This is a genomic window from Burkholderia sp. RS01 (genome assembly GCF_039748055.1).
Classification (GTDB): domain Bacteria; phylum Actinomycetota; class Actinomycetes; order Actinomycetales; family Micrococcaceae; genus Arthrobacter.
This window is the reverse complement of record NZ_JBDLAK010000005.1, coordinates 1-57,671: the sequence shown is the minus strand read 5'-3', so window position 1 is coordinate 57,671 and position 57,671 is coordinate 1. Positions and strand designations below refer to the sequence as shown.

General features: G+C 66.7%; 48 protein-coding genes and 1 pseudogene (1 of these 49 running past the window's edge). 13 read left to right on the top strand and 36 right to left on the bottom strand.

The genetic code is table 11. The features are described from left to right. Both uvrB and coaE read right to left on the bottom strand, forming a co-directional pair. Positions 1-1,351, bottom strand: partial view of an excinuclease ABC subunit UvrB gene (uvrB, locus tag ABFP37_RS06400; RefSeq protein WP_078029347.1) — the 5' portion only. Its footprint begins 749 nt before the window's first position; the window shows 1,351 of its 2,100 coding nt (coding positions 1-1,351); the start codon lies at positions 1,349-1,351; the stop codon falls past the left edge of the window. Between the two features lie 40 nt (positions 1,352-1,391). Then, complete coding sequence (coaE, locus tag ABFP37_RS06395; protein ID WP_347033055.1) at positions 1,392-2,645, bottom strand: dephospho-CoA kinase; 1,254 nt, start codon at positions 2,643-2,645, stop codon at positions 1,392-1,394. Between the two features lie 22 nt (positions 2,646-2,667). Between coaE and ABFP37_RS06390 the strand changes: the two genes are divergently transcribed. After that, positions 2,668-3,375, top strand: a complete 708-nt coding sequence (locus tag ABFP37_RS06390) for a YigZ family protein (RefSeq protein WP_347033054.1) — start codon at positions 2,668-2,670, stop codon at positions 3,373-3,375. 97 nt (positions 3,376-3,472) lie between these two features. Beyond that, positions 3,473-4,039: a type 1 glutamine amidotransferase domain-containing protein gene (locus ABFP37_RS06385; protein ID WP_078029344.1), complete on the top strand. Its 567-nt coding sequence runs from the start codon at positions 3,473-3,475 to the stop codon at positions 4,037-4,039. Positions 4,040-4,171: 132 nt separating this feature from the next. Here ABFP37_RS06385 and rpsA read toward each other — a convergent pair whose 3' ends face one another. The 3 genes from rpsA to polA all read right to left on the bottom strand — a co-directional run bounded on the left by rpsA (position 4,172) and on the right by polA (position 9,434). Next, positions 4,172-5,647 (bottom strand): 30S ribosomal protein S1, encoded by a 1,476-nt coding sequence (gene rpsA, locus ABFP37_RS06380; protein WP_011691911.1) that lies wholly within the window; start codon positions 5,645-5,647, stop codon positions 4,172-4,174. A 158-nt stretch (positions 5,648-5,805) separates the two neighbouring features. After that, positions 5,806-6,525, bottom strand: a complete 720-nt coding sequence (locus ABFP37_RS06375) for a GNAT family N-acetyltransferase (RefSeq protein ID WP_347033053.1) — start codon at positions 6,523-6,525, stop codon at positions 5,806-5,808. A 107-nt stretch (positions 6,526-6,632) separates the two neighbouring features. After that, positions 6,633-9,434, bottom strand: coding sequence for a DNA polymerase I (gene polA, locus ABFP37_RS06370; RefSeq protein ID WP_347033052.1), 2,802 nt, complete (start codon positions 9,432-9,434; stop codon positions 6,633-6,635). A 19-nt stretch (positions 9,435-9,453) separates the two neighbouring features. Here polA and ABFP37_RS06365 point away from each other — a divergent pair, with 19 nt between their 5' ends. Beyond that, positions 9,454-9,936 carry a hotdog fold thioesterase gene (locus ABFP37_RS06365; protein ID WP_078029341.1) on the top strand — a complete coding sequence of 161 codons (483 nt, stop codon included), beginning with the start codon at positions 9,454-9,456 and terminating at the stop codon, positions 9,934-9,936. A 4-nt stretch (positions 9,937-9,940) separates the two neighbouring features. On the opposite strand, the gene ABFP37_RS06360 is transcribed toward ABFP37_RS06365, so the two are convergent. From ABFP37_RS06360 to ABFP37_RS06340, 5 genes are all read right to left on the bottom strand, one after another. After that, complete coding sequence (locus ABFP37_RS06360; RefSeq protein WP_078029340.1) at positions 9,941-10,492, bottom strand: dihydrofolate reductase family protein; 552 nt, start codon at positions 10,490-10,492, stop codon at positions 9,941-9,943. A 62-nt stretch (positions 10,493-10,554) separates the two neighbouring features. Further along, positions 10,555-10,776, bottom strand: a complete 222-nt coding sequence (locus ABFP37_RS06355) for a hypothetical protein (protein WP_078029339.1) — start codon at positions 10,774-10,776, stop codon at positions 10,555-10,557. Continuing rightward, positions 10,773-11,990: an inorganic phosphate transporter gene (locus ABFP37_RS06350; protein ID WP_078029338.1), complete on the bottom strand. Its 1,218-nt coding sequence runs from the start codon at positions 11,988-11,990 to the stop codon at positions 10,773-10,775. Before ABFP37_RS06350 ends, ABFP37_RS06355 begins: the two co-directional genes overlap by 4 nt. Positions 11,991-12,204: 214 nt before the next feature. Beyond that, entirely contained in the window at positions 12,205-12,711 is a 507-nt protein-coding gene (locus tag ABFP37_RS06345) for an HAD domain-containing protein (protein WP_078029337.1), read from the bottom strand. A 79-nt stretch (positions 12,712-12,790) separates the two neighbouring features. Continuing rightward, on the bottom strand, positions 12,791-13,660 hold the full coding sequence (locus ABFP37_RS06340; protein ID WP_347033051.1) for a universal stress protein: 870 nt from the start codon (positions 13,658-13,660) through the stop codon (positions 12,791-12,793). Between the two features lie 236 nt (positions 13,661-13,896). Here ABFP37_RS06340 and ABFP37_RS06335 point away from each other — a divergent pair, with 236 nt between their 5' ends. After that, the gene (locus ABFP37_RS06335) at positions 13,897-16,293 is read left to right on the top strand and encodes a phosphoketolase family protein (RefSeq protein ID WP_347033050.1); all 2,397 of its coding nucleotides are present in this window, start codon (positions 13,897-13,899) and stop codon (positions 16,291-16,293) included. A gap of 32 nt (positions 16,294-16,325) precedes the next feature. Here ABFP37_RS06335 and ABFP37_RS06330 read toward each other — a convergent pair whose 3' ends face one another. From ABFP37_RS06330 to ABFP37_RS06315, 4 genes are all read right to left on the bottom strand, one after another. Then, entirely contained in the window at positions 16,326-17,000 is a 675-nt protein-coding gene (locus ABFP37_RS06330) for a hypothetical protein (RefSeq protein ID WP_347033049.1), read from the bottom strand. A gap of 89 nt (positions 17,001-17,089) precedes the next feature. Beyond that, positions 17,090-17,527, bottom strand: a complete 438-nt coding sequence (locus tag ABFP37_RS06325; protein WP_347033048.1) for a VOC family protein — start codon at positions 17,525-17,527, stop codon at positions 17,090-17,092. A 124-nt stretch (positions 17,528-17,651) separates the two neighbouring features. After that, entirely contained in the window at positions 17,652-18,326 is a 675-nt protein-coding gene (locus tag ABFP37_RS06320) for a response regulator (protein WP_078029332.1), read from the bottom strand. Further along, positions 18,323-20,371: a DUF4118 domain-containing protein gene (locus ABFP37_RS06315; RefSeq protein ID WP_078029331.1), complete on the bottom strand. Its 2,049-nt coding sequence runs from the start codon at positions 20,369-20,371 to the stop codon at positions 18,323-18,325. Before ABFP37_RS06315 ends, ABFP37_RS06320 begins: the two co-directional genes overlap by 4 nt. Positions 20,372-20,558: 187 nt before the next feature. Between ABFP37_RS06315 and ABFP37_RS06310 the strand changes: the two genes are divergently transcribed. From ABFP37_RS06310 to ABFP37_RS06300, 3 genes are all read left to right on the top strand, one after another. Then, positions 20,559-22,535 carry an amino acid transporter gene (locus ABFP37_RS06310; RefSeq protein WP_347033047.1) on the top strand — a complete coding sequence of 659 codons (1,977 nt, stop codon included), beginning with the start codon at positions 20,559-20,561 and terminating at the stop codon, positions 22,533-22,535. A 35-nt stretch (positions 22,536-22,570) separates the two neighbouring features. Then, the gene (locus ABFP37_RS06305) at positions 22,571-23,191 is read left to right on the top strand and encodes an L-threonylcarbamoyladenylate synthase (RefSeq protein ID WP_078029329.1); all 621 of its coding nucleotides are present in this window, start codon (positions 22,571-22,573) and stop codon (positions 23,189-23,191) included. A gap of 129 nt (positions 23,192-23,320) precedes the next feature. Then, on the top strand, positions 23,321-26,278 hold the full coding sequence (locus tag ABFP37_RS06300) for a BTAD domain-containing putative transcriptional regulator (RefSeq protein ID WP_347033046.1): 2,958 nt from the start codon (positions 23,321-23,323) through the stop codon (positions 26,276-26,278). A gap of 6 nt (positions 26,279-26,284) precedes the next feature. On the opposite strand, the gene ABFP37_RS06295 is transcribed toward ABFP37_RS06300, so the two are convergent. The 8 genes from ABFP37_RS06295 to ABFP37_RS06260 form a co-directional block, all read right to left on the bottom strand. Further along, positions 26,285-26,800, bottom strand: a complete 516-nt coding sequence (locus tag ABFP37_RS06295) for a hypothetical protein (RefSeq protein ID WP_347033045.1) — start codon at positions 26,798-26,800, stop codon at positions 26,285-26,287. Positions 26,801-27,521: 721 nt separating this feature from the next. Continuing rightward, the gene (locus tag ABFP37_RS06290) at positions 27,522-28,091 is read right to left on the bottom strand and encodes a phage tail protein I (RefSeq protein WP_347033044.1); all 570 of its coding nucleotides are present in this window, start codon (positions 28,089-28,091) and stop codon (positions 27,522-27,524) included. Position 28,092: 1 nt separating this feature from the next. Next, positions 28,093-30,042, bottom strand: coding sequence for a putative baseplate assembly protein (locus ABFP37_RS06285; RefSeq protein ID WP_347033043.1), 1,950 nt, complete (start codon positions 30,040-30,042; stop codon positions 28,093-28,095). Next, positions 30,042-30,455 carry a GPW/gp25 family protein gene (locus ABFP37_RS06280; RefSeq protein ID WP_347033042.1) on the bottom strand — a complete coding sequence of 138 codons (414 nt, stop codon included), beginning with the start codon at positions 30,453-30,455 and terminating at the stop codon, positions 30,042-30,044. Before ABFP37_RS06280 ends, ABFP37_RS06285 begins: the two co-directional genes overlap by 1 nt. A gap of 38 nt (positions 30,456-30,493) precedes the next feature. Further along, positions 30,494-32,314, bottom strand: a complete 1,821-nt coding sequence (locus tag ABFP37_RS06275) for a VgrG-related protein (RefSeq protein ID WP_347033041.1) — start codon at positions 32,312-32,314, stop codon at positions 30,494-30,496. Then, positions 32,304-33,152: a hypothetical protein gene (locus ABFP37_RS06270; protein ID WP_347033040.1), complete on the bottom strand. Its 849-nt coding sequence runs from the start codon at positions 33,150-33,152 to the stop codon at positions 32,304-32,306. The genes ABFP37_RS06275 and ABFP37_RS06270 overlap by 11 nt, the downstream gene beginning before the upstream one ends. Positions 33,153-33,167: 15 nt before the next feature. Beyond that, complete coding sequence (locus tag ABFP37_RS06265) at positions 33,168-33,602, bottom strand: phage tail protein (protein WP_104139117.1); 435 nt, start codon at positions 33,600-33,602, stop codon at positions 33,168-33,170. Between the two features lie 7 nt (positions 33,603-33,609). Next, positions 33,610-34,449: a hypothetical protein gene (locus ABFP37_RS06260; protein ID WP_347033039.1), complete on the bottom strand. Its 840-nt coding sequence runs from the start codon at positions 34,447-34,449 to the stop codon at positions 33,610-33,612. Between the two features lie 1,555 nt (positions 34,450-36,004). On the opposite strand from ABFP37_RS06260, the gene ABFP37_RS06255 reads away from it, so the two are divergent. Further along, entirely contained in the window at positions 36,005-36,133 is a 129-nt protein-coding gene (locus tag ABFP37_RS06255) for a hypothetical protein (protein WP_347033038.1), read from the top strand. A gap of 422 nt (positions 36,134-36,555) precedes the next feature. On the opposite strand, the gene ABFP37_RS06250 is transcribed toward ABFP37_RS06255, so the two are convergent. From ABFP37_RS06250 to ABFP37_RS06210, 9 genes are all read right to left on the bottom strand, one after another. Beyond that, on the bottom strand, positions 36,556-36,714 hold the full coding sequence (locus ABFP37_RS06250; RefSeq protein ID WP_104139115.1) for a DUF6760 family protein: 159 nt from the start codon (positions 36,712-36,714) through the stop codon (positions 36,556-36,558). Next, entirely contained in the window at positions 36,711-37,187 is a 477-nt protein-coding gene (locus ABFP37_RS06245; protein ID WP_347033037.1) for a phage tail assembly protein, read from the bottom strand. The genes ABFP37_RS06250 and ABFP37_RS06245 overlap by 4 nt, the downstream gene beginning before the upstream one ends. Continuing rightward, a complete protein-coding gene (locus ABFP37_RS06240; protein WP_214967135.1) occupies positions 37,187-37,630 on the bottom strand; it encodes a phage tail protein in 444 nt (147 codons plus the stop codon). Before ABFP37_RS06240 ends, ABFP37_RS06245 begins: the two co-directional genes overlap by 1 nt. A 24-nt stretch (positions 37,631-37,654) precedes the next feature. Beyond that, positions 37,655-39,214 (bottom strand): phage tail sheath subtilisin-like domain-containing protein, encoded by a 1,560-nt coding sequence (locus tag ABFP37_RS06235; protein ID WP_347033036.1) that lies wholly within the window; start codon positions 39,212-39,214, stop codon positions 37,655-37,657. A 114-nt stretch (positions 39,215-39,328) separates the two neighbouring features. Next, complete coding sequence (locus ABFP37_RS06230) at positions 39,329-43,141, bottom strand: hypothetical protein (RefSeq protein ID WP_347033035.1); 3,813 nt, start codon at positions 43,139-43,141, stop codon at positions 39,329-39,331. A gap of 18 nt (positions 43,142-43,159) precedes the next feature. Next, the gene (locus tag ABFP37_RS06225; RefSeq protein ID WP_347033034.1) at positions 43,160-43,903 is read right to left on the bottom strand and encodes a DUF4157 domain-containing protein; all 744 of its coding nucleotides are present in this window, start codon (positions 43,901-43,903) and stop codon (positions 43,160-43,162) included. 1,220 nt (positions 43,904-45,123) lie between these two features. Continuing rightward, positions 45,124-47,208 carry an ATP-binding protein gene (locus tag ABFP37_RS06220; protein WP_347033033.1) on the bottom strand — a complete coding sequence of 695 codons (2,085 nt, stop codon included), beginning with the start codon at positions 47,206-47,208 and terminating at the stop codon, positions 45,124-45,126. Positions 47,209-47,215: 7 nt separating this feature from the next. Further along, positions 47,216-47,869 carry a DUF4255 domain-containing protein gene (locus ABFP37_RS06215; protein WP_347033032.1) on the bottom strand — a complete coding sequence of 218 codons (654 nt, stop codon included), beginning with the start codon at positions 47,867-47,869 and terminating at the stop codon, positions 47,216-47,218. Between the two features lie 139 nt (positions 47,870-48,008). Next, positions 48,009-48,632, bottom strand: a complete 624-nt coding sequence (locus ABFP37_RS06210) for a response regulator transcription factor (protein WP_347033031.1) — start codon at positions 48,630-48,632, stop codon at positions 48,009-48,011. 261 nt (positions 48,633-48,893) lie between these two features. Between ABFP37_RS06210 and ABFP37_RS06205 the strand changes: the two genes are divergently transcribed. Both ABFP37_RS06205 and ABFP37_RS06200 read left to right on the top strand, forming a co-directional pair. Beyond that, positions 48,894-49,709: a hypothetical protein gene (locus tag ABFP37_RS06205; RefSeq protein WP_347033030.1), complete on the top strand. Its 816-nt coding sequence runs from the start codon at positions 48,894-48,896 to the stop codon at positions 49,707-49,709. Beyond that, on the top strand, positions 49,709-50,026 hold the full coding sequence (locus tag ABFP37_RS06200; protein ID WP_347033029.1) for a PAAR domain-containing protein: 318 nt from the start codon (positions 49,709-49,711) through the stop codon (positions 50,024-50,026). Before ABFP37_RS06205 ends, ABFP37_RS06200 begins: the two co-directional genes overlap by 1 nt. 7 nt (positions 50,027-50,033) lie before the next feature. Here the strand turns inward: ABFP37_RS06200 and ABFP37_RS06195 are convergent, their stop codons facing one another. Beyond that, positions 50,034-50,381: a CARDB domain-containing protein gene (locus tag ABFP37_RS06195; RefSeq protein ID WP_347033115.1), complete on the bottom strand. Its 348-nt coding sequence runs from the start codon at positions 50,379-50,381 to the stop codon at positions 50,034-50,036. 115 nt (positions 50,382-50,496) lie between these two features. Here ABFP37_RS06195 and ABFP37_RS06190 point away from each other — a divergent pair, with 115 nt between their 5' ends. Then, the gene (locus ABFP37_RS06190; RefSeq protein WP_347033028.1) at positions 50,497-50,820 is read left to right on the top strand and encodes a hypothetical protein; all 324 of its coding nucleotides are present in this window, start codon (positions 50,497-50,499) and stop codon (positions 50,818-50,820) included. Between the two features lie 264 nt (positions 50,821-51,084). Here the strand turns inward: ABFP37_RS06190 and ligD are convergent, their stop codons facing one another. Then, positions 51,085-52,107, bottom strand: a complete 1,023-nt coding sequence (gene ligD / locus ABFP37_RS06185) for a non-homologous end-joining DNA ligase (RefSeq protein WP_347033027.1) — start codon at positions 52,105-52,107, stop codon at positions 51,085-51,087. A 121-nt stretch (positions 52,108-52,228) separates the two neighbouring features. Here ligD and ABFP37_RS06180 point away from each other — a divergent pair, with 121 nt between their 5' ends. Then, a complete protein-coding gene (locus tag ABFP37_RS06180; protein ID WP_347033026.1) occupies positions 52,229-54,187 on the top strand; it encodes an amylosucrase in 1,959 nt (652 codons plus the stop codon). Here the strand turns inward: ABFP37_RS06180 and ABFP37_RS06175 are convergent. From ABFP37_RS06175 to ABFP37_RS06165, 3 genes and pseudogenes are all read right to left on the bottom strand, one after another. Further along, a pseudogene (locus tag ABFP37_RS06175) lies at positions 54,184-54,456 on the bottom strand (hypothetical protein); the annotation flags it as partial. The gene ABFP37_RS06180 and the pseudogene ABFP37_RS06175 sit on opposite strands and share 4 nt — an antisense overlap. Before the next feature lie 15 nt (positions 54,457-54,471). Further along, complete coding sequence (locus tag ABFP37_RS06170) at positions 54,472-54,825, bottom strand: hypothetical protein (protein WP_347033025.1); 354 nt, start codon at positions 54,823-54,825, stop codon at positions 54,472-54,474. Continuing rightward, entirely contained in the window at positions 54,822-54,968 is a 147-nt protein-coding gene (locus ABFP37_RS06165) for a hypothetical protein (RefSeq protein ID WP_347033024.1), read from the bottom strand. Before ABFP37_RS06165 ends, ABFP37_RS06170 begins: the two co-directional genes overlap by 4 nt. Before the next feature lie 116 nt (positions 54,969-55,084). Here ABFP37_RS06165 and ABFP37_RS06160 point away from each other — a divergent pair, with 116 nt between their 5' ends. Continuing rightward, on the top strand, positions 55,085-55,774 hold the full coding sequence (locus ABFP37_RS06160; RefSeq protein ID WP_347033023.1) for an alpha/beta family hydrolase: 690 nt from the start codon (positions 55,085-55,087) through the stop codon (positions 55,772-55,774). Positions 55,775-57,671 lie beyond the last annotated feature (1,897 nt).

Sequence of the window (57,671 nt, the reverse complement as noted above, 5' to 3'; positions counted from 1 at the left end):
CCGTGCGGGTCCGGATCTCACCCAGGAGGTCATCGATCTGGCCCTTGGTGGGCTTGACGACGACCTCGGGATCGATGAGGCCGGTGGGACGGATAATCTGCTGCACGAAACCGTCCGCCTTGCCGAGCTCATACTTTCCCGGGGTGGCGGACAGGTAGACCGTCTGGCCCACGCGGTCCTGGAACTCGTCCCATTTCAGCGGGCGGTTGTCCATCGCCGAGGGCAGCCGGAAGCCGTGGTCCACCAGGTTCCGTTTGCGCGACATGTCGCCCTCGTACATGGCGCCGATCTGCGGCACGGTGACGTGGGATTCGTCGATGACCAGCAGGAAGTCGTCGGGGAAGTAGTCGATGAGGCAGTGCGGCGCCGTCCCGCGGGCGCGGCCGTCGATGTGCGAGGAATAGTTCTCGATGCCGTTGCAGAACCCCATCTGCTGCATCATTTCAAGGTCGTACGTGGTGCGCATCCGGAGCCGCTGGGCCTCGACCAGCTTGTTCTGGCCTTCCAGCACTGCGAGCCGTTCGGCCAGTTCGTCTTCGATTCTCTTGATCGCCCGGCTCATGCGCTCCGGACCGGCGACGTAGTGCGAGGCCGGGAAGACATACATCTCGGTTTCGTCCCGGATCACCTCGCCGGTGAGCGGGTGCAGTGTATAGATGTTCTCAATCTCGTCGCCGAAGAACTCGATGCGGATAGCGAGTTCCTCGTACATGGGAATGATTTCCACGGTGTCGCCGCGGACGCGGAACGTGCCGCGGTGGAAGTCCATGTCGTTGCGGGCGTACTGCATGGAGACGAATTTCCGGAGCAGATCGTCGCGGTTCATCTCTGCCCCCTTGCGGAGGGTGACCATGCCGGCGATGTATTCTTCCGGCGTGCCGAGGCCGTAGATGCAGGAGACGGTGGCGACGACGATCACGTCGCGGCGGGTCAGCAGCGCGTTGGTGGCCGAGTGCCGGAGCCGTTCCACTTCCTCGTTCACGGAGGAGTCCTTCTCGATGAAGGTGTCCGTCTGGGCCACGTAGGCTTCTGGCTGGTAGTAGTCGTAGTAGGAGACGAAGTACTCCACGGCGTTGTTGGGCAGCAGCTCGCGGAATTCGTTCGCCAACTGCGCGGCGAGGGTCTTGTTCTGGACCATCACCAGCGTGGGCCGCTGGACCTGCTCGATCAGCCAAGCGGTGGTGGCGCTCTTACCGGTACCCGTGGCGCCCAGGAGCACCACGTCCTTCTCGCCGCCCCTGATCCGCTCGGTGAGTTCGGCGATGGCCGCGGGCTGGTCGCCGGCGGGCTTGAATTCGCTGATGACCTCGAAGGGGGCAACGACGCGGTTGATCTCCTGCGCAAGACTCATGTAACTAATCTACCGCCGGCCACTGACAGGAATTCCAGATTCAGCTTTGGGCGGCACCGGATCCGGCGCCGGCGGCGCTTCCGGATCCGTAAGACGGCGGCTGCCAGCCGCTGCTCCCGGCCCACGCTTCCATTCCCGGGTAGGCGATCTCCGTGAACCAGGCTTCCTTGCCGGCGGCGTACCCGGCCGTGGTCACGTCCCCCGCATGCAGGGCAGCCAGCCTGCGCTTTTCGGCAAGATAGGCGGCCCGCGCACCCGGGTCCGCCGTCAGCCAGTCCCTGAAGCACAGGGCGAAGCTCCACCCCGGCGAGCCGGCAACGCGGACGTGGACGTTCACCGGCCGGCCGGGATCGGCGTTTCCGTGCAGGCGCTTGGACCAGGCGGCAGGATCCGGACGTCCGGGCTGGGGGCTGTCCAGCAGGATTCCCGGCCAGACCGGGAAGCCGGCCCGGGCAAGAAGCGGACCGATCCTGTCCGCGGCGTCCAGGTCCCGGACCGCAAGCTGCAGGTCAATGACATTCTTGGCATCCAGGCCCGGCACCGCCGTCGACCCGACATGGTCAACGGCCAGGACGTCGTCGGGGGCGGCCCGCTTGAGCCGGGCGGACAGCAGGTCTGCCTGGCGGCGCCACCCGGGATCGTGCTCCGCCAGGACCGGCCCGCCGGACCGCTCGGCAACGCGGGCCTCCTCGATGTTCAGCGCAAACGGCCGGAGCCGCTCCTCCCAAAGCCGGTCCACAGCGTTTCGCAGTTCCTCCGGTGTCCCCGAGTTGTCCAGCACGACGTCGGCCGCGGCGAGCCGGACGTCCCGCGGAGCCTGTGCCGCCATCCGGGAGCGGGCCTCGTCTTCGGTCATCCCCCGGCGTTCAATCATCCGCTGCACGCGCGTCCCGTCAGGCGCGTCCACCACCACCACGAGGTGGAAGCTGCTTTCCTGTCCGGTTTCGACGAGGAGGGGGATGTCCTGGACCACGACGGCGTCTTCCGGCGCGCCCGCGATCACCGCGGCGGCGTGCTCCCGGACCAGGGGGTGGACGATGCCGTTCAGTTCCTCCCGCGCTGCCGGATCCCGGAACACCACGGCGCCGAGCCGCGGCCGGTCGAGCCGGCCGCCGGCGTCCAGGATTTCCGGCCCGAAGGCACGGACGACGGCCGCAAGGCCCGTGGTGCCCGGTTCCACCACGTCCCGGGCGATCGCGTCGGCGTCGACCAGCACGGCCCCCAGTTCCCTGAGGCGAGCGGCCACCATGGACTTCCCTGAGGCGATGCCGCCCGTCAACCCGATCTTCAGCACTCCCCAAGACTAAACTGAACCGGTGGCAGACGCGTCAGATCCCCTGGAGAGCAGGACGGCGGCCTACACCTCCCTGGCCGCGGGGCCCGATTTCCGCCATGAGATAGACATCAAGCGGTCCAGGTTCATCACGGTGCTGCGCCGCGCGGACAACGAGGACGACGCGCGGGCCTTGGCGGCAGGGCTGCGGAGGGAATTCCACGACGCCCGGCACCACTGCTCCGCGTTCGTCCTGGGCCCGGACCGGGACGTGCAGCGTTCCAGCGACGACGGCGAACCGTCCGGAACGGCGGGGATCCCCATGCTGGAAGCCCTGCTCCGGCGCGAAACCGCGTCGCCCGGGGTGACGGACCTCAGTGACGTGAGTGCCGTCGTCGTGCGCTATTTTGGCGGCATCCTGCTGGGGGCCGGCGGGCTGGTCCGCGCCTACTCCGAGTCGGTCTCCACTGCCCTGGAGCTCGCTCCCCTGGTCCAGCGACGGCGGCTGCGCATGTGCGCCGTCCGGGTGCCGCACGCCGCGGCCGGGCGCCTAGAGAACGATCTCCGCGGCGCGGGCTACGTCATGGCCGAGACCGGCTACGAGGCCCGCTCAACCGTGCTGCGGGTCGCCCTGCCCGACTCGCCGGACGCCCTGGCCGAGGCCGCAGAACGCCTGGCCGCCATGTCGGCCGGAAGCGCGGTATTTCAGCCCGAGGGAACAGCGTGGATTGACGTTCCCCTGAACCGCTGACGGCCGGGTCCGGGACGCAATCATCAGCTTGCTTATCACTCCCCCGCTTTCTAGGGTTGTTGGTGCAAGGAATCACACCGGGAAAGAAGGAGGACGGATGTCAGAACACCACATCGCAGGCAAGAGGGTCGCCTTTGTGCTGACCGACGGCGTGGAGCAGGTCGAACTGACCAGCCCGTGGAATGCCGTGAAGGAAGCCGGCGGCGAACCTGTCCTCGTGGCCCCCAAGAGCGGGAAGCTCCAGGGATTCAAGGGCCTGGACAAGGGCGATACGTTCGACGTCGACCTGACCCTGTCAGAGGCCAACGCCGCCGACTTCCACGCCCTGGTGATCCCCGGCGGCGTCGTCAACGCCGACCACCTCAGGGTGGACAAGGACGCCCAGGCCTTTGCCCGGAGCTTCTTTGAGCAGCACAAGCCGGTGGCCGCCATCTGCCACGGCCCGTGGCTCCTCATCGATGCGGGCGTCGTGAAGGGGCGGAACCTCACGTCCTACCACACGCTCGCCACGGACCTCCGGAATGCCGGCGCGAACTGGACGGACGAACAGGTGGTGGTGGACCAGGGCTTCGTGACCAGCCGGAAGCCGGGCGACCTGGAAGCATTCAACGACAAACTGCTGGAGGAAATCGCCGAGGGCGAGCACGCGGGCCAGACCGCCTGACCTCATCGGGCGACCCCCGGAACTTCAACAAAAAAGGTGGCCGCCCCCGAAGGGACGGCCACCTTTTGTGTGCTATTTCAGCGTGCCGGCTGCAGGCCCGCGGGGGGACCTGCAGCCGGGCGCCTGCGGCAATTAGTTGCCGGTCAGCTTCTCACGCAGTGCTGCGAGGGCCTCGTCCGAAGCAAGCGTGCCTGCACCGGTCTCGGCTGCAGCCGGCTCCGAGGAGTAGCTCGTGGTGCCGGAATCGCTGTCACCGGACGTTGCAGCTGCAGCGTCGTCGGCAGCGTGCTGGGCAACCTGCTTCTTGTGGGCTTCCCAACGGGTCTGGGCGTCAGCGTACTGCTGCTCCCAGGCTGCGCGCTGGTTCTCGTAGCCTTCAAGCCACTCGTTGGACTCCGGGTCGAAGCCCTCCGGGTACTTGTAGTTGCCCTCTTCGTCGTACTCAGCGGCCATGCCGTAGAGAGCCGGATCGAATTCGGTGCTGTCGGCGTCAACGCCCTCGTTAGCCTGCTTGAGCGAGAGGGAGATGCGGCGGCGCTCGAGGTCGATGTCGATGACCTTGACGAACAGCTCGTCACCAACGGAGACAACCTGCTCGGCCAGCTCAACGTGGCGGACAGCCAGCTCGGAGATGTGAACGAGGCCTTCGATGCCGTCTTCGACGCGAACGAACGCACCGAACGGAACCAGCTTGGTGACCTTACCCGGAACAACCTGGCCGAGGGCGTGGGTGCGGGCGAAGGTCTGCCACGGATCTTCCTGCGTAGCCTTGAGCGACAGGGAAACACGCTCGCGGTCCAGGTCGACCTCGAGAACCTCGACGGTGACTTCCTGGCCAACTTCGACAACCTCGGACGGGTGGTCGATGTGCTTCCAGGACAGCTCGGAAACGTGAACGAGGCCGTCCACGCCGCCCAGGTCCACGAAGGCACCGAAGTTGACGATGGAGGAAACGACGCCGGGACGGACCTGGCCCTTTTCCAGCTTGTTGAGGAACGTGGAGCGCACCTCGGACTGGGTCTGCTCGAGCCATGCACGGCGGGAAAGAACAACGTTGTTGCGGTTCTTGTCCAGCTCGATGATCTTGGCTTCGATCTGCTGACCGATGTACGGAGCAAGGTCGCGCACACGGCGCATCTCGACGAGGGATGCGGGCAGGAAGCCGCGCAGACCGATGTCGAGGATAAGACCACCCTTGACAACCTCGATGACGGTACCGGTGACGACACCGTCTTCTTCCTTGACCTTCTCGATGTCGCCCCAGGCGCGCTCGTACTGAGCACGCTTCTTGGAGAGGATCAGGCGGCCTTCTTTGTCTTCCTTGGTGAGCACCAGGGCTTCGACCTGATCGCCAACGGAGACAACGTCTCCGGGATCAACGTCGTGCTTGATGGACAGCTCGCGGGAGGGGATGACACCTTCGGTCTTGTAACCGATGTCGAGCAGAACTTCGTCGCGGTCGACCTTGACGACGGTACCTTCGACGAGGTCTCCGTCGTTGAAGTACTTGATGGTGGCGTCGACTGCTGCGAGGAAGTCCTCAGCGGTACCGATGTCGTTAATGGCGACTACGGGGGTACCGGGCTTCTCGGTGGAGGTGATGGTCATGTAGTAGGGGCTCCGTTGTGGATAGTTAGTCGGTCAGGCAAACCATCGCGCCCGCGTTATGGAACGCAGGCGCAAAGTACGGCATATCACGAGGATCTGCCGGGTCATCCTGATTTTGTGGATTTTAGATACGTGCACCTAGTGCACGCCCGTTTATTCTAGTCGCACTCGCCAACGCCGGTCAAAGCGCCGCGGCTACTCCGGAGGCCTGTGACCTGCCGGAATGCCGTCAGAAATGCGTCAGGCAGTGCGGCGAGCGTTCGACGGCGAACATGAGCCGCGCTTTCAGCGCAGCCCCCGGTGCGTGCTCGGTGATCCGGCCGGCGGCTTTCTGGGTCACGGGACAGACGGCACCCAGATAGATGGAGCCGAGGTCCGCGACGTCCAGGGACAGTTCCGGCTCCGAGCCCGCCGGAGCCTCCGTGACGTCCGCTTTCCCGCCGCTGACGCCGAGGATCCGACGCGGTCAGCGCCGCCATCGCCAGCCCGTCCGCCTTCGCCGCGGTGAGGTCTTCAGTCATCATGCGGCGCAGCAGGCCCTGGCGGCGGTGCGTTCCGCGCACTGTCACCGCAGTCACCATGTGGGTCCGGAGCTGCCGGCCGTAGCCGACGTTCATGTTCTTGCGCAGCGTGCCGAACGTGGCCACGGGAATGTCGGCACCCAGGGAGCGCGCTGCAACCTCGCCCGTCTGGTAGACGCCCGTCAGCTCACGGTCGTCGGACCGGTACATGGCCATGATTTTCCCGACGAATTCGTCATTGCGGCGGGTGTCGTGGAAGCCGAAGCCCACGGCCTGGATCCAGTCCGTTCCCTGGGCGTAGCCGGGCTCGCCCTTGTCCGCTGCCCTGAACCGCCGGATCTCATAGTTGTCTGCCACGTGCCGCTCCCCCTTGAACCGAAAATGAACTGAAGCCAAGCCAATGGAGCCCGGCCGAATGACTTGCGCAAGGCGCCGGCGAGGGCGCCCTGCGCATCCTGAAATTACTAGTGGCCGGCGTCGTACCAGCTGGGGCCGACGCCGATCTGGACGTCCAGCGGTACGCTCAGGTCCGCGGCGGCCGCCATCTGCTCGGTGACAAGCTTCTCCACGGCCTCACGCTCCCCTGCCGCTACTTCCAAAACCAGTTCGTCGTGGACCTGCAAGAGCATCCGCGACTTCAGGCCCTGGGCCTTCAGTTCAGCGTGCACGCCCAGCATCGCGCGCTTGATGATGTCCGCGGCGGATCCCTGGATGGGAGAGTTCAGCGCGATGCGCTCCGCGTTCTCGCGCAACTGGCGGTCTGTGCTGGTGAGGTCCGGGAGGTACCGGCGCCGCCCCTCGATGGTGGCGGTGTAGCCGTCGACACGGGCCTGGTCCACCACGCCCCGGAGATAGTCGCGTACGGCGCCGAACCGGTCGAAGTAGTCCTTCATGAGCGTGCGCGCCTCGTCGACGGTGATCTCCAGCTGCTTGGACAGGCCGAAGGAGGTCAGGCCGTAGGCGAGGCCATAGGACATCGCCTTGACCTTGGACCGCATCGCGCTGGTCACCTGGTCGGTAGGCACATGGAAGATGTTGGAGCCCACGAACCGGTGCAGGTCCTCGCCGTCCTTGTAGGCCTGGATCAGGCCGGCGTCCCCCGAGAGATGGGCCATAATGCGCATTTCGATCTGCGAGTAGTCCGCGGACAGCAGGCACTCGTAGCCCTCGCTGACCACGAAGATGCCGCGGACGCGCCGGCCCTCCTCGCTTCGGATCGGGATGTTCTGCAGGTTGGGATTGTTGGAGGAGATCCGGCCCGTGGCTGCCACGTTCTGCGCGTAGGTGGTGTGGATCCGGCCGTCCTCCGTGACGGACTTCTTCAGCGACTCCAGCATCTGGCGCAGTTTCGACGACTCGCGGTGCGCCATCAGCTGGACCAGGAATTCGTGCCCGGTCTTTTCCAGCAGGTTCTTGAGCGACGCGGCGTCCGTGGTGTAGCCGGACTTGATCTTCTTGGTCTTCGGCAGCTGGAGTTCGTCGAAGAGGACGCTCTGGAGCTGCTTGGGAGAGCCCAGATTGACCTCGTGGCCGATCGCGGCGAAGGCCAGCTCCTGGGCGTTGTCGATTACCTTGGACAGGTCCGCCAGCTGATCCTCCATGAGCGGCATGGAGATGGCGATTCCCGCGAGCTCCATGTCGGCGAGAACCCGGCTGACCGGCAGCTCAAGGGTGGTCAGCAGCTCCTCGGCCTTCCGCTCCTTCAGTTCCGATTCGAAGTAGCGGCTCAGGGAATGAACGACGGCGGCGACCTGGACCAGCGCGCCCGCCGCCGCGGAGTCGTCGTCGTCGAACGTCAGTTCCAGCTGGCCGGCCTTCGCCGTTTCGGAGGAGAGTGCGATGTTCAGGTGGTGCTGTGCCAGTTCCGCGAGCTCGTAGGTGCGGCGGTCCGGCTGGATGAGGTAACCGGAGATCGAGGTGTCATCCACCACGCCCTCGAGTTCCAGGCCACGGGCGGTGAGGGCTTTCAGTGCGGCCTTGTACCCGTGCATCACCTTCGGTGAATTTTCGTCCCGGAGCCAGTCCGCCAGCACGTTCTCGGCGTCGGCGTCCTGGCCGGCGAGGTCGATATAAGCGGCGGCGCCGTCCCGGACGATCGCCAGCGCGGCGGCGTCCTCGCCGAGCCGTCCCGGCACCAGGTCCACGGCCACGGCAGAGCGCTGCCCGGTGCCTGCCGCCAGGAAGGCACTCAGCTCAGCCGCCGCGGCGGGGGTCACGAAGTCCGGCGTGTCGATGTTCTCGCGCTCGGCGGGTTCCACTTCGTCACTGCCATAGAGGGCAAAGAGCCGGGTGCGGATGGTCTTGAATTCAAGGTCGTCGAACAGCTGCTCCAAGGCGGCCTCGTCGGGCCGCGGCTCCGCGAGTTCGTCCAGCGTTACCGGGAGGTCCAGGTCCGTGTGGAGCCTGTTCAGCCGCCGGTTGCGCTTGACGTCCTCAACGTTTTCGCGCAGGGCGTCCCCCACCTTGCCGCCGATCGCGTCGAGGTGCTCCAGGACCCCCTCCAGCCCGCCGTACAGGTTGATCCATTTGGCGGCCGTCTTGGGGCCGACGCCGGGAACGCCGGGGAGGTTGTCCGCGGACTCCCCCACCAGCGCGGCGAGGTCCGAGTACTGCGGCGGCGTCACAAAGTACTTCTCCTGGATGGCGGCCGCGTCCAGCCGGGGAATGTCGCTGACGCCTTTCCGGGGGTAGAGCACAAACACGTTGTCGGTGATGAGCTGGAAGGCGTCACGGTCCCCGGTCACGAGCAGCACCTCATAGCCGGCCTTGTCTCCCATGGCGGCGAGTGTGGCCAGGATGTCGTCAGCTTCATAACCGGGCATTTTGATGGTCTTGATGCCCCACGCCTGCATGACCTTGTCGATGAGGTCGATCTGGCCGGTCATCTCCCGGGGCGTTTCGTTGCGGCCGCCCTTGTAGTCGCTGTACTCGGCCTTGCGGTGGGTGGTTTCATCCGAGACATCGAAAGCCACCGCGATGTGGGTTGGCTTCTGTTCCTTGATCAGGTTGATGAGCATGGACGTGAAGCCGTGGATCGCATTGGTGTGCTGCCCGTTGGCAGTGGAGAACTTGTCCGCCGGCAGCGCGAAGAAGGCCCGGAACGCCATGGAGTGCCCGTCCAGCACCAGGAGGCGGGGCTGGTCCGTCAGGGGAATGACCGGGGCCTCGGTTGCCGAGACCGACCGGCTGGGCGGTGTGGGGACCGCGACTTCCTGCAGTGTTTCGCTTGCGGACGGGAAAGGGGCCGGTTTGGTAGTTTCACTCACAGGTGCCAGCCTAGTTGCCATGATGGACAATTTCACGCCCGCCCGGTCCGCCGACGAGGCGCGGTTCAAGGATGAACTGGTCGCCGCCGGGGTCCCGGACCATCTCCATGACTGGCTCGGCGAGTTCGGCATCGGCGCCCTCGTGGTGAAGATGGGGATCCGTTTCCTGGAGATGAGCCCTGAGCGGACGGTGGCCACCATGCCGGTGGAGGGGAACACCCAGGTGGCAGGAATCCTTCACGGCGGTGCCCACGTGGTGCTGGCGGAGACGCTGGGATCGTTTGCGGCCGGCATGCATGCCGGGCCCGGGCGCCAGGCACTCGGCATCGAGGTCGGCGCGACCCACCACCGGGCCATCGCGGCGGGCACCGTGACCGGGACGTGCACAGCCATTCACCTGGGGCGCACGCTCACCACGCACGAGATCGTCATGACCGACGAGCAGGGCCGCCGGTTGTCGACGGCCCGCATCACCAACCTCATCCGGGACATCAGCGCGTAGGCGCCTATCCTGGCACGGCCCCGAAACGGTACCGGAGCTCCACGATCCCCCGCCCCAGGGTCTGCGATTCCACCAACTCAAGCGGCGGCGTCGGGCCCTTCACGGGAAGCAGCCGTTTCCCGTCCCCGAGCAGCACCGGGATGACAGAGACGATCAGTTCATCCAGGAGCCCGGCACCGGCGAACTGGGCGGCAAGGTCGCCGCCGCCCACCACCCAGATGTTCTTGCCCGCGGCGTCGCGCCTGAGGTCATCGATGAATTCGCTGATGTCGCCGCGCACGAACGCGATATCGGCGCCGGGCGGCGCAGCGAACTCATGGTGCGTGAAGATCCAGCAGGGCGTGTCCGGGTACGGCCAGTGGCCCGGTTCGTGGTCCATGAGCCACTGGTAGGTGGTCCCGCCCATGGCGATGCAGCCGATGCCGGAGATGAAGGAGTCGTAGCTTTCCTTGCCGCCTTCGAAACCGTCGAACTGCAACAGCCACGCGAGATCGTCATCCCGGGTGGCGATGAACCCGTCGAGGGACGCCGCAACGTAATACTGGACACTGGGCATGGCCCAAGCCTAGCGATTCCGGTCCGGCGTTCCCAGAGTTCACTGACAGCCCTGCCGGCTTGTTAGCTGCTGAAGTACGGGATGATCAGGTAGAGCCCGAACAGCACGGCGAGCCCGCACAGGGCGAAGCACGCGTAAGCCAGCGAACGGAGCCACCCGGGCGCGGTTGTCCGCTGGTCGCCGGCAATGGCGGTAAGCCGGACGCCGAGTGCATAGAGAACCACCACCGTCACCGCGGACACCAGCGTGGCGCCGGCTACGGTGAGGAGTTCCAACCACTTCATCGCTGCGTATCCTTTGACTCGTTTGCCTTGGCGCGGGCCCTGGCGAGGGCCTTCTTCTTCGCGAAACGGACGGCCGATCCGGCCTCCTCGACCTCCACGGCGTTGTGGTGGCCGACCTGGGACTTGCGGGAAACCACGAACATGTAGAGCACGGCGGCGGTGCCTGCCACGGCGGCGATGACCACGCCCACAACCCCGGTCTTGACGAGCAGCGCGGTCAGGGCGCCCACGATGCCGGCGGCGGGCAGCGTGAAGAGCCAGCCGAGGGCGATCTTTCCGACCATGCCCCAGCGGACGGACGTGCCTTTCCGGCCCATCCCCGACCCGATGACGGACCCGGAGGCCACCTGAGTGGTGGACAGCGCGAAGCCCAGGTGCGAGGAAGCCAGGATGGCGGACGCCGTGCTGGTCTCCGCCGCGAAGCCCTGCGCGGGCTTCACCTCGGTCAGCCCCGCCCCCATCGTCCGGATGATGCGCCAGCCCCCGGCGTAGGTGCCCACGGCAATGGCCAGGGCGCAGGCGGCGATGACCCAGATCTGCGGACCCGAACCGGGACGCTGGCTGCCGGCCGAAATGAGGACCAGCGTGATGATGCCCATGGTCTTCTGGGCGTCATTGGTTCCGTGGGCGAGGGCCACGAGGCTTGACGTGAAGATCTGGCCGGTGCGGAAGCCCCCGCGCTTCTGGGTGAGCTTGCTGCCGGTCTCCGGATCATGCCGGGAGGTGAGGGCGTAGGCCAGTCGGGTACAGACGTAGGCAACGATGCCGGCGATCAGGGGCGCAAAGACGGCCGGAAGGATGACTTTCTGGAGGAGGGTCTCCAGATTCACGGAGTTGAACCCGATGCCGGCGATCGCGGCGCCAATGAGTCCGCCGAAGAGTGCGTGCGACGAGCTTGAGGGCAGCCCCTTGAGCCAAGTCACCATGTTCCACAGAATGGCGCCCATGAGACCGGCAAAGATGATGTCCGGTGTTATCTGGACGCCGTCGGAGCCTTCGCGAATGATGCCGCCGGAGACCGTCTTGGCCACTTCCGTGGACAGGAACGCTCCCACGAGGTTCAGGATCGCCGCGAGAGTAACTGCAGTCTTCGGCTTGATGGCACCGGTGGCGATAGGCGTGGCCATCGCGTTCGCGGTGTCATGAAAACCGTTCGTGAAGTCGAAAAATAATGCCAGCGCAATGACCAGCGCCACCATGAAGGTGATATCCACCTGTTGCCCAATCTGCAGAGTCGACGTTCAGCAGTTCCACTTCCCCTGCCTGCCCTGCACAGCATAGTTCACCGAAAGTTAATACGGCGGGAGTTGCAGAGCTGCAGAACGGGCTTGAAACCCTATAGATCGTACGCGCCTTGGCCATGAGCTCCAACCTGCGCACTCAACCGGGTTTGCGGGGGCCGGCCGGCGGGATCCGGCGCGGGTGTTGTCACGGCGGACCCTGGGCGAAGATCCGGATGGTCTCGAGCTCCTGCGGAGACAGGCCGGTCCGCGGGTCCGGCGACACCAGCAGTGCCCGCGCTCCCAGGATCCTCGCCCAGGCCTGGGCGCGGCCCTCATAGGCGAGCTGGTCGTCCACCCAGATGATCCGCTCAGGGGTGCTTATGCCCACGTCGGCCTGGATTGCTTCCAGCTTCCACCACTCCGCGCCGCTTCCCGCGCCGTCCGCGGTGAGCACGGGCCACCGGCTGCCGTTGAGCCCCGTGGCCGGGCAGAGGATGGCCGGAGCCAGCTCCTCCCAGCTGGTCAGCCACACGCACCGGAGGCCCGGCACCGGCACCAGCCGGTTCAGGTCCTCCACCAGCTCCGCCGCGTACGCCACCTCGAGCATTCCGGCGTACGCGTACCGCCAGGCGGTGCCCCACGGCGTGCCGCCCGTCGCACCGAAGGGGCACACCACGCCGTCCACGTCCAAATACAATGAGACATTTCCCACGGCGTTCCCTCCGGAAGCCGAACTTCGATTCTGCGGCCCACGCTACGGAACCGGCGTCCGGACAGGCAAGGCCCCTCAGCTACTCGTCGTGGTGGATTTTGTGCACCCTGGTGACCACAGTGGGGCATGGCACGCGCGTCAGGACCGCGTGCGCCGTCGAACCGAGCAGGAGCCTGCTGAACCCGCCCCGTCCCCGGCTGCCGATCACCAGCATCCGGGCATCCGCCGCCATCTCAACGAGCGCCTTGGCCGGGTCCATGTCGCTTTCCAGCCACTGATGCACCACGAGGTCGGGGAACCTGTCGCCAAGCCCGGCGACGCTTTCGGCGAGGACAACCTTCTCTTCTTCCTCCATCGCCTCGGCGAGCCTGCTGGCGGGCTGTCCCCGCGGTATCCATCTGGCGGGCTGCCGGAAGGCCAGGACCGCTGTCAGTTCGTCCCCTTCTCGGTCAGCCTCGGCGGCCGCAAGCGCAACAGCCTGGCTCGACTCCTCGGAGCCGTCCACGCCCACGACAACTCCCCGCCGTTCGGGTCCCGGGAGGTGCGGAATGACCGCCACGGGGCTGTCCGATGCGGTGACAATCTGGAGCGCCCTGTCGGTCATGGGCCCGCCGTCGGCCCAGTACCTGTCGTGTGATCCGATGACCAGCAAGGAAGCGTCCCTGGACATCTCCTTAAGTGCCGACCCGGTGCCGCCGTGCCGCAGCTGGATCTGGACGTCGACGCCGGGCGCCCGCAGGGCTGCGTCCTGCTGAACTTTCCGCAGGAGCTGCAGGGCAGACTCCTTGATCATCTCGTGGTACTGGAATTCCTGCGCTATCCACCGGTCATCCACGGCATGCATGGCGATCACGGGAAGCTTGAGCCGGGCTGCGCGATCGAGGGACCACGCCATTGCGGCCTCGCTGCCCGCCGACCCGCTGACGCCGACGACAATTGGTTTGTTCATTTCGGAAACCTGCCCTGCTCCATCGCACTGCCTTGCTTCATCGCAAAGCCCGTGGTCAGCAGGCCGAGGGGCCGCTGATACCTTCATTTTCCTCCGCCCGCTGCTGCCCGCGTAAGGGCTTTGGGCCCCTCGCGGGGGCGTCCTTCAGCCCCGGCACGGAGTCCCGGAGCGCTCGGATTCCTCGCGGGTAGACTGTGCCCGTCAGCGCTGTAGCAGGACCGACGAGAGGCACGTGCATGGGCAGCACCGAAGCAGGCCAGGAAATCTCCGACGACGAACTTGAGCTGCTGAACCGGTACTGGGATGCGGCGAACTACCTGACCGTGGCCCAGATTTACCTTCAGGAGAACCCGCTGCTCCGGGAGCCGCTGGAGCCGGACCACATCAAGCCGAGGCTGCTGGGGCACTGGGGAACCGGTCCGGGCCTGTCCCTGGTGTACGTGCACTTGAACCGGCTGATCAGGCGGACGTCCGCAGAGGTTCTGTTCGTGGCCGGCCCGGGGCACGGCGGCCCCTCCGTCGTGGCCAACGTCTACCTCGAGGGCACCTACTCGGAGATATACCCCGACGTCGGGCAGGACGTTGCCGGGCTGCGGCGGCTCGCGCGGCAATTCTCGACTCCGGGCGGCGTGGGCAGCCATGTGGGCCCGGCCACCCCGGGATCCATCCATGAGGGCGGCGAGCTGGGTTATTCACTCATGCACGCGACCGGGGCGGTCATGGACAACCCGGGGCTGATCGCCGCCTGCGTGATTGGCGACGGCGAGGCCGAAACCGGGCCGCTGGCAGCATCATGGACGGCGCCGTTCTTTCTCAACCCCGCACGGGACGGCGCAGTCCTGCCGATCCTGCACCTCAACGGACACAAGATTTCGGGGCCCACGGTGCTCGGCCGCCGCTCAGACGCGGACGTGGAAGCCCTGCTGCGGGCGCACGGCTGGGACCCGGTGACGGTTTCCGGAGACCGGCCCGGTCACGTCCACCGGGCGATGGCCTCGGCCGTCGACCGAGCGTACGCTGCCATCCGGGACATCCAGGAGCAGGCCCGCGGCGGCCGCACGGCGGACGCCGCCCGCTGGCCCGCCATCATCCTGCGGACACCCAAGGGGTGGACCGGCCCTGAAACCGTGGACGGCAGCCCGGTCGAGGGAACCTTCCGCGCCCACCAGGTGCCGCTCTCCGGCGTCAAGGACAATCCGGAGCACCTCGCGCTGCTTGAACAGTGGATGCGTTCCTACAAGCCGGAAACTCTTTTCGATGACGCCGGCCGGCTCGTACCCGAACTGGCAGCGCTGGCGCCGGAGGGCCGGCTGCGGATGGGGTCCGTGCCCCCGGCCAACGGCCAGCCGGCCGTCCCGCTCGTGATCCCTGACCTCGGTCAGTATGCCGTCAACCCCGGCGAGCGCGGCTCCACCAGCAGCGAGACCACCAAACCGCTCGGCGAACTGTTCAGGGACCTCTACCTCAGCACGGCGGACAACCCCCGGTTCCGGCTGTTCTGCCCGGACGAGACCAACAGCAACCGGCTGGGTGCCGTGTTCGAAGCCACGGACCGGTGCCTGCTCCTTCCCCCGCACGGCGGTGACGCCGCGGACGACCACGTCTCGCCGGACGGCAGGGTCATGGAGGTGCTCTCCGAGCACCTGTGCCAGGGCTGGCTGGAAGGCTACCTGCTGACGGGGAGGCACGGGTTCTTCGCCAGCTACGAGGCGTTTGCGATGGTCAGCGCCTCCATGACGGTCCAGCACGCCAAGTGGCTGCAGCACGCCCGCGAGCTCGAATGGCGCTCCCCTGTTCCGAGCCTGAACATCCTGCTGACGTCAACGTGCTGGCGAAACGACCACAACGGGTTCAGCCATCAGGGTCCTGGCCTGATCGACACCGTGCTTTCCCTCTCGGGCGAAGTGACCAGGATCTACCTCCCGCCGGATTCCAACACCCTGCTGGCCACGGCGGAGCACGTCCTGCTCAGCACCGACTACGTCAACCTCGTGGTGGTGGACAAGCAGGCCCATCCCCAGTACCTCACCCTTGAGGAAGCACGTGCCCATGCCGAAGCCGGAGCATCGCGCTGGGCCTGGGCCGGGAATGAGGACCAGGGCGGCACCGCCGGCCCTGACATCGTCCTCGCCTGTGCTGGGGACATCCCCACCGAGGAGACGCTGGCCGCCGCGTGGCTCCTGCAGCGGCACGTCCCGGACGCCCGTGTGCGGGTGGTCAACGTCATGGACGCGATGGTCCTTCCGCCCAGGGACACCCACCCGCACGGTCTCGACGACGGGACGTTCAGTTCGCTGTTCACGGAGAGCTGCGATGTGGTTGTCGCCTGGCACGGCTACGCACGATCGTTCCACCAGTTGCTGCACGGCCGCCCGAACCCGGAACGCTTCCACGTCCGCGGATACAGCCAGCAGGGAACCACCACAACGCCCTTCGACATGGTGGTGCTCAACCGCATGAGCCGCTACCATCTGGCCCTGGAGGCGCTCCGGCGCATGCCGCGGCAGCTTCCGGGCGCCAAAGCGCTCACGGACCATTGCAACCGGCAGCTGGACGCCCATGCGGAGTACATCCGCGAGCACTTCGAGGACCTTCCGGAGATCCGCGAGTGGGCCTGGACGCCGCCGGGCTAGGCTGGCTCTCCCGATTCAGGTGGAACCGCGGTTCACGTCGCGGCCGACCGCCCTGTCCCGAGCATCCGGGCGACTTTCTCCTCGAGTGCCGCACGTGTTGCATCGGGCAGGACAATCAGGCCCTCCAGATCGTGCCGCGCGCGCTTGTACGCCGTCTGCCGTTCGGCCGGCGTGGCGGCCTCATCTTCGGCGATCCGCAGCAGCTTCCGTGCCGTCGCTAGCTTCTGGCGTTCCTCCGCTGAAAAGTTGCTGTCCCTGATGCGCCGGGCTTCGCGCTCGGCGATGTCGAACGCGAGCTCAAAACTGCGAACGGCTGCGCGGTATTCGTCCAGGCGGGTCCTGTTGCCCATGCGGGCCGGATCCGCGGGCCGCAGCCCGTCGGCTTCCCGTTTGGCCCGCAGGAACGCCACGGTGAGAGGTTCCCGGACGTCCGTCATGACGGGGAAGTCGATGAGTTTGCCCACGTCCAGCTCGTAGTCCAGCCAGCGCCGGTTGACGTCATCGTGCGCGGCCAGCAGCGCCGCGACCTCGGCTTCGCCGGCCTGCTCCGCCGAGAGCGCCTGGTTCCGGAGCCGGTAGAGCTCCACCCTGCGCTGGTGCCGCTGTTCGCTGGCCTTCGACCACGCCTTGCTCCACCCGCCAACGACTCCGCTCAACGGAAATATGAGCCACCAGAAGTGGCCGATGAAGTCAAAAAGGGGCTGCATTCGTCAATGGTCGCACCGCCCCGCACGCACCTCAAGGGTGCAGTCGCCGTGCCGGGGCAACGCCTGCTCCGACCCGCGCGATGGCGCCGCTAGGAAGCCGGCGCTGCCTGTCCGCCCGGGGCGTTGACGTTGACCAGCCACGCGATGCCGAACCTGTCGGTGCACATACCGAAGATGTCGCCCCACGGCGCGCGTTCCATCGGGACCGTGACGGTGCCGCCTTCACCGGACAGCTTGTCGTAGTAGCCGCGCAGTTCGCCTTCGTCCTCTCCGCTGAGGGATACCGAGATGCTGGTTCCGGGCGTGTAGTCCATGGACTTGGGGGTGTCGGCCCCCATGAGAACGAAGCCTTTGTCCGCAGTCAGCATCCCGTGCATGATCTTGTCCGCCTCGGCCGGGTCCTCGCTGGCGTTGAAGTCCCCGAAGGTGTTCAGCGTGAGTTGGCCGCCAAAGACGGACTGGTAGAAGTTCATGGCCTCGCGGGCGTTGTCACGGAAGCTGATGTACGGGTTGAGCAGCGTGGACACGGTCGGTTCTCCTTATGTGGCGGAACTTGTGTGACGGAAGTGAAGCACTACAAATGTTGCCCCAAACCCGGCCGCGTTCATAGGGGTTCTCCCGGTTCCCCGCGGCGTCACGTTCCCCGCGGCGTCAGGGCCGGAACCGGTAGCCGATGCCCGCCTCGGTCAGGAGGTGGCGCGGATTGCCGGTGTCCGCTTCCAGTTTGCGGCGGAGCTGGGCGATGTAGACGCGCAGGTAGTTGGCTTCCTTGGCGTAGGCGGGACCCCATACGGTCGAGAGGATCTGCTGCTGGGTGACGAGCTTTCCGGGGTTGCGGACCAGGAGTTCCAGGATGCTCCATTCGGTGGGGGTCAGCCGCACCGACTCCCCGTTCCGGGTGACCACCCGCTGGCCGAGGTCCACCGTGAATTCGGCCGTGGTGACGGTGGGCGCTTCTGCGGCCTCCGGGGCCCGGCGCAGCAGCGCACGGAGCCGGGCGAGGAGTTCCTCCAGGCCAAACGGCTTGGTGATGTAGTCATCGGCCCCGGCATCCAGGGCGTCGACTTTGTCGGCTGACCCGTGCCGGGCAGAGAGCACCAGCACGGGCGCACTGCTCCAGCGGCGGAATTCTGTCAGCACGGCGGCCCCGTCCATGTCGGGGAGCCCGAGGTCCAGAACCACCAGGCCGGGCGGGTTGCGGGTGGCCGCCAGCAACGCCGAGCGGCCGTCCGGGGCAGTGTCCACGCTGTACCCGTGCGCCTGCAGGGTGATCCTCAGGGCCTTCAGCAGGTGGGGATCATCGTCCACCACGAGGATGCTGGTCACGGTGCGGCCTCCGCAGGACCATCCGCCGCGCCGCCGGGCGCCGCAGCGGCGGAGAGGGCCGAGGAAGCGGAACCGGCGGAGACCGGGCCGGCGCCGACGCCGGTCGACAACCGCAGGCGGATCACCATGGTGAGGCCTCCGCCTGGGGTTTCCTGCGCCGTCAGGCTTCCGCCCATCGCGGCGACGAACCCCTTGGCAACCGCCAGGCCCAGGCCCACGCCGGAGGTCCGCGCAATGTCGTCCAGGCGCTGGAAAGGCCGGAACATGGCCACGACGTTGCTGGCCGGCACGCCGCTGCCGTGATCAATGATCCTCAGCTCGCCGGAGGGATGCCCGTCCAGGGTGGCAGTGCTGAGGCCTCCGGCGGAGCCGGCGACAGTGATGTCGGACCCTGGCGCGTACTTGACGGCATTTTCAACGATGTTGGCGATGACACGTTCAAGCAGGCCCGGGTCGGCGTCGACGGCTGGCATGTTGGGCGGCAGGTCCACCCGCACGGTTCCGGCGGGCAGGCCGCGCAGGGCGGGAGGAACCACCTCAAACCACCGGACCGGCCTGAGGAGCGGCTGGACCGAATCCGCGGTAATCCGCGACATGTCCAGGAGGTTCCCCACGAGGACGTCGAGCCGGTCCGTGCATTCATCGATGGTTTCCAGCAGTTCCTTCTGTTCGCCCGGCGTGTACGTGACCGCCGTCTGAAGGAGGCCGCCCACGGCCAGCTTGATTCCTGCCAGCGGCGTCCGCAGGTCGTGGGACACGGCCCGTAGAATGGCCGTGCGCATCGTGTTCCCTTCGGCAAGCCGCAGAACCTCCAGCCGGCTGGCAGCCAGCTGCTGGCGCTCCAGCTGGGCCATCACATGCACCGCGAAGGCACCCAGCAGGCGGCTATCCGCGGCCGGCACTGCGCGGCCAAAGAGCACCAGCCAGGTGCCGCCGTCGATCGGCTCGACCGTATGTCCGGCGAAGTCCCGTCCCTCGCGTTCCGGTTCTGTCAGCGCCCCGGCGCTCGCGAGCAGCCGGACGTCACGGTCCGCGCCGCCGTCCGGATTCCCCCGGGCACGGTGGCTGCCGGCGACATGGCCGGCTGAGGTTGAGCCGGCCGCACCTGGACCGGCCGCACTTGAGCCGGCTGCGGCGGCGAACCCGCCGGCCCCGGTGAACACCGCGGCGGCGCGCACCCCGAAGACGTCCAGCGCCTGCTCCAGCAGGCTGGCCACAGTGTCCTCTGACCGGGTCGCCCCGCGGGTGAGGTCGCCCAGCGTTGCCGCTTCGGCCCGGGCGCGGGCGGCCTCCTTGGAGCGGCGGGCGGACCGGTCCACCACGCCGGCCACTGCCACGGACACTCCGACGAACACGCCCAGTGAGAGCAGGTCCTGGGGGTCGTGGATGGCGAGGTCGCCCACGGGCGGCGTGGAGAAGTAGTTGACCAGCAGGCTGCTCCAGAGCGCACCGGCGACGGCCGGCCACAAGCCGCCGACCAGGGCGACGGCCACGGCACCGGCAAGCTGGAGCAGGGCGGCGGTGGCCACGCTGTGATCGAAGGAGGCCAGCAGCAGCTGCATCAGTACGGGAACCGCGGCTGCGAGGACAAACCCGACGCCCACACGGACCCGGCCGAGATCCCGTTGCCTTGTTCGGCCTGCACCGCGGCCGGCCTGGGGATGGGGCACCACCTGCACATCGATGTCTCCGGCCCCACGGACAATCCGGGACTCAGAGCCGCCGGACGCGAACGGGGCCATCCTCCGGCTGCGGGACTGGCCGATGACGATCCTGGTGGCGCCGACGTTCGCGGCGAACTCGAGGAGCGCCCGGGCAGGATCCGGTGCCGCGACGGTGTGGTAGCTGCCGCCCAGCTCCACGATGAGCCGGCGCTGGGCTTCGAGGGCCTGGGGCGATTCGCCGGAGACGCCGCCGGCGGAACGGACATGGACCGCGATCAGCTCCCCCTCCCCGGAGGCACCGAGGATCCTGGCCGCGCGGCGGATCAGGATCTCCCCCTCACCTCCACCGGACAAGCCAATGACAATCCGTTCCCGTGCCATGACGCCATTCTTTCACCAGTGCGGGTTCATGTGGCCCCGCGGGCCGGCCGGCGCGGGCCGGCAGCATGGCGTGCCTCACACCGGCGTTAAGGATCCGTCAAGATACCGAACAAACCGGCGGAGTCCCACGGGTCCGGTGCTAGTTTCGGCTGTGCCCGCGGCGCCGTGCTGCGTGCTGAAAGGCCCCATGACCACCATGACCCGTCCGCCCGCGGACCCCTCGGCGCTCCGGCCCCACCGGCAGGCGCGGCTCAAGAGCTGGCTGCTCCTGGGCCTGCAGGACAGCAAGGGATCCCACCAGGGGCCCGGCGGACTGACCGCGGCGCACGAGCGCCGTCACCCGTGGTGGCAGGTCATGTGCCTGACCGGGGTGGACTACTTCTCCACGCTCGGTTACCAGCCGGCCATTGCGGCGCTCGCGGCCGGAGCCATTTCTCCGCTGGCCACGCTTGTCTTGGTTGCCGTCACGCTTTGCGGGGCACTGCCCGTGTACCGCCGGGTAGCCGGCGAGAGCTCCCGCGGCGAGGGATCCATTGCCATGCTCGAGCGGCTGCTGCCGCGGTGGGGCGGCAAACTCTTCGTCCTGGTGCTGCTCGGCTTCGCGGCCACGGACTTCATGATCACCATGACCCTGTCCGCCGCGGATGCGACAGCGCACCTCGTCCAGAACCCGTACTCCCCCGGCTGGCTGCACGGCCAGGAAATCCCGGTGACGCTCGTCCTGCTGGCTCTGCTCGCCGCGGTGTTCCTGCGCGGGTTCAAGGAGGCGATCGGCATCGCCGTCGTGCTCGTGGCCGTGTATCTGGGCCTGAACGTCGTCGTGGTGGCGAGGACCGCCGTCGAGACCCTGACCCATCCGGCCGCCGTCGGTGACTGGTGGCGGGCCCTGGCCACCTCGCACGGGAATCCGGTCCTGGCCGTGGGCATCGCCCTGCTGGTGTTCCCCAAGCTGGCGCTCGGCCTGTCCGGCTTTGAAACCGGGGTCGCTGTCATGCCGCAGGTCCGCGGCCACGTGACCGACACCCCGGAAAACCCGGCCGGCCGCATCCAGGGCACCCGCCGCATGCTGACCACCGCGGCGCTGATCATGAGCGCCTTCCTGATCGCCAGCAGCTTCATCAGCGTCATCCTCATTCCCGGCCCCGAATTCGAGCCGGGCGGGCAGGCGAACGGACGCGCCCTGGCGTTTCTGGCCCACGAGTACCTCGGGCCGGGCTTCGGCACCGTCTACGACGTCAGCACCATCGCCATCCTGTGGTTCGCCGGCGCGTCCGCGATGGCCGGCCTGCTGAACCTCGTCCCTAAGTACCTCCCCCGCTACGGGATGGCGCCCGAATGGGCCAAGGCCGTCCGGCCCCTGGTGCTGGTCTTCGCGGTGATCGCCTTCCTGGTCACCATCCTCTTCGAGGCCGACGTCGATGCCCAGGGCGGCGCGTACGCCACCGGCGTCCTGGTGCTGATGACGTCCGCGGCCGTTGCCGTGGCGCTCTCGGCCCGCCGCCGCCAGCAGCGGAAACGGACCCTCGGATTTGGCCTGATCGCCCTCGTGTTCATCTACACCACCATCGTCAACATGGTGGAACGGCCCGAAGGGATCCGGATCGCAGGGTTCTTCATCGTGGGCATCATCGTGATCTCGCTGCTTTCCAGGATCGGGCGGTCCTTCGAACTCCACGCCACCCATGTCCGCCTGGACAGGACGGCCCTGGAATTCGTGGCGGCGGACGACGAAGGCCCCATGGGCATCATCGCCCACGAACCCCTGAGGGTGAGCGCCGACGCGTACCGGCAGAAACTGACGTCCGCCATAGAGGTCAGCCACCTGCCGGTCGACTACGAGGCGCTGTTCCTGGAAGTGATCGTGGACGATTCCTCCGACTTCGAGACCGAACTGCAGGTGCGCGGAGTGGTCCGGCACGGCTACCGGATCCTGGAGGTGCACGGGCCCGTGGTGCCCAACACCATCGCCTCCGTGCTGCTGCACATCCGGGACGTCACGGGGCTCATGCCGCACATCTATTTCCGCTGGACCGAGGGAAACCCCGTGGTGAACCTGCTGCGCTTCCTGTTCCTGGGCGAAGGCGAGATCGCACCGGTCACCCGCGAAGTGCTGCGCGAAGCCGAGCCAGACGTCACAAAGCGGCCCTGGGTCCACGTGGGATGAGTGCGGGAACCGCTGCTGGGCCGTAGGCTCGTGGCATGGCGAGATTCTTTGATGTTCACCCCGAGGACCCACAGCCGCGCGCGATTTCGCAAATCGTGGATCTCCTTCATTCGGGCGGCCTGATCGCCTACCCCACGGACTCGTGCTACGCCCTCGGCGCGCAACTGGGCAACAAGGAGGCGCTGGACCGGATCCGGACCATCCGCCAGCTGGACAGCAAGCACCACTTCACGCTGGTCTGCCGCGACTTCGCCCAGCTGGGGCAGTTCGTGAACATCGGCAACGATGTGTTCCGCAGCATCAAATCCGTGACGCCGGGCAGCTACACCTTCATCCTGCCGGCCACCAAGGAAGTGCCCCGAAGGCTCCTGCATCCGAAGAAGAAAACCGTGGGCGTGCGTATCCCGGACCACAACTTCGTGCAGGCCCTCCTGGCCGAGCTGGGGGAACCGCTGCTGTCCAGCACGCTGCTGCTGCCGGACGAGGAGGATCCGCTCACGCAGGGCTGGGAAATCAAGGAGCGGCTTGACCACGTGGTGGACGCCGTCGTCGATTCCGGCGACTGCGGCGCGGAGCCGACCACCGTGGTCGACTTTTCCAGCGGCGTGGCCGAGGTGGTGCGCCGGGGAACCGGCGATCCGTCGCGGTTTGAATAGGGCAGTTTCGGCCGGGCAGTTTCGGCGCGCGGGGTGATGAAAGCCGCGTAGTACTGGTTGGCTTCGACGGGAGGCCTTTACACTGTAATCCACGCTGGGAGCCAAACCCTTCCGTGGAAGCAGGACAGCATGGCAATGACGCCGCAGGGACTCTGCACCACAGCCCCGCCTGTGACAGGGCTGGTGCGACACCGGCTGATTCATGCAATTCGTGGGCCCGCGGAAGCACGGCTCGGGCTGGTTATTGCGCCCCCGGGAACGGGCAAAACCACCCTCCTCTCACACTGGGCCGCCCAGGAGCGCGCCACAGTGGGCTGGTACCGGGCAAAATCCCATGACGTAAAGGCCGGCCAGATGCTTGCCCGATTCGCCACAGCACTCGCAACGGCTGTCGGAGGTGAACGTGCTCGCTCCGTCCCGGAGCTCGCCACGATGGCAGGCCGGCTGGTAAGTCCCGTCTACTTCGTCGTGGACGACCTTCAGGAGTTAGCCAACACGTCCGCGGAGTCAGAACTGGAGCAGCTGCTTTCCCTCGGTTCTCCGCATTTGCACTTTCTCATAGGCAGCCGGCGGCCCCCGTCCTTCAACCTCGCCCGCTCCGAGCTTCCGGCGTATGTCACCGTGGACGGCGACGACTTGCGCTTCCGGGCGCCTGAAGTGGAGCAGCTGTTCCGAATCACGTACAAACAGCCGCTTAGCCCGGCCGGTGTTTTCAATCTGACAGACAGGACCGACGGCTGGGCGGCTGCCCTCCACCTTTTCCACGTCGCAGCGAAGAACCGTTCTTCGGTGGAACGGCGCCGAGCTGCGGAATCACTTGGCCCGGCATCAAGCTATGCAAGGGACTACTTGACCCGCCATTTCCTGGCCGGCATCTCCCAAGGCATGGAAAGGGTGCTTCGCCACACCTGCCTCCTGGAACTGCTGACTCCGTCCCGTTGTGATTCGATTCTCGGCACCGGCGACAGCACACTGATACTTCACGAGCTCGAAAAGCTCGGAATAGTGATCAGCGATGACGGCGGAACATCGTTCCGGCTACCGGAAGTACTGCGCCAGCACTTGATTGCCGCTCTCGGCGAGGCCGGTCAGGAGTTGCCCGAGGATATCCGGCGCCGCACAGCAGCGGTCCTGGAGCAGGACGGAGAGGAATGTGCCGCGTTGCGGGTGCTGGCCGACGGCCAGGACTGGGGGCACGTTCGGGAAACAATGGTCCGTGCCGGGCAGCGGACGTACCTTCCCGGCGCATGCCGGTGGGCAGCAACAGCCCCGGAATCCTTGGTCCGGGAGGATGCTCTTTTTGCGTTAGCCGCGGCGCGGCACTTGCTGGATGACGGGTGCGCGGCCGCTGCCTACAGGACCGCGGCTCAAATTCCCAGGCTAACCCGTGATGCGGATCTGCTCAGGACTGCCCGGAACCTGCAGCTCACGGCGGCCGTTTGGGCTGGCGACGCGCCGGCAACGGGACCGGGCCCGGCGGGCGTCCTCCGGGCCGCTAGCCACGGAAGCCCTGGGTCAGTCGCTCGGGCCCTGCACGATCACCGACGGGCGCAGGACGGTCTTGCCAAAGGCCTTTCGCTCCTGCTCGCAGGTGATCAACGCGGCGCGCTACCGTTCCTGAGACGCTGTGCAGAGCGCCCGGACGATGACACGCTGGCGGGCCTTGCAGCACAACTTGCGTTGGCGGTTTTCGGCCCTGAATCGTCAACATTGGGACTCAACGGGCCTGCTGACGACGTCGATGCTGTTCAACGACAGGCCGAACGACTCGGGTTCACCTGGCTTGCCCGCCTGGCACGGGGCGTCCAGGCGGCCCATTTTGGGAAGGCCGGCAGTCAGGACGCCGTGCAATCGGCGCTGGAAACTTGCGAGCTGCGCGGCGACGAGTGGGGCGCTGCACTCATCGCCGCAGCTGCCGCACTCATGTGGTTGCGCGCCGGGAGGTCAGACTACAGCGCCTTCGAATCCCTCGCAGTGCGGTTCCGCAGGCTGGACGCCGGTGCACTTGAAGCCTGGGCCCAGTCGGCTCAAGCGCTGGTCGGCGCAGCGCAGGACCTGCCAGGGGCGGCCGACGACGCGCTGGCTGCAGAATCCTTTGCCCGGACTGCGGGCGTGCCGGGGGCGCTCGCCGTCGCATACGCCGCCCTGGCCCAAGTCCGGCCGGAGCACGCCGCGGAAATCATGCAGGTCGCTGCCGAAACCGCCAGGTCGGCCGGTTTCGTTTGCCGTCCGTGGACGTGGACGGGTACCGCAGCAAGGAGTGAACCGCCAGCCCTCCCGGGCATTCGCTCTGGAGGCGCACCGGTGACGATCCGGCCTGTTGCAGTTTCCGTCGTGGCGGCCCTGCCGGCCCTCGACGTCCGGTGTTTCGGCGGATTTTCGGTCCGGGCCAACGCAGTCAGCGTTGACTTGTCGACGGTGCGCCCCCAAGCACGCACTGTATTGCGCATCCTCGCCCTCCATGCAGGACGCCCGGTGCACCGGGACCGCCTCGCCGGGGAACTGTGGGCGGACCTCGACAGCCCATCGGCCCTGCACAATCTCCAGGTCAGCGTCTCGAATCTTCGTCGGGCACTTCAGCCGGAAGGACCCGCGGAAAGCCGCCAGCTCATCAGGCGGCAGGGAGAGGCCTATGCCTTGGTTCTCGACGGCGGATCAACCTTTGATCTCTCCGATTTTGACCGGGCAGTTCACGATGCGTCCATAGCTAGATCCACAGGGGATCGTGACGAAGCAGCAGCGAGGCTGAGGCGGGCAGTTGAACTGTACGCAGGCGAAGTTCTGCCCGAGGACGGTCCTGCAGAGTGGGTGACGGATACACGAGAACGTTACCGGATCCGGGCAGCGGAGGCAGCTGCCGCGCTGGCCAGTCTTGAACTCTCGTTGGGTGACGCCGCAGCAGCAGCCGCGGCGGCCACGAGAAGTGTTGAAATCGACCCGTGGCGGGACGAGTCTTGGCGGACTCTCATCGGGATCTACCGTTCTTCCGGCGATCCGGCTGCAGCGGAGCATGCAGAGCGGCGGTACCGCGGCATGCTGAGCGCGTTGGGAGTACCGCCCAACGCGGGACTCCACCCGCGGTCCTGACAGCTATTACCGTTTCGAAAATTGCACCCCGGCGATGGACACGGATTTAGCTGTGGCACTGGTCGGTTCCACTATGGTCAGCCGAACCGCTTCCACGTTGTCCGCTCCCACATAGTAGCCGTGCCTTTGCGTGTCAGCCGGCACATCAACCTGGGGGAAGTTCTGATACGTCCCTTCCTTGGCACCCTTATGATGCACGGATATGAGAACTTTCGACGGCCGCTGTTCCTCGCGTGAGGCCAGTGGTTCCGGCTTCAGCCCTGTGATGAACACATAGACAAGACGAGTTGGCCCCGCGAATGTAGCCTCAAGGAAGTTAGAGTGCTCACCGTCTTTGAGTTTTCCCGCCCATGAGGTGTTCGAGAATCCGTCGTTGGCAAGCTCGGGATCCTTGGTGGAATCCGATGCAGTCATTTTCAGGTCGCCAACCGGACCATCGAAAAGTTCGTCCAGGACACGCTGCGGCGCACCTCCAATCGAGTCTCTGTTGGCGTAGGCCCCGCCGCCCAACAGCCCCAGCACCGCAACCGAAGCTGCGGATCGCGTCGGGAAACGCCTTGACTTCCATCTGGGCCGAGTGCCCGCCGGTAGGGCCCTCCCTTCCGGCCGCCTAAACAGCCTCCTCCACCAGGACAGCCGGGGAACTTCCGAAACGTCAGTACCCGGGTCCACTGCGAGGCTGGCCGCACAGCGCCGGCAGAAACTTCGATCAGCCTGGTTTCCGGTCCCGCACGTTGCGCAGACCAGCTCGCCAGCGGCCGTGGAAGCGTCACTGTCCGTAGGAAGTACACGCGGGGCGCTGGCGACCCGTTGGCCCGGCTTCACGGCAGCCGGCTCGACATCCATGACGGCCACCGTGTCGCCCTTGTTTCCATCACCGACGGGATCCCGCCTGGATTCCTGCCCTCCCCCGCCGGGTGCGCTGTCGGCCCGGACTGTGCCGCTCTGGCCGGGGTTTCCGGTGCCGGCGGCGCTCCGTCTTCCGAGTGGCGTTCGCTGCCGAGGTTCGGCCGACTCGCCCGCCGTCGGGACCGGAGGCACGGTTACCTGGGGCAGCTCCGCCGTGTCCGGCCGCGGCCCCGGCGGCGTATTCGGCCCGGGTCCGGAGGTGGCGGCCTGCGGTCTATCGACGGCGCCGGCGGGCGGACGCTGCCATTCGAGGTAGGCGCCGCAGTTGGTGCAGAAACTCTCGCCGTCGTCGTTGCGCGCACTGCAATCTCCGCAGATTAGCACCGCCTGCTCCTCAGGAATCGTCGGAGTAACGAACAGCCGAGGTGAGGACCTCGACGGTGTGGGGAACATGGGCTGGCTTCACCGAGCTGATGATGCCCTCCAGCCGTGCCAGGCTGACTGCCTCGACGGCGGCGGCGTACACCGTGACGTGCAGGTGTGCAGTGGCCTGGCCCGGCAACTCCGCGCCCGGGGATTGGGACCAGGCAGCGCCGCCACTGTCCTCAATCCGCACGTCCCGGACACCGCTGACGGCAAGTCGCACGGCATCGGCCAGACCAGGGAGCGTGCCGCGCCGCCTGTGAATTGTTGCGGCGTGGGCAATCACGTCCCGCCGCTGAGCCGTGGACCAGGAATCATTCACCCTCACGCCAACCCAGTCGGCCAGCCAGTCCAGAAAATCTTCGGGGGCCAAGCGCGGATCCAGGTAGCATGCCAGGCCGTCCAACGTAGTGAACACGGGAGCAAGGGCGTCGTCGAAGGCCAGCAGGAACCGCTGGAGGAAGGCGTCCTCCTGCAGGACCGCCGGAAGGCGGGTGGCCAACGGAACGGCACTGCCCAGCCCGTCCACCATGCCGCGCATCTCAGACCCCTTCCGAAACGCGGACTTGGTGATCGAACGAAAAGACCAGCGCGTTCCGGTTCACGTCGATGCGCTGCTGTGGTTCGCCGCGCTTCCCCGTCAGCGGATCAGCGGCGAAAACGCGGACGTCGTCGACGATCTCGGTCCCGGCCAGGCCCTGAAGGACGGCGTGCACTTCGCCGCCATGCACGGGACGGCCGAACGGCCACCCTTCGCCGTCGGGACCGCCCCTGATCGGGTCGAAGTAGCTGTAGAGTGCCCGCAGGGCGTCTGCACGCAGACGCCCCGGTGAGACCCGTGGACGGGCTGTCAGCTGCGCAACGACGGTCACGCCCCGGTAGAAAGGCGGCTCCACGAGCACCCGCGCCCCGACGGGCCGGCGCTGGTCCAGGTAGGCGGCAACCTCGGCGAGAGTCTCGGCATCCGGGACCAGATCACTGAACGTCAGCCGGTTGTTCTTGTCCGGAACCGCCGCCGGAACAACCAGGATCCTTACGCCCCCTGCCTCTTCGGGGGTAACCGCCGGAATGCAACGGACGCGTGCGATGTCCGGGGCGGCACGCTTCGCGAGCTGTTCATAGTCCTCGGCGGTGATGGCCCGGTCCCGGGTGCGCAGCGCGAGGGGTCCGCGCTCCTTCGCCTGCTCGATGGTTTCCCCGGCAACCCCGCCGTGTGCGGCGCGACGGTTCTCCACGCTGTTGACAAAGGGAATGGAGGAGCGCAACACGGACAGCGCCCGGGCAGCAACGTTTCCCCGGGGGCCCCCGCCCGTTCGGTAGTTCGGAACGCGTATCGGGCTGCCGGCAGGCGGCACGGCACCGTAGCTCCGGAGGGAACCGTCTGGCTCCCGCACGGCTGGGGGAAAGCGCAGGATGCCTGACGTGCGGTCCAGCACCACAACACGGTCGTCAGGAGCTGACCCGGCGAACGAGTCCGCCTCGGTCCAGGTCTCCCAGCCGGAGCCTCCGGCGACCTCCACGATGAAATCGTCCCCGCCGGGCAGCACGGGACGGCGGCCCAGTTCGAAAGACTGCCCGGGAACGCCTTCAGACATCCCCACGACTTCGTCATAGATCGTTTCCGCGTGGATCGCGGGAACGGAGCCGCCTATCGTAAAGGCGCTAGCAGAACTCACGGTCGGAGAAGCGCTGTACGACGGATAGCCGGGCAGCGGCTCCACCACACGGCAACGAAGCCAGCCTGCCCGCGTGCCGCCCTGAACAGACGACGCATGCCGATGCGGCAAATGGATCACCACGTCACCGGGCCGGTTCAGGCCTCCGGTACCGTCGCTGTCCAGATCACACGGGACCCAGGAGCTGCCGTCCCAGGCCTCCCACACCAACGGGGGGTGGCTGGGGTTTACACCCACGCCGCGGACCTCGCACTCGAACCGCAGCACCACGGCACATGAGGGCGCCGCGTCATTCAGACCCAGCAACAATGCGTCGCCGGGCACGGGCGGTGTTCCGAAGCACGGGAAGCTGCCGTCGCCGTGCAATGCTTCGGTGCGCGGCACCGCTGCGCCGCCGTCCAGTTGGGCCAGAACATGTGCCAGCCGGCGCGGCGGCACCGTCAGCTCGCGCGTCGTCGCGAAAACAACTGCCTCTTCCTCCTCGGTGCGCCGCGTCGAAGCCTCGGCCCCGCTCGGGATGACGACGGCGTCCGGTTGCGGAGCGGACAACCTCATCAGGAGCTCGACGGACGCCGCCGTCGGCGGGTGAAGAGTCACCCCGAGAAGCTCCAGAAAGGCGACGTAAAGGCGGTCGGGTACGCGGTTCAGCCGGTAGAAGAGCTCGTCCACCATGAAGGCGAAAGTCTCAATGAGGGTTACGCCCGGATCGGAGACGTTGTGGTCAGTCCACTCGGGGCAATAGTGCGCCACCATGCGCTTGGCGTCGTCCACCAGGTCCTGGAAGCGGCGGTCATCAAGATTGGGTGAAGGGAGCATTACGACGCGGCCTCCTCGCCGTTGCGCGGAATGACATAGAAGGGGAAGACCAGGTTGCGCGGATCGTTGGTGCCCCTGATCGTGTACTGCACGTCGATGAGAAGCAACCCCGCGTCCGCGCCGTCGAAGTTGACGATCACGTTCTCAAGGGTGATCCGGGGCTCCCAGCGGTCCAGGGCCACGCGCACGGCATAGGCGATGTCTCCGGCCGTTGCTGCGTCCGCGGGCGCGAAGACGTAATCGTGGACTGAGCAGCCGAACTCCGGCCGCATGGGCCGCTCTCCCGGGGATGTTGCCAGGATGAGGTGGATGCTCTCCTCAATTTCGCGCTGGTCACGGACCAGCGCAATGCTGCCGGTCCGGTCGGTCCGCAGCGGGAATGCCCACCCGGCGCCTATGAACTCCTGCCCCACCTCGTTGCCTCCTGTCGTTGTCCGGCCCCGGGCCCGACTCAGTTGATCCGGACCAGACCGCCCTTGACGGTGGTCGTCGCGCCGCCGGAGAGTTCCGCCGTCGCGTCCCCCGCCACCTTGACGCCCGGGGCCTTCAGTTCGGCCGATGCACTGCCGGAGATCTTCACCGTGGCACCCTTCAGCTCGAGCTCCGTGAGGGCTTCCACCGTCACTTTCTTGCCTTTGATGGTCACCGAGCCGGCCGACGTCGTTACGGCGACGTCCTTCTTGGCTGTCACGTTGACCGGTCCTTCCGAAAGAATCTCAATTGCGGCGTCCGGTTTCTGAACGAGCGAGATCCTCTGTTTGCCGCCGCTCGTGCTCACCGTCAGCTGTTCGCCGTCCGGGGATTCGAGGAACTCCACAAGCATTCCGGTGCGCGAGACGAAGGCGCGCCGCGTGACGGCGCCGTCGGTCGAGCCCACGTGGTCCGCCCAGGGTTTGCCCGGTTGGTCCTGGCCGTTGTAGAGTCCGCCGAGCACGAACGGCTGCTGGAAGCTGCCGTGGCCGAAGGCCACCAGCACCTCGTCTCCCACTTCAGGGAGGACGACGGCTCCCCGCGAGGCCCCCGCCCCGGCTTGGACGGTGCGGGCCCACCAGCTTTCGTAGTTGTCGGACAGCACCGGGAATTTCACCTTGACCCTGCCTTGGTTTTCCGGGTCCTTCGCCGCCGTGACGACGGCATTGACCACTCCCGGCACGGCGTCACGGCTGTTGCCGCCGGCGGCTACCCCGTAGAGGGAGCGCTCGGATTCGTGGCTGACGGCGAATGTTGTGAGGTACCCGGTATCCGGGCTGAACTCGTGGCGGGATGAGCTGAGCGTGTACTGGCCGTCGAATGGCTTGCCGACGCCCTTGAGCACCACGGCGGTGCCGGCCCGCAGCTTGGGGTTGCCCCGGGCCAGGCCTTCCACTTCGGCGAAGGCACCGCCGATGCGGGAGGCGATGGAGGCTGCCGCCGCATCGCATTGTGCCGCCTGGTCAAAAGCCGTTGGAGGAGCAACGTACCGTGGGCTTCCGAACTTCTTGGCGAGGGCGGCGGGGTCCACATCCGGCAGCTTGGCGCTGCGGGTCTGCGCCTGTGCGACCGACACTATCGGCTTTTTTGCGGCGACGTCCCAGCCCCGGACTTCGACGTCGGGGACCTGATCCGCGGAAGTGATTGTGCCGCGCAGCGCTACGAGGTTGACCCCGCGCTCAAGGACCAGAGGGTCCTCCTTTGCCCCGCCGGCGCCTGCGGGCGCCGTCGCTGAGTCCGTCGACGGCGTGAAGTGCAGTTCTCCGCCGGACACGGAAAGGACCACCCCCGATTCCACGGCGAGCCGGTGCAGGAAGTCCCAGTCGCTGATGCCGTCCTGCGCCACATGCTGGAGGACGGGGCCCTTCGCGGCGATGGTGCCCGCCTTGATGCCCGCGCGCTGGGCCACCTTTCGGACGATGTCCGCGGCTGTGCTCTGAAGGTACGCTTCAACGCGCCGTCCGCGGAACAGCCGGTGGGAGTGATCCAGGCCCCGGACGATTGTGTACAGGCCTTCGTGGTCCATTTCTGTTTCCAGTGCCGTTACTTCACCGGAGAGCAGCGGGACGGGACCTCCCGGGCCACTCTGTTGCACGGACAGCTTCACGGGTACACCGATGCTGAAACCGGCCTTCTCCAGGACCGTGGAGTATTCATCGCTGAAGCGGAGCAGGAAGAGGTCCGGAACGTTGCTGCTGTCATCGACATAGCCAGCCACCAGCCGCGCGGCAACATCCGGCGGGAGCGGCCTGCCGGCCACCTCCACCAGCAGCATGTTGCTGAACTCCTCGCTATGCGCCACGGACCACCTCCCGCACCCGCCCGGCGGCGTTGGCCACGATTCCGGACGGCAGCTCGTCCACGGCGGGCAGCATGACGGAGTTGCCGGGCCGCAGCCGCATGGGGTCGTCGATGCCGTTCGCAGCAGCCACCGCCCGCCACAGGGACGCATCTCCGTATTCGCGGTACGCGATCCCGGCCAGGGTGTCCCCCTCCACCAGCACATGGAGCCGCCGCGGCACCAGCCCGCCCGAACTGGGGTTCTGCTTGGGCGGGTCTCCGGATATTTCTTCGAGCGTGACGGTACACGTGGCACGGACGGGCAGTCCTGCGGCCGTGAAGAGCGTGTACTTGACCTGAACGCTGGATACGTAAGCAAGGAAGCCAGTGAGCTTGCCCCATCGGAACAGCACCCAGGGAGGCGAGCCCTTGTTCTGCTTGAGCGACGCATCGGTGGGCGCACAGCACGCGAACAGCTTCTCGACACGCTGGACCACCGCGTCATCCTGCTTCCCCGAGGCGTCAAAGAACATTTCCAAGGCCAGTTTGGAGGGCATCGGGCCCTTGTATTGGGGCGCACCGGCCTTCCCGTTGGCCTTGGCCGTTTGGCGCGCCCAGGATGCGGACTTCCCCATGGTGAGTTCTTTGGGGTTGAACTGGAAGTCGATTCGCCCGAACTGCGGGCCGGGTTTGTCGAGCGACCCGTCTTTGGATGGTTCAAACAGCTCCAGGTACGCGTGCGAGAGTTTGAGCGCCTCTTCGCCGCCGCGCCCGGACGTACCGGCGGCAGCGGCAGCCGCCGCAGGACTGGCGGCTCCGGCCGCACCCTTGGCCGGCGCCGGGACTGCAACTGTGGTCACGTCAGGTTCCTTCCGTCAGCGCAGTTTCGAGACAAAACCATGGTGGGCGATCTCAAGGGTTTCCATGATGACCTTCGGCTGGTCGGGGTTGAAGGAGGGCCCCTTCCACCGCACGGGAACGACGTCGTAAAGTTCCCAACCGGCGATTTTGGTGCCGTTGCCCGTCATCGCCTCGATGATGCCGGTGCAGCGGGTGTAGCCGGAGGCCATGTCGGCGAACCACTTGGCGATCTTCTCCGTGTCCTTCCCCAAGGGCCTGGTCAGCGTGATGTTCGGATACTTGAGCCGGGTGGGCAGCTGCCAGATGAAGGCGTTGTTGCCGCCCTCCTCCCGGGATTCAATGACCACTTCGCAGCCAAGTCCCTCGCAGGTGGAAAACGTTCCCAGGTCCGCGTTGTCCAGAGCGACGATGTATTGGACGCTGACAGCGGTGGCGACATCCTCCAGCATGGTTTCCTCAATTCGAATCGGTGCGCAGGCCGCGGCGCTCGCGGTCAAGCAGCATCTCGGCCTTGATGCGGCGGATCAGCGGCCCGGCAAGCCGCTTGGCAAGCTCCTCCAGCTGATCGGGGGTTGCGGTGCCTGGCACGCCGGACGCCCCCGCGGACCGTTCGGGTGCTGCCGGAGCGGGCCCTGCGGGAGACTCATGCCTGTCGGCCTCGGCGGCGGGAGAAATCTCTGGCGGAGCGGGCGCTGGTGCGGCCTCAGGCAGGGCGGCCACGTCCGGCGTCCCGGGCAGGCCGTCCCTCTGGACTGCGCCGTTGAAAGCCTGACCTGGGTTGGCCAATCCATCCACCACCGGCTCCGCGGCCGGGGCAAGAGTCAGGACGACGGGGTTCTGGGCAGTCGAATGAACCGCGGGTTGACCAGGCGTTCCGGGGAGATCCGCCGCTACGGGATGGAGGGCTGCACGGACCGGAACGGATCCCCGTAAGGCGGCGAGACGTTGGAGGGCCGGCGCAACGGTGTCCGGCGAGCGGTTGCGTGCTCGGGTGCCGGGGAAGGGCATTCCGGGTGCAGGAGGTCCGTCCGGGGCATGCGCTGCCGGCGTGTCCAGAGTGAGGGTCCGCTGGATGACGCTTCCGACGGCGGCACTCGGGGCGGGCGGTTCGGTCACCTCCCGCAGATCGGGGCCGCCGCCGTAGTCTGGTTCGGTTTCGAGGGCCGGCCCGGTTTGGTAGCCAGTACCGGCATCAGGCGGGAAGTCTGTGGACATCCGGCTCGGTTCGCCTCCGCCCGTGGCGTCGGTGGCGCTGTCCGCGCCGGTTCCGCCGGTCGTGTTTCCACGGAAGGCCATGGAAGCGGCGGTGCCGGCGCCAGCTTGGAAAGCCGGTCGAGTATCCCCAGCCGGCAGTTGCTGAACGGCCGGGGGCATCGCCGTCATACGTTGCCAGGTTAGGGGCGTGGAACCTGGGGTAACCGGCCGCGTCGCGCGCACGTCGGCAGTGCCCGCCCGTGCAGCAGACCAAGGAGCCGCCGCGTCACCTACTGCCTGATCCGCACGCTGGATCGTCGCGCCGGACAGCGCTTCCGACTGCGTTGGATCCGTGGATTCCAATCCCTGCGTCGCTCCGGTTCCGACTGGCGGTGTGCCGTTAGCGCCGGGGCCCCTCCCGGCTGTGGCTGTGCCTTCTGGAATCGGGAAAGCACGGGTAACGGCCGGCCAGCCGTGCCCGGTGTCCCTTTGGACGGCGATATCTCCACGAACGATGCCGGCTTGGACGGGCACCCCGCTTTGCGCGGAGAACCCGTCCGCCCTCTCGTCGCGGCTGAGGACTGATGTCTCGTCGGCCGCGGATGTACTGGGCAGGTCTGGTCCTCTGGCCGCGGCGGCCGGCCCGGAATCGTCCGCCGAAATCTCGTGGTGCGGATCGTCGGGCTGAAGCAGTGAGGCAGCAGTCTCCGGGAGTGTTGGCCCGCCGTCGTTCTCCGGGTTCTTCTCGGCCTTCAGCCGGGATACGACGGGAAGGTCCGCACCCCTTTCTGTAGAGCTCAGGAGGGTGATCCTCTCCCGGCCGGAATCTTCCGACGGCGGCGTTGGAGCCGCAGGTAAAGCGTCCGACAGCAAAGGCGCCGATGACTCCCCTGCCGGCGATGGCTGCTGCTCCGCGGTGCCTTGGTCTTCCGGGGCCGTGGCTCCATTTTGCGAGCCATTGACGGCTTCCGTGGTCTCGGTAGCGGGGCTTTCCAGGAACGTCCTGGACACGGTCGGAACCGACGCTGGCGGGGTGGCGACGTCCGCACCTGAACCGGCCACGGCGCCTGGACCGCTGGCAGATGCCAGGTTGGCCGCGGACGGCGGGGGTACCGTGCCGGCGGGCGGCAGCGGTGCTTCCATCCGCTGTACAGGCCAGTGAGGTTCTGCCACGTCCGATACCCGGGGTACGGGGTGCTCGGAAGGTGCGGGTTGGGAAAACGACAAAGGGCGCCCCAGCCCGAGCCGGCTCGGATAGGTAAACGGCGTTGTCTCCCTGTGTGCCGGTGGTGAGTCCGGCCCGCGGTCCGTGGCTCGCTGGACGGCAGGAGAGGCAGGCAGAGGCACGTAGGTAGTATTTCCGTCGGACGCGCTGCCCACAGAGTCGGGCCGCGTCGGAGCCAAAGTGTCCCATCCCGACGTAGGCCATTCAGCGGTTTGCGATGCGCCGGAAGCAGTTTCACCCGGCTCCCCCTCCGGAGGTGCAATTTGCGCAGACTCCGCGGTCTGAGGCCGGACGGTCTGAGGCTGGGCGGCCTGAGATTGCGGGGACGACGATTGAGCGTCGACCCCCGAACGCTGCACCGGTGCTGTGGGCGGCATGGGCTCCTGGGGCCCGTTGGGAGGCCCGTGAGTGGTCAAAAGTGATTGATTCGACGTGGTCTGCAAGTCCGGCTTCGGCTGGAAGTCCACCTCCGCCGTCTGCATCGCCGTCGGCGTCGGAACCGCTTCGACGTGCAGCACCCCAACGTCGTCCGGGGCTGCCGTCGCCGAAGACGCTTCGTAGGGAGCGTCCGCCGCGGACGAGGTGCGCTGCACCGCCGTCGGAAGTCCGCCCGCCGGACGAGAGCGGGCCGGCGGGATCAGCAGCGTCAGGTCGGCCGGTTCCGAACGGTGCGACTCCCCGGTGCCGGTGCCGCCGCCGTCGACGTCTATCACTCCGGGCGGCGCGTCGGCCGTCACGAGGTGGCTCATGGGTCCCGTGAAGGACGGGTTGGCCCACGCCGTAAGGGAAGCGGCGAAGCGGTCAGGGCCGTGCGCCAGGTCCATGGTGCCGATGGTGCGTTGGAGCGGCGGCAGGAATGCCCAGCCGGCGGGCGGCACCGGAGGCCGGTATGCCGGATCACGGCCTGTTTGTGCCTCCACACCGGGCGCTGAGGCGTCGGGCCCTGGCTCGGGGCGTTCACGTTGCCAAGGCCAGCGCATGGTTCAGCGCTCCTGGGAAAGCCGGGTGTTGATTCCCGCGATTTCTTTGACGTAGCGGAGCCGCTGGCCGTGCTCCAGATCCAGGATGTCGTCAAGGGGCCAGTGGAAGTGGTAAGCCACGTACGCCACCTCCTCGTAGATCCGGTCCGGCGCGTACGTCATGATTCCCCCAGGCGGCCGCCAGCGAGATCCGCCGTAAACCGGTGGGAGCACTCGGGGCAGGTGACGGCGATCCGCGTGTGGCCTTCGGCGTTGATCCGGCGATAGAAATCCTGCAGGAAGGCGACGTCGGAGGCGAACATGTTCTCCACCACGGCTGACGTCACTGCACCCAGCGTGCCGAGCGACGTGATGACCCTGCCCAGGAGGACGACGGTGGTGTAGGCCGCATTCTCCTGGACCCGGGCATCGTAAAGCGGCAGCAGTTCATCGCGGGCGGTGGCCAGCCGCATGACGCCGGACTTGTGGACGGTGCCGTCCTGGTCGACATAGCCGCGGGGAAGCTCGAAGCTGAACTCGGTGCGGAGCGGCTGCCGGTCCCCGTTGCGGTCCTGGCCGTTGGCACCGTTCAGCTGGGCTCCCGGTGGGTCCCCGCCCGCCTCCGGGAGGACCGCCGCTCCATGGGTTCTTTGCATCATGAGATGGTGGACTCGTCGTAGCAGATCACGAATTTCTCCGTGGCCTGTTCTGTCGCGCCGGCCTTGAGCGAATTCAGTTCAACGCTTTTCACCCAGCAGTTCACGAAGTTGTAGGTCTTGAGCGTGTCGCCCTTGTAGTCAAGCAGGGCGACGGCGGCCGTCTTGCGGGCACCTGCGACGTCGCCTTCCATGACTGTCTTGAGCCAATCAGTCACGGTCTTGCTTTCGGTCAGGCCACGAGTGATGCTGAGCTCTCCCGGCTTGGGGCGGCCGATGAGCTGGCGCACCACGTACTTACCGTCTTTGGTCTGCTGCTTCAGCTCGATCTTGTCCACCTCCGACTTGAGGCCGCTCACTTCGATCACCCGCGGCACTTCGATGCCGTCGATCGTGACCGTGAAGGCGTTGGCTGGTGAGTTGTCAAAATCGCCGAGGGCCATGGTCTTGCTCCTTTTGAACTGGGATTACTCGCTCACGAGGCTGGTGCCGCCGGAGAACTGGGACAGCTGGAAAATGACGAACTCGGCCGGCTTCACCGGAGCAACACCGACCTGGCAGACCACCTGGCCGGCGTCGATGCCCTCGGCCGGATTGGTCTCCGAGTCGCACTTGACGAAGAAGGCCTGCTCGGGGGTGAGCCCGAACAGAGCGCCCTTGCGCCATTCGTTGGTCAGGAAGGCGCTGATGGTGCGCCGGATGCGGGACCAGAGGGCGGGGTCGTTCGGTTCGAAGACCGCCCACTGGGTTCCCTGCAGGATGGACTCCTCCAGGTAGTTGAAAAGGCGCCGGACGTTCAGGTAGCGCCATTCAGCGTCGCTGGACAGGGTGCGGGCGCCCCAAACGCGGATTCCGCGGCCCGGGAAGGTTCGGATGCAGTTGACGCCGATGGGGTTCAGCAGTTCCTGCTCCGTCTTGGTGATCTGGGTCTGCAGGCTGGTGACGCCCCGGACGACCTCGTTGGCCGGGGCCTTGTGGACGCCACGGGTGTCGTCGTTACGGGCCCAGACGCCGGCCATGTGACCAGAGGGCGGAACGAACCTGTTCGTCCCGGTGGAGGGGTCGAAAACCTTCACCCAGGGCCAGTAGAGTGCCGCAAACTTGGAGTCGAAGCCGCCGCCGTCCATCCGCCAGTCCTTGATCTGCTGGGCGTTGAGGTTGGGCGGCGGATCGATGATGGCGATGCGGTCCCCCATCAGCTCGCAGTGGGCGATGGCGGCGAGCTGGACGGCCTTGACCGTTTCCTGGTCGATGGATCCCTGTTCGTAGGCGGCCATCAGGTCCGGCACCGCGACCATCGTCACCTCGTCGACGGCCTCCAGGCCGCTGAATCCGGTGCGGTCGGCGGCGTCGCCGACGTAGTCGTCGGCGTTGAGTTCTTCGGTGGTTGGCGGCTCGGGCTCGGGCTCCGGCGCGACCAGCTGCACGGTGCCCTTGTCCGGCTTCACGAGCGCCCCGCCGGTGGCGACTTCCTCGATGGTGACGATCTTCGATTCCGCGCTGATCTTCGTGGCGGCATTGTTGGGGCCGCGCTTGGTGGTGACGTTGTCCCAGACCTCTGGCGGCTTGCCCTCCGCTGTGATGACGATCTTGAACTGGTCCTCGGGTACGTTTTCGCCGCTGGGGTCTGCGATTTCAACGGTGACGGGCTTCGGGTTGGCGGCCGTGGATTTGGCGGTCAGGCGGTATCCGCCGAGTTCGGCCGTGGGCGACGCCGTCACGGCCTTGGGCTGCTGCTTGGGTTTGTCCTCCTCGCGGGCCCCGTCGGCGCCGATGCGGACCACGTAGCAGTTCCCTCCGCCGTTGAGGAAGTAACCGTAGACGGCGTGGGCGAGGTACGAGCCCTGGATGAAGTCCCCGAAAGTTTCGGAGAACTGGGTCCAGTTGGACACCAGGGTCGGCTGATTGTCCGGGCCCTTGGAGGCAAGGCCGACGAACGCAGCGACTGCTGTGCCTACGCCCTCGATTGGACGAGTGCCCGCTGCGACCTCGTTCACGTACACACCTGGCGAAAGATAGCTTGGCATTTTGTCTCCTCGGTGAACCCAAAACGTGGTTCAAGGGTCCTGCGGAGACGGGGTGCGGCGGTACGGCTATGCGGATGCACTCGCGGGAAGGATGGGGTGCACGAAGGGGCAGGCCTATGACCTGGTCAGGTTTCTCTTCACTCCGTATTTCTTGAAGATTTCCTCGGCCGTTTCCATTTGTTGCTTTGCGGCACTTGTGATCGCTGCAGGGTCCGGTTTCATTGCTTCAGGCAGTCCGCGTTCTTTGCGCCCGGGTCCATTCTTCGCGTGATCACGTTCGACGGCGGCTATGGTGCGCTTTATGGCACCCCGCGTCAGCAACGCGTAGGCGCGCATCATGCTGTAGGCGTCCTTCCCAGCACCGACGCCCGATCTAGCCCGTCCTTTTACGGACTTGGACAATTTGAGATCACCAGAAACTTCATATGGCTGAAGACGCCTAAAATCCTTTTGCTCTCGGGCGCCCCGCCAGAGAAGTATGGTGGCCATACTGTTGTATTCAGTCTCAGATGTCTCCGGGAATCCCTGGGACATGAGCACAGCGCTGACATAGCCGTCCGGAATCACGTGCTCAGACCAAAGGTAGGGACCGCGATCCGGCTGGGAGCTGTGAGGGGCAATTTTACCGACCAGTGATGCTGCTTTCTGCTCCTCAGGATTTGCATGGCTCGCCACAGACGGCGCATTGCCTAGATCCAGGGAAACGTCGGGAGTGTTGGCATCTACCTTCTGGACGTGGATGTGATGCCGACCGCTGGCTGAGACTAGTTCCGCGCTCCGTAGGCCGAATCGCTGCTTGAGCGCCGGGAGCGCTTCTCGGACGCTAGCAACCGTCGCACCCTTTGTGGAGAGTACTCGCTTGCCGGCCTCGACGGAGGGCCCGATGTCATTCTGCGTTTGCCCCGAGACCAAGGGCTTACCGGCCTCCGCCTTCCCTTTCACCCATGCCTTGCCCGCAGCGACCTTCGCCTTCACCTTCCCCGCGAAGCCCTTGATCCCTCGGATGATCGGCCCGGCAAGCTTGAGGCCGGTCTTGATGACGAAGTCGAGGGCTTTGTTTACCGGCTTCTGCAGCGTCTCCACAATCTGGCGGATCTTCTGGCCGATGCCTCCAATGCCGATCACGCTGGCCAGGAACCCGATGAGGATCGGCACCATCTGGCCCAGGACATCGTTGATCTTGTTCACCACGCTGCTGACGTTGCCGCGGACGATGTCGGCAACCGCGTCGATGATCGTGTTGACGAACTTCATGATCCGCTCGGCGTTGTTCACAAAGAACATCATTACGTCGTAGATCAGCTTGCAGGCCTTGATGAACGCAGCGGCTGGGTTGAGCAGGCCGATCAGCCACGTGATGCCGGCCGTGATGATCTTGGTGATCACGAAGTCCTTGACCTGCTCAAGGATCATGTCCTTGATGTTGCCTAGCTTCTCCAGGAGCATCTGCCACAGTCCCGCGATGCCCTGGCTCGCGATGACCTGGAATATCTCCACGCCCTTCTCGACGGCGGCCATCGCCTTCTCGCCAATCTGCTTGACGATCCTGTTCCGGATGTTCGCCCAGGTCAGCCCGAACAGGGACGCGAGCAACTTGATGATGCCCTTGACCTCGAAGGTGTCCGGAAGCTCGACGCCGCCCTCGGCCAGGGCGCCGAACAGCCAGCCCATCAGGCCGTTCTTGAGGTGGCTCAGGATGTTGTCCTTGAACTTGAGGATGCCGCCCTTCACACCCTCGATCAGGTTGCCCAGGAAGGCGACCGGATTCTTGATGATGTCCCCGACGACACCCGCCGCCCGGGAGAGCACGTTCTTGAGCATTGCGGCAAGCTCGCGGATCGTGTTGATGATCCCCTTGATCGCGCCGATCGCCTTGTCCACCAGCCCCTTGTTCTCCGCCTGCAGCGCCTCGATCCGCTCGTCTAGCCCCTTGCGTGCCTCGGAGTACTTCGTGGCCAGGCTGTCAACCACGGACTCCTGTTTGGCGTTCACGTCGCTCTCGAGCTGGGAGAACTTGTCGCCGATCTCCTTGGCGGCCTCGGCTCCGACCTTCTGCAGATCGGCGGGGAGGCTTGCAGCGTAAGCCGCGATCTCGGCCTTGCCCTTGGCGATCCGCTGCTTGGCAGCGGTCAGGTCGTTCCCGACGATGTCCGCCACGTTGGAGATGACGACGTTCATCTTCGTGAGATACAGCTCGCGGCCCGCCTCGTAAAACTCGTTGACCTTCGCGGGCATGCCGGTGATCTTGTCCCGGAGCCAGCGGTACCCGCCGAGCCAGCCCCCGTACCGGTCCTTCTTGTACGTAGACATCTTCGCCTCGACAAAGGCCTCGAACGCCGACCTTGCACCGGCCTCGCCCTTCTCGAAGGCAGCGTCCACCTTCGGGTCAATCCCGTCGAGGATCTTCTTCACGTCGGCCTCGGTGGCTGCGAAGATGCCCTGAACTTTCGCCGTGACCTCGGCGCGCTTCGCCTCGTCCTTGGACTTCGCCTTGCCCTTGTCCGCAACCAGGTTTGCCAGCGCCGCCGCCTTGGAACTCTGCATCCCCGTCACGCCCGCGGCGGTCTGCGCTCCGGCCTCGGCCTTTCCCTGCTGAAGGACCTGCTGCTCCTGCTGGCGGAACTCAGCGGGAGCCGTCTGGGCATGCTCGGCAGCGGCCTGTTTGTCGGCGACGCCCTGCTGGAACTCAGGCTCGTTGGACTGCGCCAGCTGCTGGTCGCTGACCTCGGCGTCGGCCATCTCCTGGTTGGCCTGGTGCGTGCCGGCGGCAAGGTTGACCTGCTCGGCCGGTGCCGGCTTGGGCACGGCACCGGCGGCGGGGACGGTCACGGCCTGTCCCGGCTGCTCCTGGGGCATCGGAGTGACCGGCTTCGGTACAGCCTTGGACTGGTCCGGCGGGGCACCTGTGGCAGCCACGATGTCCTTGGCCTGGCCCTCCTTGCCCTGCGTCACCAGGCCCTTTACCTGCCCCTTGGCTTCCCCGGCCTTCCCGGACTTCTTGTACTCGTCGGCCTCCTGCAGGGTCTTCGGCGACTTCGCCTCTATGGCCGCCTTGACGGCAGCGATGAAGGCCTTCTTGTCGAAGGAGCCTGCCGGCTGGGCGTCCATGGTATCGAGTTTTGCTGCCTTGGCCTGGCCGGCGACGTCATCCGACGGGGGAAGTGCGGCCGCCTGGGCCTCCTTGGCCTTGGACATGGCCGGAGGGTGCGCCTTCCGTGACTGCGCGAAGCCCTTGATGTTGCCGGTGACCTGGCTGAACGCCGGATCGTCCTCGGGCCGCACCGGGGTAGGCGCAGTGGGCGGCTGTAAAAGCTTGTCGGCAGGCAGTGCAAGAGGTGCCAGCGTGTCCGGCGCGGCCGCTCCCCCGGCGGCCGCGGATGCAGGACTCTTTCCTGCCACGACACCCTCGCCCGTCCCGCCCGCCTTGGGGGCCGCGGCTTTCCCGAGCGGGCTTAGCGCCGGCACAGGTTTGGGGGGAGGAACCGGCTTCTTCGACGCCACCTGCCCGGGTCCGAATCCCGTCTTCGTGACCGCGAGGGCCGAGTCGGGCGGCTTGGGGCCCTCGAGGTTAACGGGCACGCCCGCGGTTTTGGCCGCCTTCAACCCCTTCTCGACCGTGGCGATCGCGGGTTCGTCCCTGCGGATCTCCTTCAGCGCTGCGTCGATCTCGGCAACGGCCTGCTCTCCCGGCGATTTGAGCTTCGCGGCCACGAGCGCGCCAACAGCAGCGTTGCCCGCCTGGCGCTGCAAGGCAAGTACGGCACGCGGATCGACACCCGCCGGCGGAGAAACCCCAGCCCGCCGACTACCTTCGATGAGCACACCGCCGACCTCACGTCTCGAAGCGCCGATAGCCTGGCGCGCAACTGTCGGCCCGGCGCGCTGCGCCGGAACCTTGCCGGGTCCGCCCTGAAAGGTCGTCGCCATGGACCACTCCGGCCGGGATCAGCCCGGCTCTTCCTCTTCCGCCTCGTCACGCTGGACGGCGCCACCCGCCATGAAGGACCCCTGCGCGGTGTCCTTCTCTTCTTCCTCTTCCTCGCGCTGGACTGATTCCTCGCGCTGTACGACGGCGGCGCCCGCGGCGAAGCGCTGCGCCGTCGGCGCGGCAGAGGCGGACATGGCCCGCTCGGCAGTGGCGGCCGCCTCACGTTCGAAACGGTCCGACGGGTCGCTGACGCGCACGCCTGTGCCCGTTGCGGTCCCATCCACCGGACCGCTCCGCTGCTGGACCACGTGCGTCAGTTCATGGGCAAGCATGGTGCGGCCGGCATCTGAGCCGGGATCATACTTGTCCCGCTGGAACACGATGTTGGATCCCACCGTGTACGCGTGGGCGTTCACGGAGGCCGCAGATGAATGCGCGGCGTCGCCGGTGTGGACTCGTACGTCCAAGAAGCTGTGGCCCAACCGGCCCTCCATGTCAGACCGCACCGGTTCCTCGAGCGGCTGGCCGCCTCCGGATGAGACGACGTCGAGCACGGGTGACCGTTCCTCCTCGGCGAGGCCGCGCACGCCGCTGTTGCCGACGGCGCGCTGGAGCGCCAGCATGCCCCGGGATCCGACGACGTCGGGCCGGCCAGCTGCCGCCGCCCGGTTCAGCACCGCGGGGTCTGCGGCTTCGGTCCGTACCGGTTTGGCCCGCAAACTGTCGACGTCGGACTGGTCGTGGTCGTGGCTGTGCATCATGCGCCCCTTTCGTCAGACCTACCCCGACAGTGCACTCCCCAGCGCGCGCCGACAAGCACCCGTGCGACGCCGAAAAGGGCAAGAGATGCTGCCCGCAAGCGCCACCCGCCCGGGCTATTTCATCTCCCCGGTTCGGTGCAAGTCTTGGAGGAGAAGCGGAAGGTGCGCACTTATGAACATGCAGAACATGCAGAACATGCAGGAGACGGCACGACCTTGTCGGCCAGAACAGGCGGCTAAGAAGTTCCCCGCGGAGGAGTCACAGGGGCACGGTAAACCATTGCTATTCGCACCACGAGGGGCAGACTGGTTCGCCGAAGTACCCGGACCCTCAACGCTGCTGGCCCTTCAACGCAGCGTGGGGAATCGAACGCTGACGAATTCATTGACCTCGCATCTGACAGCTGCACGCGACCGGTCATCCCGCCGCGACGAGGCACATGTCCAGCGACAAGGCGAGGCCCTAGTTTCTTCAGGTCCACCACTGGCTGGCGGAATCGTTCCCGCATCATTCGCCGGGCCGGGAGGGCTCCCGGCGGTGCGCTATAGCCTTCCAAACATATCCATAGCCAGCGCTACAGTGGTCACACCTAATGCCGTAATCCAACTCGAACTCCTACTGCGAGGCAACGTTCAAGCAACTCCGCAAGGAAGCCTGCCGGGAGTTTCTGTAGATCAGACAGGGTTCCGAGTGCAAGCTGACACCGTTGTGAACGGTCTGAATCGTGGATTGCGGATCAATGGCATAGGGGGCGGTGAGGTCAGCATCGGCACAACTTGGGGAACCGATCTAGAAACTAATGAAGTCCGTTTTACGCCTCCGAATCGTTTCGCCTATATCGGTCAGCACGCAGTGGCCTTTACCCGACTGACTCCGGCCGGTGTCATTAGCTTCCGCGGTCAGATCGGCTTCGAACTCCGTGCCACGGCACTTCCTCTGCCCTTGCAGGCACCTCGCAGCATGGAGCGATCCTGGTGGGAGCGGAATTGGGGTTACGTTGTCGGTGCCGGACTAATCGTTGGGGCTGGGCTGTTGGTCGTCGGAACCATAGTGGAAGACGTAGCAACGGGAGGCGCCGGGATAGTCGACGACCCGGCTTCCTTCGCGGCAGCAGGCGCGATGGCGACTGCAGGAGCTGCTGCCTTCTGATCCGAACCGACGGACAATCAAGCCTCTAATTCAAATAATCCTAGCCATTGGAATTCGCCAGCTTACGGGCTCACCCGTCGGACCTTCTTGCTGTCGAGAGCATCCCCCAGTACGGGCCGAACTCGCTTTCCAGCGTCAGCCGCCCCAGCTTGCGGTACTCCCGCTGCACGGCGGTGACGAGGTGCCGCATGGTGACCGTCCCGCCGTCGTCCGCTGCCAGATACGCGGCGGTGACGGCGGCGGAGCGGATGGCGCCGCCCGCCAGTTCGAAAGCCTTGCCCAGGAAGGCGAGGTCCAGGTCAGCCGCCCGCCCCAGCGCCCTCCCGAGGCACCGGTCCCACAGGACGCTGCGGTGGGACGCGTCCGGCAGCGGGAAATCGACGACGACGTCCAGCCGGCGGGTGAAAGCCTCGTCGATGTTCGCGCGCAAATTCGTCGCCAGGATCGCAAGGCCGTCGAAGGTCTCCATCCGCTGCAGCAGGTAGGCGCTTTCAATGTTGGCGTACCGGTCGTGGGCGTCCTTCACCTCCGAGCGGCGCCCGAAGACGGCGTCGGCCTCGTCGAAGAGCAGCACCCCGTTGACGCCGGCCGCGGCCGTGAAGATCCGCTCCAGGTTCTTCTCGGTCTCCCCCACGTATTTGTCGACGACGGTGGCCAGGTCCACGACGTAGAGGTCCAGTCCCAGGTCCTGTGCCACCACCTCCGCCGACATCGTCTTGCCCGTTCCCGAATCCCCGGCGAATAGCGCCGCGACGCCGTGCCCGCGGCCGGCTCCCGGCCGCATCGCCCAGTCGCCGAGCACCTTCTCGCGGTGCTTCGCCCGCAGCGCAACCTCCTGCAGGGCCAGCAGAACGGCATCGGGAAGGACCAGATCATCCCAGCCGACCAGCGGTTCCACCCGCCGGGCCAGGCGGTCCAGGGCCGAGCCGTTCTCTGCCCGCGCTCCGGCCCCGAGATGCGAAGCGGTGATCCTGCCGTCTGCAGCCAGGGTGGCCTGGATCTGCGCCGATCCGGCGGCGCGCGCCACCTGTTCCGGCCGCAGCCGGAAGGCCGAGGTGGCCGCCGCGACGTCCAGGCTGTTGAGCGGGCCAAGCGCTGCCCGCCACAGGTCCGAGCGCTCGGCCGACGTGCTGACAGGAACCTCCACCAGCAGCGGCGGCCGGGTGGTCCACGCCGGATCCCACGCCGCGTCACCGACGAGCAGCACCGGCTGCGGTTCGGCATGCAGCGCTTCCAGCAAAGCGGGGTGATCAGACACCGCGGCGAGGGGGCCGGCCACCAGCCCCGCGCCCCGGAGCCGCGCTTCCCGTACGGCGGCCTGCGCCAGCGGAAGCGGGTCACGCTCTGCGGCCAGCCGGGTCAGATCAAGGAGGACCGCCGCAAAGCCAGCGGACCGCAGCGCCCCGGCAGCGAGCACACGTCCGGACCCCGTTGCGGGCTCGCGCAGATAGGCCAGGCGGACACCCGCGTTGAGTGCCCTTGTGAGCGGTCCGGCGTCACCCCAGCTGACGGCCGTCCGGCCGGCCAGGACGGCCGCAAGGCCAGGTTCCGGCGTGTCGTCGCCCAGGAGATGCCCGACGACACGGTCCGGCGCCCGCAGCGCCCTGCCGGGCAGCGGACGGTCCGGATCCTCGACGGCCAGCAGGCCGCCCGTGATGAGCGGGCCGGTGAGCAACCTGGCTCTGCCGTCCGCGGCGGTCAGCGGTTCGCCGCAGAGCGCCAACGCGACGGCGACCGACGGCCGGCGCCTCGTGACGTCGTCGTTCAGGTATCCGAAGAACTGTTCGAAGCGCGGATCGAGGTCGGCTGCGAGCGCCACGAGCAGCAAATCGACGTCGAGCGGTGTCAGGCCGAAGGTCGCGGCGAGTACCCGGAGCCTCAGCGGGTGTCCGGCTTTCTCGGCCTCGTCGGCCGACTGCTCGCATTGCACTTGCCGTTGCGTGGCACCGCCGCCTGCCTCCTGACCGTCCGGCTCCAGATAGGGGGACGCTCCGCCAAGCAGGCGGTCCACCGCCTCGTCACTGAGATAGAGCCCGCGGAACGGGTCATCAGGCTGCGGGTCGTCGGCCCGCCGCGTCGCCACCAGGAGACGGATGCGTTCCTCAACCACGCCAACCCGCCCGAGTACGTGCGCGAGGCTGGGGTTCCCGGTCATCGGTCCGTCACCGGCGCGGGCGGCGCGGTCCGCCAACGGTGGCAGGCGGAGCGGAATGCTGGTGCCGCCCCGCATCGGCAGCGCCGCTCCTCGTATCCGTCATGTCCACGTGCGTGCCTTGGGATGCAGGCGGTCCCGCCTGGTAAACAATGCCGGTATCGACCGGCGCGATGACCACGATGTCGAGCGACGGCTTCAGCTCCCCGCCAAGGGCAGACCATACGTCAGCAAACGCGCGGTCCTCCGGCGGGGGAAGCCCCACGGTCAGCGGCACCACCAGCCCGGTCTCGGCCAGCGGGCCAACCACGAGCTCGTCCGGCAGGGCATCATGCTTGAGGAAGCAGCGCAGCAACTGGTCCAGGAGCCGGTGCTCGTCCTCCGGCCGTTGGGTCCACGCCGTGACAAGGTAGGACAGTTTGTAGTGGCGGGGTGCGGGCCGACGGGTCCGGACGTGGCCGTCGTCGCCCCGCTGTTCCGACAGGCCCCGTTCGCGGCGCCGAACGTCCTCACGGATGTCGTAGAGGTACAGGTTGACCGTCGGCGCATTGCGCCGGGCGGCCCAGTCCTTGGTGGGCGCATCGAAGACCACGTCCACTTCCGAGCCGTCCAGGGCCTCAGTCCGGATGAGGGTGCGCAGTGCGTCGTCCACCTGGGCAATCACGAAGTCTCTCCTGAATGGTGGAACTTACGGCCCGCCATGCGGCGGACCGTTAGTACACGGTGATCGAAACTGGCATGCACCGGCACTCTGGACCGGGCACGCGTCTGGGAACCGCCTGCTACCCGTTCGGGCAGTTCCCCTATATCAGCCCCTCCCGCAATGCGTAGGCAACGGCGTGGGAGCGGTTGCGCAGCTGGAGGCGCGTGGTCACATCGTGCACAACGTTCTTCACGGTGCGTTCCGAGTAAGCCAGCTTCTGCGCGATCTCGCAGGTGTCCAGTCCGTCCGCCAGCAGGCGCAGGACTTCAACCTCCCGCGGGGCGAGGCCGGTGAACATGATCCCGCGCGGTCCGAGGACGTGACGCTGCAATTTTCCGACCTGATCCAGCAGCCGGCCCAGGAGGTCGGGCGGCACGCTGCCCTCCCCTGCGGCGGCAGCCATGATCACGGAGACCAGGCGGTCTGGCGTCGCTTCGCTGCGACGCACCAGGCCGACCACACCCGTCTCCACGGCCTTGACGAGGTCGCCGTCGTCGAGGCGTCCGGCCACAAGGACGGCCCTCGACGTTCCATGCCGCTGGACTATGCGGAGCAGAGTCAGCGCGTCATCGTCCACTGAGTCCGCAACCACGACGACGACCCTCGCTTTCTCGGCATTCGGCGCCCGCACGACGCGGACTTCGGGACGGGCACGCAGCTCGCTCGCGACCCCAGCTTCGGAGATCGGATCGCGGGCGTGGACTCTCACAGTGATTGGTTCCATGAATCCTCCCCTTCGTACATGTGATGGCCGCGGAACTGCCTGGTCGCCCACACCAGCTTCCCGTACCTGAATCCGGCACCCCGCTGCACTGAATTTAGCCGACGCTTCTCTTCGTGCAGTCAACACAGGCTCAACGGGCAACAGCGCTGCCCGCAAGTCCGGCCCGCCGGAGTGTTTCCCGTACGGCTTGCCGCCATAGCCTCGGAGGACCTGCGAGCGCACCGGCATCATGGATGTGCCCGGGCTTCCGGAGGAGGGGCCATGAGCACCACTGCAACACTTGATTCGCCCGGCCTCACCTTGGAGCCCGGCGCCGCCGGGTCCGTCCGGCTGACCATTCGCAACGACGGTGAAGTTGTCGAGGAGTATTCTCTTCGGGTTGTGGGTCAGAGCGAGTCCTGGGCCGACGTCGTGCCCGACCGCGTCTCGCTTTACCCGGGTCATGACACCACCGCACTCGTGGAGTTCCGGCCCCCGCGGTCTGCCTCAGTCCCCGCCGGTGAATTCAAGTTCGGGATCCACGTCCTGCCCACGGAGCATCCTGAAGATGCCGTAGTGCCGGAAGGCACCGTCGACGTCCTGCCGTTCCTTCAGACGACAGGCGAACTCATGCCCAGAATGTCCCGGGGCAAGCTTGGCGCCAAGCACAATGTCGCCGTCGACAACAATGGCAACGTCCCCATCACCGTGGACGTGGCAGGGTCCGATCCCGGAGAGCTGCTGGAGTTTTCGCTGCAGCCGCAGGAGCTCACGATCGAACGGGGAACCGTCCAGTTCGCAGCCTTGAGGGTTCGCCCGGCTCAGAAGATCTGGCGCGGCAGGCCTGCCACGCACTCCTTTGCCGTGACGGCGACACCCACTGACGGCATTCCCCTGCCGCTCGACGGTACCCACGTCCAAGACCCCGTACTGCCGTCACGGACGATTAAGGCCGTACTGGTCCTCCTGCTCCTGGCCGTGGCACTGACCGTGAGCTGGCACCTCTTGCTCGCCTCTGTCAGCGCGAGCGATCCCGACAAGCCCGCCCCGCCAGCCCAGAGCGCTGCGTTCAACGTCCGCCCGCACGGTGGAAAGTGATGCCCACGGGTCCAGCGCTCAGGGTCGGCGACACGGCGTTGTGCCCGTTGTCCGACGGCCCGAAGCCGCACGTCGGCGGGCCCATCTCTCCGGCGGCAGGCGTTCCGACCGTGCTCATCGGAGGCATGCCGGCCGCAGTGGCTAATGCCCTTCCCGGCGGGATCGTGTGCGTCTCGCCAGCGCCCAACGGCATCGCGGCAGGCAGCCTTACCGTGCTCATCGGAGGTTTCCCTGCTGCCCGGCTTGGCGACCTCAGCCTGCATGGGACACCCGTGGCGCCCGGACCTGGGTGTCCCACCGTCCTCATCGGCGGCTAACGTATCCTCAGCCAACAGCAGCGGATGTTTCAGGCGCGCCACCCACCGGCGCACTCGGTTCAGCGGCGCAGGGTTCACCTTGGATCACTGCGTCTCTTGCCGGCAGAGCGACTTTCAGCACGACTGAATTATTGCTTTCGTTGACCTCAGGGATGGTTCCCTTCGGATCCGCCGTGATCGTGAATGTGTGAACTCGCTCGAAGTCGGACGTCGTGACGTCGACTCGCACCGCTTGGGGCTTGGATTGGCTGACAGCAGCCAAATTTACGTCCGCGCTCAGCCCCGTGTCGCTGCGCACGGACAACGGAACAGACGCTGCTTCCGGCGTGTCGGCGCCCTCATTCCGCAAGTCCACCGAGATGAGAAGGCAGTCAGGGCCGTCGGCTACGGCTCTGGGAGCCACCGAACACTCGGACGCTGCAGCCAGCGTGAAATCCGGCAATGCCTGAGCACCATCCGGCGACGGCGTTGTGGCTGTAGACGGCGTCTCCGGAGACGGGGTTGTGGCTGTCTCCGGCGTGAGAGCGGCCTGCGTGGGAACGGCCGACGTGATGGCGGCCGGTGTGATCTTCTCGGCGCTACAAGGTACGTGCGGTTGTGTGGTCGGGGGCGACGCCGATGTTGTTGTGGGCGACGGCTCCGATGAAGTCGTCGGCGGAGACGGGTCCGAGGTTGTCGGCGACGCTGTTGTAGACCCGGGCGAAGTCGAGGGCGCCGACGTTTTGGGATCATCAGTGGACTGCGTAGGCGAGGGAATGGTCGGCGTGGGAGTGGGGAATACAGTCGCGGTGTAGCCCGGCACGGGCGGACCGCAGCCAGCAAGGGCGAACAGCAGGAGGAACAGTAGCGGGATGCAGACCCTCTTCCGACGAGAAAACATCAATACCCGCTCCGCTCAGATTCACGTCCAGTAGTGTGCTCCGTTGCGGCCACCGTGCGGCGCAGCAGAATGCTCCCAGCAGAAATCCATCGTGCAGCGCGGGTGCTTCTGGCTCGCGGCCCGAAAGGGCAGACTTCGGGGCAGAATTCCTTCTGCCGATCGCCTGGGCGCGGCTGAACTACTCCGGCTTCCTTGCGCGGCTCGGCTGCACCCTGGGCGGCTCGCCCGGCATCTTCGGATAGTCCGGCGGGAACGGCAGCTCGCCCAGACCGTCCTTGAGGTCGCGTTCCCACCACTCCAGCAGCTGGGCGACGGTGCCCGGATCCGCATTCATGCCGGCCCACGGATCCCCCACTGTTTTCAGCCGTTCCGGCACCGTGAGGATGGTGAAGTCCTTCGGATTGACTCTCCCGAGCTCGTCCCAGGTGATCGGACAGGAAACGGGGGCATGCGCGAGGGCGCGGGGGCTGTAGGCGCCGGCAATGGTCCGGTCGCGGTTGGCCTGGTTGAAGTCGAGGAAAACCCGCTCGCCGCGCTCTTCCTTCCACCAGTTCGTGGTGACCTTCTCCGGCATCCGCCGTTCGAGCTCGCGGGCGGCGGCGATCACGGCGTGCCGCACGTCCAGGAACTCGTGCGTCGGTGCAATCGGGGCGTATACGTGCAGCCCGCGGTTCCCGGACGTCTTGATGAAAGCGTTCAGCCCCGCCTCGGCCAGCACTTTCCGCAGCTCCAGGGCCGCGGGGACGGCGTCGTCGAAGTCCGTGCCGGGCTGCGGGTCCAGGTCGATGCGGAGCTGGTCCGGGTTGTCGGAGTTTTCGGCGCGCGAGGGCCACGGGTGGAACACCACGGTGTTCATCTGCACTGCCCACACTGCGGCCGCCGGTTCGTCCAGGACCAGCTGGGGATGCGAGCGCGCGCTGGGATAGATCACCTTGACGGACCGGATGAAGTCCGGCGTCCCCTTGGGCGGATTCTTGGAGAAGAACTGCTCGCCGTCGACGTTGTCCGAAAACCGCTGGAGCGAGACCGGCCGGTCACCGTTGGCGGCGATGAAGGCCTCGCCGACGTCCACGATGTAGCGGGCGAGATCCAGCTTGGTCAGGCCCAGCTCCGGCCAGAGGACGCGGCTGGGACTCGAGATCCGCATATCCCGGGGACCGTCGGGTCCGTCGACGGTGAGGACGGTCTGTTCGCTGGCCATGGGGACAACCTACCCTGCGCGGCCCGCGGCGTCAGTACCTTGGCGCGTGCCACTGCATCTGTAAGGATGTGAAAGACCGGACGCCGCCGGCAGCTGAAAATCGTCAAGGGGGACCCACTTCATGGTTGAATCCGCGAGTCTGGACCAGGCACCGGATAATCGGTCGGCCGGGGACCGGGTGCCCGGCCACCAATTGCCCGGCCATCAACTGCTTGGCGTCGCTGCCGAGCGGGCAGGCATCCGGCAGAGGGACCCGGACTGGGCAGACTTCGAGCGGCGCTTCGACCTTCACTTCCCTGATTTGTTCCGGCTCTTCCACTCGCTCTACGGCTCGCGGCCGGACTGGCAGGAGCAACTGACGTCACTCCTGGTGGAGACGGCCCGGTCATGGCAGGACCGGCCCGGCGACCTGAAGGTCCTCGACGCCGAGCGGGACGGCACCAGCGACTGGTTCCAGTCAAACCGCATGCTCGGCGGCGTCTGCTACGTGGACCGGTACGCGGCCGACCTCGAGGGCGTAAGGGCGCGGATCCCCTACTTCAAGGAACTCGGCCTCACGTACCTGCACCTGATGCCGCTGTTCCTGGCCCCCGAACCGCTGTCGGACGGCGGCTATGCCGTGTCCAGCTACCGGGAGGTCAACCCCAGGCTCGGCACCATCGAACAGCTGCGCGAGCTGGCCGCCGAGCTGCGGGCCAACGGCATCAGCCTGGTGGTCGACTTCATCTTCAATCACACCTCCAACGAGCACGAGTGGGCCCGGAAGGCGGCGGAAGGGGATCCCCGCTACAGCGACTACTACTGGATCTTCCCCGACCGCGCCATGCCCGACGCGTTTGAGCAGAACGTGCGCGAGATCTTCCCGGAGGACCACCCGGGTTCCTTTGTTCAGCTGCCGGACGGGCGGTGGGTCTGGGCAACGTTCCACACCTTCCAGTGGGACCTGAACTACTCCAACCCGGAAGTCTTCCGCGCCATGGCCGGGGAGATGCTGTTCCTGGCCAACTTGGGCGTAGACATCCTGCGGATGGACGCTGTGGCGTTCATCTGGAAGCGGCTCGGAACTTCCTGCGAAAACCTGCCGGAGGCCCACACCCTGCTCCAGGCGTTTAACGCCGTCTGCCGGCTCGCTGCCCCGTCCCTGCTGTTCAAGTCCGAGGCGATCGTGCACCCGGACGAAGTGGCACTGTACATTGATCCGGCCGAGTGCCAGCTGTCCTACAACCCGCTCCAGATGGCGCTCATCTGGGAGGCCATGGCCACCCGGAACGTGTCGCTGCTGGCGCAGGCCCTGGAGCGGAGGCACAACATTCCGGACGGCACCTCCTGGGTGAACTACGTCCGCAGCCACGACGACATCGGCTGGACGTTCGCCGATGAAGACGCCGCCGAACTGGGCATCAACGGCTTCGACCACCGGCGGTTCCTGAACTCCTTCTACGTCAACCGGTTCCCGGGAAGCTTCGCCCAGGGTGTCCCGTTCCAGGACAACCCCCGCACCGGAGACTGCCGCATTTCAGGGACAACCGCCTCCCTCTGCGGCCTGGAGGACGGCTCCCCCGAGGCGATCCGCCGGATCCTGCTGGCTCACTCGGTCGCTTTCAGCACCGGCGGCATCCCGTTGCTGTATCTGGGCGACGAAGTGGGGCAGCTCAATGACTACCAGTACGCCATGGAGGACGGCCACGAGGCCGACAGTCGCTGGGTCCACCGGCCGCAGTTCCCTGCCGAGCGCTACGCGAAGCGGACGGACCCGGCCACTCCTGAAGGGGCAGTCTTTGAGGGCCTGCGGCGGATGAGGGCGGTGCGCTCGGGCACTCCGGAGCTGGCCGGAACGCGCCTCCTTCCGTTCGCCACAAACAACCGCGGCGTGCTCGGCTACCAGCGCCCCGGTGAGGGTACCCGCATCCTTGCCCTGGCCAACTTCAGCGACGATCCGCAGGTGGTCTCGGCGGAGACGCTGTCCGGATTCGCCGCCGAGGCACTGGACCTCTTTTCGGGCACAACGGTCCGGATCGACCAGGGTATCGTCCTGCGCCCGCAGGATTACGCCTGGCTCCGGGTTATGCCCGCCGGCTAGGCGCTGACCTTGCCGCGCGCCTTCCTCACTTTGCCGGGCTCAAACACGGCAACGAGGGCCACCGTCGCGGCAATCACCACGCCCTGAAACACGCCGGCGTACTGCTCAACCAGCGGCCAGCTCTCGCCCAGGAAGTATCCGGCCAGCACCAGCACCGAATTCCACACCAGGCTCCCGGCCAGGGTCAGCGCGAGGAAAGGCAGGAGCGACATGCCGTCGATGCCGGCGGGAATGGAAACGAGGCTGCGGAAGAGCGGCACCATCCGGCCGAGGAAGACCGCCTTTTAACCGTGCCGGGCATACCACGCCTCCACCTTGTCGACGTCGTCCACGGCGACGAAGGGAATCCTGCCGATGAGCGCACGCGTCCGGTCCCGGCCGAGCCATCCGCCCAGGACGTAGAGCACGTACGCGCCCAGCAGCGATCCTGCGGTCGTCCAGAAGATGGCTTCCAGAAGGGTGAACCCGGCGAGCGGCAGGATGACTTCGCTCGGGATGGGCGGGAACAGGTTCTCCAGGGCCACCACGAATCCGGTCCCGGGCGCGCCGACGGCCTCCGTCACGTCGACAACCCAGCGGGAGATCCCGTCCAGGTCGGAGGCGGCGCCGGAGGCCGCAACCACGGCCACGGCTGTCATGCCTGCACCTCGGTGCCTGCCGGGGTGGCGTCGGCGCCGAAGGCAGCGGTGCCCAGAAAGGCGGCGGCCGCCATGGCGGCAAGAACCGAGCGGAGCGTTCCGCTTCCAACAGTCAGCGGGGCAATGGGTCGGTACGTGATCATGATGGTTTCCTTCCTGGCGGTTCGGGCTTCTGCCTCCACTCTCCCGCCCGGAGCTAGCCTGCAACTTTCGCTGGTCTGTGTGCAGGCTGTGTACGCCGATCCGGCATTATGGACTCATGCCCATCGCTGAATCCCCCGTCACGATCGCCGTCGGTGACGTCCAAATTTCCGGAGCCTATGCCCGGCCGGACGCACCGTTCGCCACCCTGGTTGTTGCCCACGGAGCGGGCAGCGGCATGGAGCATCCGTTCCTGCGCGGCTTGACCCGCGCGCTGAACGACGACGGCGTCGCCACCTTGCGCTTCAACTTTCCGTACCGCGAAGCGGGCCGGAAGTTCCCGGACCGGCCGCCGGCCGCGATCGCCGCCTGGCGGGCCGTCATGGCCGAAGCGGCGGCCCGGTCAGCCGCCCGGTCCGGAGCGGAGCCGCTGTGGGCCGCCGGCAAGTCGTTCGGCGGGCGCATGGCGTCTATGGCGGTGGCCGAGGGCATGCCCGCCGCCGGCCTGGTCTACCTCGGCTACCCGCTGCATCCGCCGGGCAAGCCGGAAAAGCTCCGCGACGAGCACCTGTACGGACTGACGACGCCGATGCTGTTCCTCCAAGGAACCCGCGACACCTTCGCCACGCCGGAGTTGCTGGAGGGTGTGGTCTCGCGCATCGGCCCGGCAGCGACGCTGCAGTGGTGCGATGGCGGCGACCACTCCTTCGCTGTGGCCGGCACCAAGCGCAGCGCCGAAGAGGTCGGCGCCTCGCTCGCGGCCCCTGTGGCGACGTTCATACGCGCCAACAACCCCGCCAGCCGCTAAGTTATCCAGCGTTCTTGCAGCGTCTTCTGATGGGCGACTCCTCTTGGGCTGTCGCGAGGCCAGTGTCCGTTGTCGGGGTCTAACCCTGGTCTGCAGGACATTGGCGTGGCAGGAAAGAGAAGATGCAGGGTCCTCGCCCCGGGCAAAGTTCCGTGCCCAATCGGGCAGCGCGTCCGGTCCAACTGTCAGGATCCGTTTGAGAGTCTCCCGCCGTTCCTAGGGATACTGCGCATGTCTCGTTTTGCGCCGAGGTTCTAAGGGGCAAAGTCCAGATGCAGGAGCAGCGACCGCGGGTTTCCCTGCCCAGTACGTGAGGTCACAATGAAGTCCATGCTCGCCGTGAGCTGAGTTCGGCGGGTCGAGTTCAGGAGCATTTCTGTGGCAGCTCGCAGTGAACGACAAGCACCAGAGGCACCAGATTCCGCTACTGGGAAGAGCGTTGGCTGGCTGGTGCTGCGATGTCTCGCGGCGGCGCTGGTGTTCAGTTTTGTCTTCTACGCATTCGGGTTCCAAGGCCCGGTCACTTCAGACCGACAGGTCGCCGGAGAAGTGACGTTGCCGGCGGCTCCTACCGGCAACGAGGGCAAAGACCCCTTGGATCCGAACAATACCGTCCAAGTTAAGGTGCCTTACCAACCGGTGATTTCGGGTGTCGCCGCTCATGGAACCTCGTCACCGGGAGTCGCCTCTTCGCAGCTCAAACGGCCTGCCAAAGGCTTCCTTATGGCGCCTCTTGAAATCCTTATCAGGACGTCTAAGTTCGGGCCGCGGATTAACCCGATCACCGGTGAGCCTGGTGAGATCCACTGGGGGCAGGATTTCGCTGCACCCTGCGGAACTCGAGTCTATGCGGCCGACGCCGGCGTCGTCCGCGCCGCGGGCTGGCACCCTTGGGGAGGTGGCAACAGGTTGGAGATTGACCACGGCAACGGCCTGGTCACCACGTATAACCACTTGCAGGCAGTGGCCACTGAGAAGGACCGCAAAGTACGTGTCGGGGAGATTATTGCGAAGGTTGGAACTACTGGATCTTCGACTGGATGTCACCTGCATTTTGAAGTCGTCGAGAACAAAGTGCATAAGGACCCGAATCTCTGGAAACTGATAACCATCCACCAAATTGACAAGACGCAGCCAGGCAAAATGATCAGCTTTGATCCGAGCGCTGTGCGAACGCTGGGCTGGACAATTCCCACCATGTCTGGAAAGACCTATAGCAAGGAGTCATCTTCGACACAAACGCAAACGCCGCACTGCAGCGCCACACCCCCGCCGTCCGACTGCAAACAACCACCACGCTGCAGCGCCACACCCCCGCCGTCCGACTGCAAACAACCACCACGCTGCAGCACCACACCCCCGCCGTCCGACTGCAAACAACCACCACGCTGCAGCACCACACCCCCGCCGTCCGACTGCAAACAACCACCAAATTGCACGGCCCAGCCCAACACGCCGGTTCCCGGCGGTTGCTCCCTCCCGGCAGGCTGCACCGTCCAGGCAAACGCCCCAGTCCCCGCCAACTGCCCGCTCCCGGCGGGTTGCGCCTTCCAGCCCGGCACCCCGGTCGGCGCAAACTGCCCCCTCCCGGCAGGGTGCACCGTCCAACCCGGCGTCCCGATGGGGACCGGGTGCCCGCTCCCGGCGGGTTGCGCCTTCCAGCCCGGCACCCCGGTCGGCGCCGGGTGCCCCCTCCCGACAGGCTGCGCCTTCCAAGTCAACACACCGGTCACCACCGGCTGCCCCCTCCCCGCCGGCTGCACTGTCCAACCCGGCGTCCCGATGAGGACCGGGTGCCCGCTCCCGGCGGGTTGCGCCTTCCAGCCCGGCACCCCGGTCGGCGCCGGGTGCCCCCTCCCGACAGGCTGCGCCTTCCAAGTCAACACACCGGTCACCA

Excerpts from the sequence above, each read along its gene's own strand:
- ABFP37_RS06385 (WP_078029344.1), top strand. The coding sequence starts at position 3,473 with ATGTCAGAACACCACATCGCAGGCAAGAGGGTCGCCTTTGTGCTGACC.
- rpsA (WP_011691911.1), bottom strand. The coding sequence starts at position 5,647 with ATGACCATCACCTCCACCGAGAAGCCCGGTACCCCCGTAGTCGCCATT.
- ABFP37_RS06365 (WP_078029341.1), top strand. The coding sequence starts at position 9,454 with ATGATGGACAATTTCACGCCCGCCCGGTCCGCCGACGAGGCGCGGTTC.
- ABFP37_RS06360 (WP_078029340.1), bottom strand. The coding sequence starts at position 10,492 with ATGCCCAGTGTCCAGTATTACGTTGCGGCGTCCCTCGACGGGTTCATC.
- ABFP37_RS06355 (WP_078029339.1), bottom strand. The coding sequence starts at position 10,776 with ATGAAGTGGTTGGAACTCCTCACCGTAGCCGGCGCCACGCTGGTGTCC.
- ABFP37_RS06340 (WP_347033051.1), bottom strand. The coding sequence starts at position 13,660 with ATGAACAAACCAATTGTCGTCGGCGTCAGCGGGTCGGCGGGCAGCGAG.
- ABFP37_RS06335 (WP_347033050.1), top strand. The coding sequence starts at position 13,897 with ATGGGCAGCACCGAAGCAGGCCAGGAAATCTCCGACGACGAACTTGAG.
- ABFP37_RS06330 (WP_347033049.1), bottom strand. The coding sequence starts at position 17,000 with ATGCAGCCCCTTTTTGACTTCATCGGCCACTTCTGGTGGCTCATATTT.
- ABFP37_RS06315 (WP_078029331.1), bottom strand. The coding sequence starts at position 20,371 with ATGGCACGGGAACGGATTGTCATTGGCTTGTCCGGTGGAGGTGAGGGG.
- ABFP37_RS06310 (WP_347033047.1), top strand. The coding sequence starts at position 20,559 with ATGACCACCATGACCCGTCCGCCCGCGGACCCCTCGGCGCTCCGGCCC.
- ABFP37_RS06305 (WP_078029329.1), top strand. The coding sequence starts at position 22,571 with ATGGCGAGATTCTTTGATGTTCACCCCGAGGACCCACAGCCGCGCGCG.
- ABFP37_RS06300 (WP_347033046.1), top strand. The coding sequence starts at position 23,321 with ATGGCAATGACGCCGCAGGGACTCTGCACCACAGCCCCGCCTGTGACA.
- ABFP37_RS06290 (WP_347033044.1), bottom strand. The coding sequence starts at position 28,091 with ATGCGCGGCATGGTGGACGGGCTGGGCAGTGCCGTTCCGTTGGCCACC.
- ABFP37_RS06285 (WP_347033043.1), bottom strand. The coding sequence starts at position 30,042 with ATGCTCCCTTCACCCAATCTTGATGACCGCCGCTTCCAGGACCTGGTG.
- ABFP37_RS06265 (WP_104139117.1), bottom strand. The coding sequence starts at position 33,602 with ATGCTGGAGGATGTCGCCACCGCTGTCAGCGTCCAATACATCGTCGCT.
- ABFP37_RS06260 (WP_347033039.1), bottom strand. The coding sequence starts at position 34,449 with ATGGCCTTCCGTGGAAACACGACCGGCGGAACCGGCGCGGACAGCGCC.
- ABFP37_RS06250 (WP_104139115.1), bottom strand. The coding sequence starts at position 36,714 with ATGACGTACGCGCCGGACCGGATCTACGAGGAGGTGGCGTACGTGGCT.
- ABFP37_RS06245 (WP_347033037.1), bottom strand. The coding sequence starts at position 37,187 with ATGCAAAGAACCCATGGAGCGGCGGTCCTCCCGGAGGCGGGCGGGGAC.
- ABFP37_RS06240 (WP_214967135.1), bottom strand. The coding sequence starts at position 37,630 with ATGGCCCTCGGCGATTTTGACAACTCACCAGCCAACGCCTTCACGGTC.
- ABFP37_RS06235 (WP_347033036.1), bottom strand. The coding sequence starts at position 39,214 with ATGCCAAGCTATCTTTCGCCAGGTGTGTACGTGAACGAGGTCGCAGCG.
- ABFP37_RS06230 (WP_347033035.1), bottom strand. The coding sequence starts at position 43,141 with ATGGCGACGACCTTTCAGGGCGGACCCGGCAAGGTTCCGGCGCAGCGC.
- ABFP37_RS06225 (WP_347033034.1), bottom strand. The coding sequence starts at position 43,903 with ATGATGCACAGCCACGACCACGACCAGTCCGACGTCGACAGTTTGCGG.
- ABFP37_RS06220 (WP_347033033.1), bottom strand. The coding sequence starts at position 47,208 with ATGACCGGGAACCCCAGCCTCGCGCACGTACTCGGGCGGGTTGGCGTG.
- ABFP37_RS06210 (WP_347033031.1), bottom strand. The coding sequence starts at position 48,632 with ATGGAACCAATCACTGTGAGAGTCCACGCCCGCGATCCGATCTCCGAA.
- ABFP37_RS06205 (WP_347033030.1), top strand. The coding sequence starts at position 48,894 with ATGAGCACCACTGCAACACTTGATTCGCCCGGCCTCACCTTGGAGCCC.
- ABFP37_RS06200 (WP_347033029.1), top strand. The coding sequence starts at position 49,709 with ATGCCCACGGGTCCAGCGCTCAGGGTCGGCGACACGGCGTTGTGCCCG.
- ligD (WP_347033027.1), bottom strand. The coding sequence starts at position 52,107 with ATGGCCAGCGAACAGACCGTCCTCACCGTCGACGGACCCGACGGTCCC.
- ABFP37_RS06180 (WP_347033026.1), top strand. The coding sequence starts at position 52,229 with ATGGTTGAATCCGCGAGTCTGGACCAGGCACCGGATAATCGGTCGGCC.
- ABFP37_RS06170 (WP_347033025.1), bottom strand. The coding sequence starts at position 54,825 with ATGACAGCCGTGGCCGTGGTTGCGGCCTCCGGCGCCGCCTCCGACCTG.
- ABFP37_RS06165 (WP_347033024.1), bottom strand. The coding sequence starts at position 54,968 with ATGATCACGTACCGACCCATTGCCCCGCTGACTGTTGGAAGCGGAACG.
- ABFP37_RS06160 (WP_347033023.1), top strand. The coding sequence starts at position 55,085 with ATGCCCATCGCTGAATCCCCCGTCACGATCGCCGTCGGTGACGTCCAA.